We start from the raw sequence: 57,671 nt of genomic DNA on the forward strand, positions 1-57,671 counted from the left end.
AGCGGGCGCTGGTCGCCTATGCCGTGGGACTGCTCGGCATCATCCTGGTCAAGGTGCTGGCGCCGGGCTTCTATGCCCAGCAGAACATCAAGACGCCGGTAAAGATCGCCATCTTCACCCTGGCGGTGACCCAGGTGCTCAACCTGATCCTGATCGGGCCGCTGCAGCACGTCGGCCTGGCCCTGGCCATAGGTCTGGCGGCCTGTCTCAACGCCGGCCTTTTATTCTGGCAGTTGCGCCGCCATAACCTGTTCATCCCCCAACCGGGCTGGACGGGCTTCCTGCTCCGGCTGCTGATCGCGGTGGCGGTGATGACCGCCGTCCTGTTCGGTCTGATGCAGCTGCTGCCCAGCTGGAGCGAGGGGCTGATGTGGCAGCGCCTGCTGCGTCTGGGCGGCCTGGTCGCCGCGGGGGTGCTGGCCTATTTCGCCAGTCTCTTCCTGCTCGGCTTCCGCGTGCGCGACTTCAATCGGCGCGCGGTGCTGTGATTGCACAAGGCCGGGTGTGCGCCTGTCCTCGCGGCGGGCATCCGGATATAATCGATTAATTTCTGAGCAATCCCTATCCATGCAGCTGTTTCGCGGTCTCCATCATCTCGACGCCTTTCCCAAGGGCTGCGTTGCCACCATTGGCAACTTCGACGGGGTTCACCTGGGGCACCAGGCCATCCTCGCGCGGCTGCGTGAGCGAGCGGCGGAGCTTGGGGTGCCCAGTTGCGTGGTGATCTTCGAACCGCAGCCCCGCGAATTCTTCCTGCCCGACATCGCGCCAGTGCGCCTGACCCGCCTGCGCGAGAAGCTGGAATGCTTCGCGCGCCTGGGCGTCGACAATGTGCTCTGCCTGAATTTCAATCGGCGGCTGCGCGAGTTGTCCGCCGAGGCCTTCGTCCAGCAGGTGCTGGTGGACGGCCTGGGGGTGAAGCACCTGGAGATCGGCGACGACTTCCGTTTCGGCTGCGATCGCGCCGGCGACTTCACCTACCTGAATCTGGCCGCCCGCGACCACGGCTTCACCCTGGAAGCCGCCACCACCGTCGAGCTGGATGGCCTGCGGGTGAGCAGTACCCTGATCCGCCAGGCCCTGGCCGACGGCGATCTGGCCCTGGCCGCGCGCATGTTGGGACGCCCCTACAGCCTCTCGGGCCGGGTATTGCATGGCCAGAAGCTGGCGCGTCAGCTGGGTTGGCCGACCGCCAATGTCCAGCTCAAGCGGCGCCGACCGCCGCTGCGCGGCGTCTATCTGGTCAGCAGCCTGATCGATGGGCAGGTGGTACCCGGTGTGGCCAACATTGGCCAGCGACCGACGGTGCAGGGCGATGGCCGTCCGCATCTGGAAATCCATCTGCTGGACTTTTCCGGCGACCTCTATGGTCGCCACCTCAGCGTGACCTTCGTGCAGAAGGTCCGCGACGAACAGAAATTCGCCTCTCTGGAGGCCCTCAAGGCGGCGATCGAAGCGGACGTCGCCACGGCCCGCGCCTACTGGCAGGGGCAACCGTCAACGAGCCTGGACTGACATGACCGATTACAAAGCGACGCTCAACCTGCCGGAAACGGCATTCCCGATGAAAGCCGGCCTGCCGCAGCGCGAGCCGGAAGCGCTCAAGCGCTGGCAGGACATCGACCTGTACGGGAAGCTGCGCGCCATCGGCAAGGGCCGTCCGACCTTCATCCTGCATGACGGTCCGCCCTATGCCAACGGCAGCATCCACATCGGTCATGCGCTGAACAAGATCCTCAAGGACATCATCACCCGCTCCAAGACCCTGGCCGGCTTCGATGCCCCCTATGTGCCGGGCTGGGACTGCCATGGCCTGCCCATCGAGCACAAGGTGGAAACCACCTTCGGCAAGAATCAGCCGGCGGACCTGACCCGCGAGCGCTGCCGCGCCTATGCCAGCGAGCAGATCGAAGAGCAGAAGGCCGGCTTCGTCCGCCTGGGCGTGCTGGGTGACTGGAGCAATCCCTACCTGACCATGAACTTCGCCAACGAGGCCGGCGAGATCCGCGCGCTGGGCGAACTGGTCCAGAAGGGCTTCGTCTTCAAGGGCCTCAAGCCGGTCAATTTCTGCTTCGACTGCGGCTCGGCGCTGGCCGAGGCCGAGGTGGAGTACCAGGACAAGAGGTCCGACGCCATCGACGTGGCCTTCCCGGTCGCCGATGCCGACAAGCTGGCGGCCGCCTTCGGCCTCGGCGCGCTGGCCAAGCCCACCGCCATCGTCATCTGGACCACCACCCCCTGGACCATCCCGGCCAACCAGGCGCTCAACGTGCATCCCGAATTCACCTATGCGCTGGTGGACGTCGGCGATCGCCTGCTGCTGCTGGCCGAGGAACTGGTGGAAAGCTGCCTGGCGCGCTACGGCCTGCAGGGCGAGGTGATCGCCACTGCCCCGGGTACCGCCTTGGAACTGATCAACTTCCGCCACCCGCTGTACGAGCGACTGTCGCCCATCTACCTGGCCGAGTACGTCGAGCTGGGCGCCGGGACCGGTGTGGTGCACTGTTCGCCCGCCTATGGCGAGGACGACTTCCGCATCTGCAAGCAATACGGCCTGAGCAACGACGACATCCTCAATCCGGTGCAGAGCAATGGCGTCTACGCCGAGTCGCTGCCGCTGTTTGGTGGCCAGTTCATCTGGAAGGCCAATCCGGCCATCGTCGCCACGCTGCAAGAGGCGGGCGCGCTGCTCAAGCACGAGGCGATCAATCACAGCTACATGCACTGCTGGCGCCACAAGACCCCGCTGATCTATCGCGCCACTGCCCAGTGGTTCGTCGGCATGGACAAGCAGCCCAACGAAGGCGCCACCCTGCGCGAGCGCTCCCTGGCGGCCATCGAGCAGACCCAGTTCGTCCCGGCCTGGGGCCAGGCGCGGCTGCACGGCATGATCGCCGGCCGTCCCGACTGGTGCATCTCGCGCCAGCGCAACTGGGGTGTGCCGATTCCCTTCTTCACTCACAAGGAAAGCGGCGAGCTGCATCCGCGCACTGTCGAATTGATGGAAGCCGTCGCCCAGCGCGTCGAGCGCGAGGGCATCGAAGCCTGGTTCAAGCTCGATCCCGCCGAACTGCTCGGCGAAGAAGCCGGCCAGTATGACAAGAGCCGCGACACCCTCGACGTCTGGTTCGATTCCGGCACCACCCACTGGCACGTGCTGCGTGGCTCCCATGCCGAGCTGGCCCATGACCAGGGTCCGGTGGCCGATCTCTACCTTGAGGGTTCCGACCAGCATCGCGGCTGGTTCCACTCCTCGCTGCTGACCGGTTGCGCCATCGACGGCCATGCCCCCTACAAGGAACTGCTGACCCACGGTTTCACCGTGGACGAACAGGGCCGCAAGCAGTCCAAGTCGCTGGGCAACGTGGTCGCTCCGCAAAAGGTCATCGACAGCCTGGGTGCCGACATCCTGCGCCTCTGGGTCGCCTCGACCGACTACACCGGCGAGATGGCGGTCTCCGACCAGATCCTGCAGCGCAGCGCCGACTCCTATCGTCGCATCCGCAACACCGCGCGCTTCCTGCTCTCCAACCTGTCCGGCTTCGATCCGGCGGTCAACCGGGTCGCCCCCGAGGACATGATCGACCTGGATCGCTGGGCCGTGGATCGCGCCCTGCTGCTGCAGCAGGAAATCGAGCAGGCCTACGCCGAGTACCGCTTCCTCAACGTCTACCAGAAGGTGCACAACTTCTGCGTGCAGGAGCTGGGCGGCTTCTACCTTGACATCATCAAGGACCGCCAGTACACCACCGGCGCCGACAGCCTGCCGCGGCGTTCCTGCCAGACCGCGCTGTATCTCATCGCCGAAGCCCTGGTGCGCTGGATCGCGCCCATCCTGTCCTTTACCGCCGACGAGATCTGGCAGTACCTGCCGGGCGAGCGTGAAGAGTCGGTGATGCTGACCACCTGGTACGACGGCCTCTTCGCCCTGCCCGAGGGTGCGACCCTGGATCGCGCCTACTGGGATCAGGTGATGGCGGTCAAGGCCGCGGTCAACAAGGAGCTGGAGAACCAGCGCGCCGCCAAGACCCTGGGTGGCAGCCTGCAGGCGGAGATCACCCTCTACGCCGACAGCGCCCTGCAGACCGTACTGGAGGCCCTGGGCAACGAACTCAGATTCGTGCTGATCTCGTCCCAGGCCGCTGTCCAGCCGCTGGAAAAGGCCCCGGAAGGCGCCGTGACCAGCGAACTGAGTGGACTCAAGCTGGTGGTGCGCAAGTCCGAGGCCCCCAAGTGCGCCCGTTGCTGGCATCACAGCCACAGCGTCGGCCAGGATGCCGCACACCCGGAGATCTGCGAGCGTTGCGTGACCAACGTCTACGGCGCAGGCGAGGTGCGTGAGCATGCGTGACGCCCAGCGTTTCGGTGCCTTGCCATGGTTGGCCCTGAGTGTGCTGGTGATCCTGCTGGATCAGCTGACCAAGCTTTACTTCCAGGCCAACCTGTCGCTTTACCAGCAGGTGACGGTGATTCCGGACATCCTCAGCTGGACCCTGGCCTACAACCCGGGCGCTGCCTTCAGCTTCCTGGCCGATCACTCCGGCTGGCAGCGCTGGTTCTTCGCCGGCATCGCGGCGGTGGTGAGCGTGGTCCTGGTGGTCTGGCTCAAGCGCCTGCGCAACGACACCTGGACCGCCATCGCCCTGGCCCTGATCCTTGGTGGCGCCCTGGGCAATCTCTATGACCGCCTGGTGCTGGGCCACGTCATCGACTTCATCCTGGTGCACTGGCGCCAGGAGTGGTACTACCCGGCTTTCAACCTGGCCGACAGCGCCATCACCGTCGGTGCCGTGATGCTGGCCCTGGACATGTTCCGCAAGAAGAAGCCCGAGGAAGCCCATGGCTGAAATCACCATCGGCCCGGATACCCGGGTCACCCTGCATTTCGCCATCAAGCTGCAGAACGGCGACGTGGTGGACAGCACCTTCGACAAGGCGCCGGCCACCTTCACCGTTGGCGACGGCAATCTGCTGCCCGGTTTCGAGCAGGCGTTGTTCGGCCTGGAAGCTGGTACCAAGACCAGCCTGACCATTCCACCGGAGCGCGGCTTCGGCCAGCCCAACGACGGCAACCTGCAGACCATGGCCCGGGACGGCTTCAGTGACATGGAGCTGTCGCCCGGACTGCTGATCATCTTCGGCGACGCCGCCGGTGGCGAGATGCCTGGCGTGGTCAAGAGCTACGACGACGAGCAGGTGATCATCGACTTCAACCACCCGCTGGCCGGCCGTGTGCTGACCTTCGACGTGGACATCCTGGCCATCGAGCCTGCCGTCTCCCACTGATCTACCGCCGCCCGTGAAGCGGGCAGAGGAGCCTATGCAGATCAAGCTCGCCAATCCCCGCGGCTTCTGCGCCGGCGTGGACCGCGCCATCGACATCGTCGATCGGGCGCTGGACGTTTTCGGTCCGCCCATCTATGTGCGTCACGAAGTGGTGCACAACAAGTTCGTGGTCGACAACCTGCGCGCCCGGGGCGCCGTCTTCGTCGAAGACGTGGCCGACGTACCGGACGATGTCATTCTCATCTTCAGCGCCCATGGCGTCTCCCAGGCTGTGCGCCGCGAGGCCGCCGAGCGTGGCCTCAAGGTGTTCGACGCCACCTGCCCGCTGGTGACCAAGGTGCACATGGAAGTCGCGCGCTACAGCCGCGACGGCCAGGAATGCATCCTCATTGGCCACGCCGGGCATCCGGAAGTGGAGGGCACCATGGGCCAGTACGACGACCGTGCCGGCGGTGCCATCTACCTGGTGGAAGACGAGGAGGACGTGGCAAGGCTCGAGGTGCGCAATCCCGAAGCCCTGTTCTATGTCTCCCAGACCACCCTGTCGATGGACGACACCCGCATTGTGATCGACGCCCTGCGCGCCAAGTTTCCCCACATCAACGGCCCGCGCAAGAACGACATCTGCTACGCCACCACCAACCGCCAGGACGCGGTAAAGACACTGGCGCTGGAAAGCGACGTAGTGCTGGTAGTGGGCAGCCCCAGCAGCTCCAACTCCAACCGTCTGCGCGAACTAGCCGAACGTCTGGGCACTCCGGCCTACCTCATCGACGGCGCCGAAGACCTGCAGCAGAGCTGGTTCGAAGGCGTGCAGCGCATCGGCGTCACCGCCGGCGCCTCAGCCCCCGAGGTCCTGGTACGCGGCGTCATCGACCAGCTGCAGAGCTGGGGCGCCACCGGCGAGATCGAGCTGGAAGGCGAGCCGGAACACATCACCTTCACCCTGCCGCGAGAGCTCAGGGTAAAGGCGGTATAGGACGTCGCTGGCGCCTTAGCGGCGCCAGCAGTCGGCGGTAGTGGCGCCGGTGCCGCTTTGGCCCTTCAAGCCGGCATTGTCGAGCGTCAAGTTGCCGCAGCGATCGCCGGCCATAGGGCCGCTTGCACGAGGTGCCGCCTGAAGGGTGTAGCCAGTAGCCGTCACCGCACTCAGGCTCAAATCATAAACGGGCCGCCCTCCATCCTTGGGAGCGGTAGTGAACGGCAGGCTGGGTGCCGTACCGGCCGCATCTGTGGTGTAGCGTCCCAGGCGGGTATAGTTTCGCTCCATAAACTGTGCCAACTCCATGAGTGAGGCCTGGGCATCAGCCCTGTTGGCCCTGCGTATGTGCTCCTGATACGACGGATAGGCGATGGCGGCCAGGATGCCGACGATGGCCACTACGATCATAAGTTCAATGAGCGTGAAGCCAGTCTGTCTGGGTAGATGTGGCCACTTATTGGATGCAGGCATAATCAGTTCCTGATTTCTCGCCAAGAGACTCGCCCTGATGTCCTCGTTCCTTTAGGAATAACAAGACGGTTGCCCTGGCTGTCATAAAGCACGTCTGTAGATGAAGGAGTACCATCCGCCAAGGTATCCCTATTCAATATGGTAGGTGTTTTGAGAATACCGCCATTGATATCTATCATGCCGGAGTCAGGTATGTTTCCTCCGAGCAAGGTGTCGTTGTCGCTATCGTTCAGTTGATTGTCTTGGTTCAGGTCGAAATAGGTGTATTTCAGCGAACCGCCATTTAACGGATTGATTGCCATGGTCCAGCTGGTGCCGCCGCCGGTGCACGGGTCGCTTGAAGGCGTCAGTGTCGTGAATACCAATGCACCACCGTGCAGTCTACTCGACGAAACCACTCTTTCTCCGGTCAAAGTACCCGGCCCGCCATTTGCGCTCTTCCACACCAGGTCCAAGAACCAGCCGGCTTGGTTTGAGGTAAGGTCGAAGGTGCTGACACGACGTCCTTTTCTTGTGCCAACCGTTCGCTCGTTGAGGATCTTCTGCTCAAGCAGCTGACTTCTGGTAACCGTCTGGCCGCGATCAACGATCCCGTAGAAGGTTTCCATGCGCGGCGTACCAGTCAGGTTGTTGTCGCCTATCTGAAAGTAGCTACCGGTCCCGAACAGGATGATGGCTTTGCCATCGGTATTCAGGGCCGCGCTGAGAGGAGCGGTGATGGGTTGTCTGGCAGCGTTACTAGCGTTGCCGGCAGTCGCAATGAACATAGGGGCACTAGGCGTTTGCCAGGCCGTGCTATCCGTGCTGGAAACGTCGAAACGCCACAGATTCCCGGCCGTATCTCCTACATAGAAATAGTCAGTGATGCGATCATTATTCAGATCTATCGCCAGCGGCTCGCCCAGGCCGCCCGTGGTGGTAAGGGTAAAGGTCTTGAGTACATCGCCATTGCTGGCATCAAGAATCCATACCTTGCCTGAAGTCACGGCGTTATCGCTAAAGCCGCTGGTGACGATGACGCCGAATTTGCCATTGGGTAGGGCGACGATGGCCGGCTTTTGAATGGGATAGCGCATGTCTGGAGAGGAAAACTCCCAGAGCGCTGCTTGATTCGTCATAGCTCCAGGATTCGTGACATCCAAGGCAAAGACTCCATTGCCACCGGCCCCTGTGGTGCCTACGATCAGAGTATGCCAACTGTTGCCGAAGTAGACGTCAGAAGTCGCTGGAGAGCCATCCACGAAGTATCTATGACTGTAGTTGCTTTGGGTCAGCCGGTAGAGGTTGCCCATCACTGCCTGAGGCACATAGGCAAAAAGTTCGGTTCCGCCCGAGCTGGTAAGGCTGGCATCAAAGCCATGCAACATGCCATCGTTGGCGCCGACGACGATCAAAGGTGCGCGGTTCTTATAGGCTGTGCCTTGGCGGAAAGCGATGTATTGATCGCCGCCAAGGGCGCTAGGCAGCAGGTTATAGCCGTAGTCTGGCTGACCTACATACAGCGGGTCGGAATTGACGATATCGCCTAGGCGGCTAGCACGCTTACGCAAGGGATTGGAGGCGGCGGTTTCCTCGCTGCGGTTGCCCTGCAGATAGGCCAATCGACGTTTGCCCTCATCCTCACTGGCTTGACTGCCGTCGGTATTGCGACGCAGCGCGGTCTGCCCCTCCGCTTTGATGCCATCCCAGTCGAAGTTCTGGCGATCCGTCGATACCAGGTTGGTACCCGTGAAAGGCCCCATGGTGAATATCTTGCGCGTAGACCAGGACTGGGCATCCAGCTTGGCCGCAGCGCTCCAGAGGCTGGTGGCAGACAGGGTGCCGTCGGTATTGAAGGTCTTTGCAATCAGATCCCCGCTCCAGTAACGGGCACTGAAGTTCGCTTGGTAGAAAGCTGTGCCGGTTTCCAGAGAGCCACTGTTTGCGCCCAGAGAGGTGCTGGTGTTACTGGTTTCGCTGGCGATTTTAGCAAAGGCGTTCTTCAGACTGGTAGTCATGGCTTGAGCGTCGCTGGCCACGAAGAAGTTGTCCGGACGTTTGTCTCCTGTCGGCAGGGTTTCGCCGTTGGTTGTCCAAAGGTTTTCGGTGATGCTGGCCTGAGTGGTCGTGGTTGCATAGGGTTGAAAATTACTGGGTACTACGAAGCCACCATATTTGGCTGCAAGCCAATATTGGTTCTGACTTTTTCCAGCGAGCGTCTGGTTTTCTCGAACGTCCATCCAGTAGGTGGATATCGTTTGATTGCCGGCCAAGTCCGAGCGCTGATCTTGGGTATGGGCATCGTAGGCAAGGCCGGCAATATAGGCCGAGTTCCCACGGCCGGTAAAGGGCGTGTTGATGGTGATATTTTCCAGCGAGGCAACTTTCTGGGTGGCGGTTTGTACATTCACCGTGGTGTCTGCTGTCACCTCGGGGGGCTTGGCGGGTTCGCCACCTGAGGAAGTGTCGCCTCCTGGGAGATTCTTGTCTTGCCAGGTATTGGTATCACCGATACCGAGAATCACGTTTTTCTGGCAAGAGTAGGTGATGGGGTCTTGCCAGCTGGTAACAACTGGGAAGCCATCGGCTTGAGCATAACGATTGGTCGCGTTCCCGGTGAGATTGCTATAAGAGGCCACGTTGCCTTGATTCTTGAAATAGCGGATGGCTGTGTAATAGAGCTCGCTGACCGGGTCTAAACTTTTCAAATTTCGATAGTTTTTCTGGGCGTCATAGGGCATTGAGCCGAATTTATTCAGGTAATTGATGACGCCACTGTTGGTGATGCCTGTAGTGCCCGGTGTGTCGCTGGCTTCGGTAGGTGAAGGATTGATACTTTGAACACCAGTGGTCGCGTCCCACTCCGTCCTGGAGTTGCTGCTCTGGTCAGGATTTACCGGGCCGATGAATGCCTGGTTGGCTCTGAGTACGCCGCCATCGCGAAGCTGATCGGAATCGTTGAGATAACTGAATACTGAGTAGCGTAGTCGATCTGAATACTGTTGTAGCAAGCCTTCGGGCTTGTAGTTGGTGTCCGAGTAACGCTTACAGTTAGTTTCAATGCCTACCGCCGGATTACAGACCCGTACCTGAACGCGCACGCGATAGACGCTGTTGGTATAAAGGGCAATGCCTCCGGGGTAGTAGTCTCTGCGAAGATTGTTGCCATCCCATTGACGCGTATTGCTTGGGTCCAGATCAACCCAGACCTCAGGCCAGTTGTTGCCATAACCATAGTTCGCGGAACCGCCGCCGCCAATACGGTCGTTCCAGTTGGAAAACAGCATGTCGAAACCCTGACCTTCCAACCGAACGTAGAGGTTGTCCCAAGTAGCTGCGAAAGGCGTTGCGCCGGCGATTTCGGACGGAGGTATAACCCCTTGATCAGTGTTAAGGCGATTGCCAGCGCTGTTCTGCCCGTCATGTCGGGCTTTTTGAAGCACCGTAAGGGTTGCGGTATCCCTGACGCGAGCACCACCTGTCAGGGCGCTGCGAAACGGATCGATGGTAGGTGTCGCGGCCCAGTTGAGAAAGTTACCGCTCCACTGCTTGGCGCCCGTGCATTTACGGCCGGTAGCGGCGCTTTGAGGCTGAAACCAACTGTTATCCAAGTTGGTACCGCCTTGACCGGTTGCATTCGCGTAACTGTATACGTAGCACTTATTGGAGTCGAAATAGCCGCTGTAGGTGTTGGCTGAGCTATAGCTGCCAAGGTTGGCTACGGAAAGTACCGTCGGCCACTCTACTGACGGTACCAGCGCGAGACTACCGGGTATGTCACCACCGGTTACCAGAGGCGATTGCGAAACGGTCGCCTGGGCTAATGGCGCTATGGCAAGACAAGCCAGCAGGCCAGAAGTGCTAAGGCGGCTGAAAGGTGCAGTAGATCGGCGCATGGAAATCTCCGTGCCTAACGCCTGATGTAAAGGGTACTGATTTCTACGCTGGAACTGGCTGCAGAGCTGGCGGACTGACCGTTGCTAGAGAGGGACAAGTCTTGAGCTGCACCCTGACCCTTGCTAAGGATACGGACGACGCTGGTCGTGATGGGTTTGCTGCTACCTATATCCCCTCCAGCAGTTCGCAGGGTGACCCCGGGCAGCGGCACGATGCTGTAGATGGTCGACTGCAGTTCTGGCGGAGTGATCGTTACGGACCGTGGCACCATCATGTTCTGCAGCGTAGCGAGACTGGCGTTCATTACCCACGTCTCGGCGACTCGTTGGCCCATCTCGGCAGCCTGGAAGGCTCGGCTTTCGTCACGCAGATTTCCGGCCATGCGCTCCTCAAGGGTCGTGCCACGCATGCTGCCAAGGGCTAGCAAGGTCAAGAGCAGTAGCATCACCAGGGTGACGATCAGTATCGCGCCGCGCTGTGCCGAGGGAAGCTGATTCATGGCAGGTGATTTCGGATGCTGACGGTAAGAGTGAAGACCTGGCCAATGCGGCCATCGGCGATGGTTAGTGGATCGACACCCTGGACCGGAGGATCATTGAAGACCACCTGTTGATTGGGCGTGACGGCATTGCGCTCGCGACTCACGGCTAGCAGGCGGATGCGTGCCGAGACTACGCTTTGCCAATCTGTAATATCGCTAGCGTCTTTATAGATACCGGTACCCGAGGTGCTGAGGCTGCCATTAGTGGTTGCTGTGGCATAACGGATCTGGAGCCGCTGGATACCACTGACCAGTTCTTCCGCTGGTTGATTGAGGCCGTCGTAGACCCTGCGCCAGAGTGAAGGGACACCGGTATCAGGATTGTTCTGCAGGTAATACACCACGCTTTGATAAAGCAACAGCTGAGCCATGTCACTACTAGTGCTGGGACTGGTGCTGCTACTGGTGTTCTTGGCGATGGTGGTGCCGTAGTCGTGTGGGGCGAAGGTCCTGCCATTGGGTAGGGATACACGATTGTCGTTGACCGCGCTCTGATTGGCGAACAGATGGCAGCTCAATGGGTCGCTGATGACCAGCAGACGATTCTGAGGTAGGCCGGCGGAGGTCGAGATCTGGGTTGCCGTGGCGCCAGTCAGCAAGACACCGGCAGGTGTCACCGCATGTGCAAGAAAGACTACATCGGTGTCAGGCGTGCGTGCATCGAAGGTTGGCTTGAACCAAGGGGGCGTTCTGTTCGGGGCTTGGTTATTGACATCACTCGTGTTACTCCAGCCCTGTATACCCGTAGTCAAGACATAGCGGATATCGTCCGTGCCATCCTCCTGTTGGGTGAGGGTGGTCGGCAGCAAACTGGTGAGAGCTGTCAGGCATCCCCCTCGATAACCCGCGTTCCGCAGGTCGAAGGACAGAAATTCCAAGGCGAAGCGTCCTGACTCCTGCACTTGCGACAGCGCCGAATTGGTCTGGTAGGTACGTTTGGAGGATAGGAACAGCTGCAGTACGCCGCCCATCAATAGCAGCCCAAGTAGCAGGGCTATCATCAACTCTATGATGGAAAGGCCGCCTTGCCGCTTGGCTGAGATGGGCCTCATAGCTGCGTCCTGTAGGTGAAGAGCTCGAAGCTGCTGTTGCTAGTGGCAGGGCTGCTGCAACTGTCGCTTGTCGGCGCCACCGCCTGAGCCGATTTGATGGCAGCGCGGCGATCATTCCAGCAGATGGTGACGATGACTGCGTTGCTGTTATCCAGGCTAAGGCTGCCTGTGCCTTGGGGAAGGCTAAGAGCCAAGGCATTTAGCCAGCCATTTACGTCTTGCTGGGCCGCTGAACCCGAAAGCGCGTTGTCGCTTTTTGAGGTCGGAAAACTCACTGAATAGCTGCTCCGGTTGGCCAGCGCTGCAACTCGATTCGCGCGCATGCGATCCACGATGTCATTGGCCAGAATGGTGGCCTGGGAACGATAGTAGGCGCCCTGGTTGCTCTGCACGCTCACTGTCTGCAAACCGGCCAGACCCAGCAAGCCGATAGCCAGGATGAGCATGGCGACCAATACCTCGATCAGGGTGGCGCCCTTTTGCCATCCGTACCCGCTCATGGGCAGCCACCTGCGTTGACCGTGGCATTACCGGTTGCGCTGATCTGGATGGTACGGCTGCACGTGGGCGCCGTAGTAATCGTAAATGTTGCCTGAGCGCCACTGAGGCCATTGCTTTGATAGGTAATGCCTGTGCTAGGACCCGTGAGAGTGCCACCACTGATAGGTTCCCAGGTTCGTAACACGATGGTGCCTTGCATCAGGCGCCAGCCGGATGACCAGTCCGCGCCGTCTACGCAAACGTTGCTACCTGCGGTGCTGCGACAGAGCACGACATTGGTCCGCCGCTTTAGAGCTTCGGACCGCGCGAGTTGCAGGGTGCCCAGCAACTCGTTGCTTAACACAGCCGCACGATTGCTTTGCAGTATTCGGGTAAAGGATGGCGCAGCAATGCTGATCACGATCGCCAGAATGGCGATCGCTACCATGGTTTCGATCAGGGTAAAGCCGTACTGGGTACGCATCGTCTTTTTCGCCAGGCTGTAAGGCCAAGCATGGGGGATCATGCGTGGCTGGGCCAGCGTACGGCGGATATCCGGTCAAAACGGCAAGGTATTTGGTCAGTGCTTTCAGGCACAGCGATCAGTGGTACGAAGATTCGTCACTTCGATCCGTCCGGCCTTGTTCAGGACCAGTCGTGCGCGCGGCTCGGTGCCCTGGCAGAGGATGAAGCTGCCGTTCAGGGCGTTGGTCACACCGCTGTTCAAAAACGTCAGATGAGGTAGCGTACGGAAATTGTTCCAGCGCCAGTGCAGGCCGTCGGGGAGCTGACTGGTCAGCAGGGTGGGCTCCTCGGCTGACTGAAGGCCGTCGCGATCCCAGTCGCGGAAGACCCGCGTGGTGACCGACCAGAGATTCGAGCTGTCGCAGTCGCCTGCCGGTGCATGACAGATGGACACGCTGCCAGAACCGTTGATGGCAGCCGCCCGGGCGAAGTTGACCGTCTCCCTGAGTTGTTGAATGGCGAGCTGCTGACGATTGCGCTGCAGCATTCCACCGAAGGCGGGAATGGCGAGGGAAGCGACGATGCTCAGCACGCTGAGGCAGATCAGGGATTCGAAGAGGCTGAAGCCTCGCGCGATGCGATAGGTCATGTTGACGTCCTTGTGGGTAGGCGGCCTTCCTGGCCGCGCTAGCCGTTTTGCGCCAAGACGGCGGAATAGTCAATTGCAGGATGTAGAGGTGTGACGTGAGCTTTGATGTAGCGGTGGTCGGGGCGGGTGCGCTAGGGCTGATGTCGGCCTATTGCCTGTCCTTGAGCGGTCGGCGGGTGGTGGTGGTCGAGCGTGGCGAGCCGGGGCGGGAGGCGTCCTGGGCTGGCGGCGGGATCGTTTCGCCGCTGTATCCCTGGCGTTATCAGCCGGCGGTGACGGCGCTGGCGCACTGGTCGCAGGATTTCTATCCGGTGCTGGGGGAACGGCTGCGGCAGGAAACGGGGGTGGACCCCGAGGTCGAGGTGACCGGGCTGTACTGGCTCGACCTTGAGGACGAAGCCGAGGCGCTGGACTGGGCGCGCCGCAATGTGCGACCGCTGGCGGCGGTGTCGGTCGCGGAGGTACGGCAGCGGGTCCCGGTGCTGGGGCCGGGCTATGAGCGAGCGGTCTTCATGGCGGGGGTGGCCAATGTGCGCAATCCCCGGCTGGTGCGCGCCCTGCGCGAAGCCCTGCTGCGCATGCCGAATGTGACGCTGGTGAGCGAGTCGCCGGTGACCGGCTTCCTGCGCCAGGGCGAGCGCGTGGTGGGCGTGCAGACCGCGCGCGAGGCCATCCATGCCGAGTCCGTGGTGGTGTGCGCGGGTGCCTGGAGCGGGGAATTGCTGCAGACCCTGGGGATGGCGGTGCCGGTGCGGCCGGTGAAGGGGCAGATGCTGCTGTATCGCCAGCCGGTGGGCTTTCTGACCAGCATGGTGCTGGCCAAGGGGCGCTACGCCATACCACGACGTGATGGTCATATCCTCATCGGCAGCACCCTGGAGCATGCCGAGTTCGACAAGACCCCAACTGCCGAGGCGCTGACCAGTCTGCAGGCGTCGGCTGCCGAGTTGCTGCCGGCGCTGGCCGACCAGGCGCCGGTGGCGCACTGGGCGGGACTGCGGCCGGGATCGCCGGATGGCGTGCCCTTCATCGGGCCGGTGCCGGAGCTGCCCGGGCTGTGGCTCAACTGCGGGCACTATCGCAACGGCCTGGTGCTGGCGCCGGCGTCCTGCCAGTTGTTGACCGATCTGCTCACCGAACGCACGCCGATCATCGATCCGGCGCCCTATGCGCCAGGCGCGCGGCTGGCGGCGGGCTGATCAGTCGATGCCGAGCTTCTTCAGTCGGTAGCGCATCGACCGGAAGGAGAGGCCCAGGCGCTCTGCGGCGGCGGTGCGATTCCAGCGGGTCTCTTCGAGCGCCTGCATGATCAGCTGGCGCTCGATGGACTCCAGGTGGTCTTCCAGATTGGCGATGTTGGCCAGGCTGGCTTCGCCGGTGGCGGTGGCCGCTGGCGCATCGGCCAGGCGCAGATCGGCCGGGCGGATGACGTCGCCTTCGCAGAGGGTGTAGGCCCGCTCCAGCATGTTTTCCAGTTCCCGCACGTTGCCGGGGAATCTGTAGCTCTTGAGCTTGGCCAGGGCATCGTCGCCCAGCGTGGCCGCGGCCAGACCGGAATCGCGTGCCAGACGTTCGAGCATGTGGCTGGCCAAGGCGCCGATGTCTTCGCGACGTTCGCGCAGAGCCGGCACCTGCAGTTCGATGACGTTGAGGCGGTAGTAGAGATCCTGGCGGAAGGTCCCGGCGGCGACCTCGGCGGCGAGATCCCGGTGGGTGGCGCTGAGAATGCGCACGTCCAGGCTGATCTCCTGCTGGCTGCCTACCGGGCGCACGGCCTTTTCCTGGATGGCGCGCAGGAGCTTGACCTGCATCGGCAGTGGCAGGTCGGCCACCTCGTCGAGAAACAGGGTGCCGCCCTGGGCGGCCTGGAACAGGCCCTGCTTGTCTTCGATGGCGCCGGTGAAGCTGCCCTTGCGATGGCCGAAGAATTCGCTTTCCACCAGTTCCGAAGGGATGGCGCCGCAGTTGACCGGGACGAAGGGGCGGCCCGCGCGCGGGCCCTGCTCATGGATCAGTCGTGCCACCCGCTCCTTGCCGCTGCCCGATTCCCCGCTGATATAGACCGGCGCCTGGCTGCGCGCCAGCTTGGCGATCTGGCCCCGCAGGGCGCGCATGGGCGGCGATTCGCCAAGCAGCTGGGTTTCGCTGGCGCCGGTCACTGCCGGGGCAGGCCCGGACAGCCGCAGGGCGGTGCCCACCAGCTCGCGCAGGCGCGGCAGGTCGACCGGCTTGGTGAGGTAGTCGAACGCACCGGCCTTGAGGGCCTGGACCGCGGTTTCCAGACTGCCGAAGGCGGTGATCATGGCGACCGGCAATTGCGGAAAGCGTTGCTGGATGAACTGGATCAGATCCAGTCCCGAGCCGTCGGGCAGGCGCATGTCGGTCAGGCAGAGGTCGAAGCTTTCCCGTTCGAGGACGGCCCGGGCGTCGGCGATGTTCTTGGCGCTGGCGGTGTCGAGTTTCATCCGCCCCAGGGTGATCTCCAGGAGTTCGCGGATATCGGGTTCATCGTCGACAATCAGGACTTTCTGTCGGGCCATGCTCAGCTCATTGTGCGGGGATGGGCGAAGGTGATGCGAAAACAGCTGCCATTCGCCAAGGGATGATAGCCAAGTCTGGCCTGGTTGCTCTCGCAAAGCTCGCGGGAGATGTACAGGCCCAGCCCGGTCCCCTTGTTTTCGGTGGTGAAGAAGGGCTCGAACAGGTGGTCGAGCTGCTCGGCGGCGACGCCGGCTCCGTCGTCGACCACCTCGAGGATGGGCAGGTCGCTTTCCGGATCGCGGTAGGTGCTGAGCCAGACCTGGCCGATGCCATTCTTCTGGCAGCTGTAGCGCAGGCCGTTCTGCACCAGGTTGGTCAGGATCTGGCCCAGCTGGTGAGGATCCATGTGCGTCTGCAGGGTGCCAGGCTCGGTCTTGACGTGCAGCGTCTGGCCGGCGGGCAGGGTAGGGCGCAGCTCCCCGGCGAAACGGTGCGCCCAGTAGCGCAGGTCGATCAGCTGGGGGGCGGCCTGCTGGCGGCGTGACAGCTGCAGGACGTTTTCCACCACCCGGTTCATCCGCCGCGACTGGTCCTGGATGATCTGCGCCAGGCGCCGATCCGGCGTGGCCAGTTCTTCGGATTCCTGCAGCAGTTGCGCGGCGTGACTGATGGCGCCCAGCGGATTGCGGATCTCGTGGGCGATGCCGGCGGTGAGACGGCCGAGGGAGGCGAGCTTGAGTTGCTGGGCTTGCTGGGCGATGCGTGAGACGTCTTCGAGAAAGGTCAGCACCCGCTCACCCTCGCCCTGCTGCAGGCGGGCGAAGCTGGGTTGCAACAGGGGGCCGTTGGCATAGGCGCGCCAGGGCGCGGGCCGGATACTGGGATTGCGCTCCCATTCCTCGAGGCGCTGGGCGAGCCCCAGGGCCAGGGGAGCGATGGTGTCCTCGTCGTCCACCCCCAGCAGGCGGCGGGCTGCCGGATTCACCAGCAGCACCTGGTATTCGGCATCGAATACCAGGATACCGGTCCGCATGCGTTCGAGGATCAGCGCGTTGAGGGCTTCCAATTCGGCCACGGCGGTGGCGCGGGTTTCGGCCAGGGCCTGGCTGTCCAACAGGCGCCGGACCAGGCCTTGAACCAGCAGCGCCGTGGCGAAGCAGAGGGTGCCCAGGCCCGCTGCCTGCACATAGCCACTGCCACTGTCGCCGCGGCGCAGGTCGAGATAGCCGGTCGCCAGCAGCAGGGCGATGGCGGCCAGGGCGGCGATCAGCAGGCCGCGGCGGCCACGGATCAGGACGTTGGACACCCCGACGGTCACCACCAGCAGACTGCCCATGCCGCTGGCGATGCCGCCGGCCAGGAAGAACAGGCCGCCCAAGGCGAGGATGTCGATCAGCGCCAGGGTAAAGGCGCGGCCACGCAACAACCGCTGGCCGACCGCCAGCACGGCGTTGATGGCGAGGTAGGCCCAGCTGGCCTGGCGGAACAGCTGGCCGTCGACGGTGCGCAGCCAGTGCTGATCCAGGTCGCTGGAAATCAGCACCACCAGCGCCAGGCCGATGACGATGCGATAGAGATGATAGAGCCGCAGGACCGCGTCGGCTCTCAGGGTGCCTGGATCAGTCGCGGCGCTCATGCTGCAACCGGCGGTGTTCGGCGCTGCAATACCAGCGCTGGCCTTCGCCATCGGCCAGGGCTCTTGCCTGGGGCACATGCACGCCGCAATGGGCACAGCGCACCATGGCATTGGGCGGCAGCGTGGGTGCCTTGGCGGGGGGCGTCTGCGTCTTGCCGCGCCACCAGCGTCTGATCATCCAGAACAGCGCGCCCAGGAGGACGAGCCACAACAGCAGGCGAAGCAGACCCATGGCGATCTCGCAGCGTGAAGGAGGGTGGAGTTTAGCAGGGCTGCCGCAGCCGGTGAGCCCTGCATGGCATCGATTGTCCCGCTTCGCTGCATGCGGGAAAATGCGCCGATCAATCGGGCAAGGAAGAGTGCATGAGTCAGCTGCTGAACGTCGTGATGGCGCAAGTGAACCTCAAGGTCGGCGACATCCACGGCAATGTGGATCGGATCATCGCCGCAGCCCGCGAGGCCCGGGATGACTTGCACGGCGATCTCATCGTCTTCCCGGAATTGTCGCTGTGCGGCTATCCCCCGGAGGACCTGCTGCTGCGCTCGAGCATGCAGCGCCGCATCGAGCAGGCCTTGCAGCGGATCCGCCAGGAGATTGCCGGTATCCATGTGCTGGTGGGTTTTCCCTGGCTGGAGGAAGGACGGCGCTACAACGCCTGCGCGGTCTATCGCGATGGCGCCGAGTTGGCCTTCTATCGCAAGCAGCAATTGCCCAACTACCGGGTGTTCGACGAGAAGCGCTATTTCGAGCCGGGCGACAGTGCCGCGGTGTTCGATTACCAGGGCGTGCCCATCGGCGTCACCATCTGCGAGGACATCTGGTTCGCCGAGCCCATGGCCAAGGCACGCGCGGCCGGGGCGCGGCTGATGCTCAACCTCAATGCATCACCCTTCCACGGCGGCAAGCAGTCCGAGCGCGAGGCGGTGGTGGGCGAACGTGCCCGCGAAGGCAACATGCCGGTGGTCTACGTCAACCAGGTGGGTGGTCAGGACGAACTGGTGTTCGACGGCCATTCCTTCGTGGTCGATGCCCGGGGGCAGGTCAGCCAGCGCGCGCCGGCCTTCTTCGAGGGGCTCTATCCGGTCATCTTCGATGAGGCTCTGCAACCGCAGCCGGCCGTGCTCACTCCCGTCGCCTCGCTGGAGGCCAGCGTCTATGACGCCCTGGTGCTCGGGGTGCGCGACTACGTGCGCAAGAACGGCTTCAAGGGCGTGGTACTGGGGCTGTCCGGAGGTATCGATTCGGCCCTGGTGCTGGCGGTCGCCGCGGATGCGCTGGGCGCGGAGCAGGTGGAGGCGGTGATGATGCCCTACCACTACACCGCCCAGATCAGCCTGGAAGACGCCGAAGCCGAGGCACGGAGCCTGGGGGTGCGCTACAGCGTGCTGCCCATCGCGTCCATGGTCGAGGCCTTCCAGGAGACCCTGGCCGGTGAATTCGCCGGGCTCGGACGGGATACCACCGAGGAAAATCTGCAGGCGCGTTGCCGCGGAACCCTGCTGATGGCCATTTCCAACAAGAAGGGCTATCTGGTGCTCACCACCGGCAACAAGAGCGAGATGGCCGTCGGTTACGCCACCCTCTATGGCGACATGGCCGGCGGCTTCGACGTGCTCAAGGATGTGCCCAAGACCCTGGTGTTCCGCCTCTGCGAGTACCGCAATCGAGATGGCGAGGTGATTCCGCAGCGGGTGATCGACCGCCCGCCGTCGGCCGAGCTGTCGCCCGACCAGAAGGACGAGGACTCGCTGCCGCCCTATCCGGTGCTCGACGAGATCCTGCGCCTGTATGTCGAGCAGGATCTCTCGGCGGTGGATATCGTCGCCGCCGGCTTCGACGAGGAAACGGTGCGCAGGGTGCTGCGCCTGGTGGATCTCAACGAATACAAGCGGCGCCAGGCGGCGGTGGGCGCCCGGGTCACCCAGCGCGGTTTCGGGCGTGACCGGCGCTACCCCATCACCTCGGGCTGGCGCATTGGCGACTAGGTCACCGGTTCCGGCGCAATAAAAAAGGGGAAGCCACTGGCTTCCCCTTTTCACGTCCGACGCGGAATCAGTCGAACAGACCAAAGGTCAGGCGGCTGAACCAGGAACGCTTGGCCGGCGCCGGCGTCGCGCCACCGGCCTTCTCGGCCTCGGCCGGGTCGACGATGCGCAGCTCGGGCGCCAGATTGTCACGCTCTTCCTGGTACTTGCGCTGGATGTCCTGGCTGGCGCGGGTCTCGCCGGGCGGCAGCGGATCGCTCGGGCGATCGATCAGGCCCAGGGTCGCACGGGTCAGCCAGGAGCGCTGCTGATCCTTGTCGTCCGGCTCGCGCAGCTGGAATTCGCCATCCTTGAGGCTGACGTTGTCCGGGTAGTTGAGCTTGAGGGTTTCCAGGCTGGTGGCCGCCAGGTCGTTGAGGCCCAGGTGCTTGTAGGCTTCGGTCATGATCGCCAGGCCGTCACCCACGGACGGGGTGCCCTGGAAGTTCTCGACCACGTAGCGACCGCGGTTGGCGGCGGCCACGTAGGCCTTGCGGGTCAGGTAGTAGTGGCCGACGTGCACGTCGTAGGCCGCCAGCAGGTTGCGCAGATAGACCATGCGCGCCTTGGCGTCCGGGGCGTAACGGCTGTTGGGGAAGCGGCTGGTGAACTGGGCGAAGTCGTTGAAGGAGTCGCGCGCCGCGCCCGGATCACGCTTGGTCATGTCCAGCGGCAGGAAGCGCGCCAGCAGGCCGCGATCCTGTTCGAAGGAGGACACGCCCTTCATGTAGTAGGCGTAATCGACGTTGGGGTGCTGCGGATGCAGGCGGATGAAGCGATCCGCCGCCGTGCGCGCCGCTTCCGGCTCGCCGTTCTTGTAGTTGGCGTAGATCAGCTCGAGCTGGGCCTGTTCGGCATAGCGACCGAAGGGATACCGCGACTCCAGGGCCTTCAGCTTGCTGATGGCATCCGTGTAGCTGCTGTTGGAGATATCGCGCTGAGCCTGGGTATAGAGCTCGCCCTCCGGCAGATTTTCCGGAACCTCGGGCGCTTTCGAGGAGCAGGCGGCGGTGAGGACTAGGCTGGTGACCAGCAGCAGGTGCTTCAATTGCATGGCGGCTTGGATTCCCCGAAACGGTCGGCGGTGCAGGGATGAGCGCGGAGAGCACTCACCTAGCCTGTGACGGGGCCGGAACCGTCCTGTTATGATGATCGACCCGGAATGCCGGGGCAAAAAAGTCGCCGTATTTAACCACAGGGTCGGGCCGATTCCAAAAGCCCTGCCATTGCCCGCGCAGATCCATGTCCGAATCCATCGTTCTCAATGCCGAAGTCCCCTACGAACTGGGTGGTCAGCGCCTCGATCAGGTCGCTGCCCAGCTGTTCGCCGAACACTCTCGCTCGCGTCTCGCCGCCTGGATCAAGGACGGCAGCCTGACCGTCGACGGCGCCGTGTTGCGCCCGCGCGACACCGTCCATGGTGGCGCCCAGCTGGCGCTGCGAGCCGAACGCGAGGCCCAGGGCGAATGGGTGGCCCAGGACATCGAGCTGGACATCGTCTACGAAGACGATCACCTGCTGGTGCTCGACAAGCCGGCCGGTCTGGTGGTGCATCCGGCCGCCGGCCATGCCGATGGCACCCTGCTCAATGCCCTGCTGCACCACGTGCCCGGCTTGGAGAGCGTGCCGCGTGCCGGCATCGTCCATCGCCTGGACAAGGACACCACCGGACTCATGGTGGTGGCCAAGACCCTGGAAGCCCATACCCATCTGGTCGCCCAGTTGCAGGCACGCTCGGTGAGCCGCATCTATGAAGCCGTCGTCGCCGGGGTGATCGTCGCCGGCGGCACGGTCAATGCGCCCATCGGTCGTCATTCCCAGCGTCGCCAGCAGATGGCGGTGATCGCCGGCGGCAAGCCCGCTGTCAGTCACTACCGCGTGCTGGAGCGCTTCCGCGCCTATACCCATACCCGGGTCAAGCTGGAAACCGGGCGCACCCACCAGATCCGTGTGCACATGACCCACGTCGGTTTTCCGCTGGTGGGCGATCCGGTCTATGGCGGGCGCTTCAAGATCCCGCCGGCGACCAATCCGACCCTGATCAAGACCCTGCGCGAATTTCCGCGCCAGGCGCTGCACGCGCGCTTCCTCGAACTGGATCATCCGGTGACCGGCGAGCGCCTGCGCTGGGAGTCGCCGCTGCCCGAGGATTTGGTCTGGCTGCTGGATCTGCTGCGCCAGGACCGGGAATCCTTCGAATGATCGGCGCCGACTGGCTGCGGCCGGACTGGCCGGCGCCGGTCGGCGTCCAGGCCTGCGTCACCACCCGTTTGGGTGGGGTCAGTCAGTCGCCTTTCGCCAGCTTCAACCTCGGTAATCACGTCGGTGACGATCCGGCGGCGGTTGCCGAGAATCGTCGACGCCTGGGCGAAGCCCTGGGGTGTCAGCCGGCCTGGCTCGAACAGGTCCATGGTACCGCTGTCGTCGAAGCCGATCCTACGCAGGTGCTGCGTGCCGATGCGGCCTGGACGGCCACGCCCGGTGTAGCGGTGACCATGATGACCGCCGATTGCCTGCCGGCGCTGTTCTGCCGGCGTGACGGCTCCCGCGTCGCGGCGGCCCATGCCGGCTGGCGCGGTCTGGCAGGTGGCGTACTGGAAGCTGCCGCGGCCAGTCTGGAGGTAGCCCCCGCCGAGGTACTGGTCTGGCTGGGCCCGGCCATAGGTCCGGCCAGCTTCGAGGTCGGTGCCGAGGTGCGTGAGGCCTTTGTCGCCCAGCAGGGCGACGCCGAGCGCTGCTTCGTGGCCAGGGGCGGGGACAAGTACCTGGGCGATCTCTATGCCCTGGCTCGTCTGCGTCTCGCCGCTCAGGGCATCACGGCGGTCTATGGTGGCGGCTTCGATACCTTCGCCGATGACCAGCGTTTCTTTTCCTATCGGCGCGCCGCCCGTACCGGGCGCTTCGCCAGCCTGATCTGGATCAAGCCCTAGGTCTTTTTTTGGGATGTCAAGCCTCTCTGGCTTGAATCGTTACGCATCGCCCCTATCTAAAGGTCATTCCCGCGGGTAATCGAAAGCGCCTTACTGTCGCGCTGTCCCGCGTTTCAGATAGGACCTTGCCCATGCGTATAGACCGTTTCACCAGCAAGCTGCAGCTCGCCCTGTCGGATGCCCAGTCCCTGGCCGTCGGCCACGACCATCCGGCCATCGAGCCTCTGCACCTGTTCTCTGCCCTGCTCGAACAGCAGGGCGGTTCCATTTCCCCGCTGCTGCGGCAGGTCGGCTTCGACCTCGCCAGCCTGCGCAAGACCCTTGCCGAAGAGCTGGACAAGCTGCCCAAGATCCAGAATCCCAACGGCGATGTGAATCTTTCCCAGGATCTGGCGCGCCTGCTCAATCAGGCCGATCGCCTGGCCCAGCAGAAGGGTGACCAGTTCATCTCCAGCGAGCTGGTGCTGCTCGCCGCCATGGACGAGAACACCCGCCTCGGCAAGTTGCTGCTGGGGCAGGGCGTCTCGCGCAAGGCGCTGGAGAACGCCATCAACAACCTGCGCGGCGGCGAGGCGGTCAACGACGCCAATGCCGAGGACAGCCGCAAGGCCTTGGACAAGTTCACCGTCGATCTCACCAAGCGTGCCGAGGACGGCAAGCTCGACCCGGTGATCGGCCGGGACGACGAGATCCGCCGCACCATCCAGGTCCTGCAGCGCCGCACCAAGAACAACCCGGTGCTGATCGGCGAACCCGGCGTCGGCAAGACCGCCATCGCCGAGGGCCTTGCCCAGCGCATCATCAATGGTGAAGTACCCGACGGCCTCAAGGACAAGCGCCTGCTGGCGCTGGACATGGGTGCCCTGATCGCCGGCGCCAAGTTCCGCGGTGAATTCGAGGAGCGCCTCAAGGGCGTGCTCAACGAACTGAGCAAGCAGGAAGGCCGCATCATCCTGTTCATCGACGAACTGCACACCATGGTCGGCGCCGGCAAGGCCGAGGGCGCCATGGATGCTGGCAACATGCTCAAGCCGGCCCTGGCCCGTGGTGAGCTGCATTGCGTCGGTGCCACCACCCTCGACGAGTACCGCCAGTACATCGAGAAGGACGCGGCTCTGGAGCGACGCTTCCAGAAGGTGCTGGTGGACGAGCCGAGCGAAGAGGACACCATCGCCATCCTGCGGGGCCTCAAGGAGCGCTACGAGGTGCACCACAAGGTGGCCATCACCGACGGCGCCATCATCGCCGCGGCCAAGCTGTCCCATCGCTACATCACCGACCGCCAGTTGCCGGACAAGGCCATCGACCTGATCGACGAGGCCGCCAGCCGCATCCGCATGGAGATCGACTCCAAGCCGGAGGCCCTGGATCGCCTCGATCGCCGGCTGATCCAGCTCAAGGTGGAACGTCAGGCGCTGAAGAAGGAAGAAGACGAGGCCGCGCGCAAGCGTCTGGAAAAACTCGACGAAGACATTGCCCGCCTCGAACAGGAATACGCCGACCTGGAGGAAATCTGGAAAGCCGAAAAGGCCGAGGTCCAGGATTCCGCCCAGTTGCAGCAGCGCATCGAGCAGGCGCGTACCGAGCTGGAGGCGGCCCGGCGCAAGGGTGACCTCAATCGCATGGCCGAGCTGCAGTACGGCACCATTCCTGATCTGGAGCGCAGTCTGCAGATGGTCGACCAGCACGAGAAGCCGGCCAACCAGCTCTTGCGCAACAAGGTCACCGAAGACGAGATCGCCGAGGTGGTCTCCAAGTGGACCGGCATTCCGGTCAGCAAGATGCTCGAAGGCGAGCGCGACAAGCTGCTGCGCATGGAAGAGGCCCTGCACAACCGGGTGATCGGCCAGGACGAGGCGGTCACCGCCGTGGCCAACGCCGTGCGTCGCTCGCGGGCCGGGTTGTCGGACCCCAACAAGCCCAGCGGTTCCTTCCTCTTCCTCGGCCCGACCGGGGTGGGCAAGACCGAGCTGTGCAAGTCGTTGGCGGAATTCCTCTTTGATACCGAAGACGCCATGGTGCGCATCGACATGTCCGAGTTCATGGAGAAGCACTCCGTGGCTCGCCTGATCGGTGCACCGCCCGGCTACGTCGGCTACGAGGAGGGCGGCTACCTGACCGAGGCCGTACGGCGCAAACCCTATTCGGTGGTCCTGCTGGACGAGGTGGAGAAGGCCCATCCGGACGTCTTCAACATTCTCCTGCAGGTGCTGGACGACGGGCGCCTGACCGACAGCCAGGGCCGTACCGTGGACTTCCGCAATGCGGTAATCGTCATGACCTCGAACCTGGGCTCGGCGCAGATCCAGGAGCTGGTGGGCGATCCCGATGCCCAGCGGGCGGCGGTGATGGATGCGGTGGCGGGGCATTTCCGGCCCGAGTTCGTCAACCGTATCGACGAGGTGGTGGTGTTCGAGCCCCTGGGGCGCGAGCAGATCGCCGGTATCGCCGAGATCCAGCTGCAGCAACTGGGTCAGCGCCTGGCCGAGCGCGATCTGCACCTGGAGCTGACGCCGGAGGCCTTGGACAAGCTGGTCGCGGTGGGTTACGACCCGGTCTATGGGGCGCGTCCGCTAAAGCGGGCGATCCAGCGCTGGATCGAGAACCCGCTGGCCCAGCGCATCCTGTCCGGTGCCTTCGCGCCGAACAGCCGGATCCAGGGTCGACTGGAGGGCGACGAGATCGTCTTCGCCTAGGAAATGGCCGGGCGATCCCAGGGTCGCCCGGCGTTTCCGATAAATTTGTGAAAAAACAGCAGGCTAGGTGTTGACGTCTGTTTCTACTTCCGTAAAATGGCGCACCTCACTTACGGCAAAGCTCGAAAGGCACTGACGTAAGAGGGGTTGGAAGAGAGAAATTCCGCGATAGCTCAGTCGGTAGAGCAAATGACTGTTAATCATTGGGTCCCTGGTTCGAGTCCAGGTCGCGGAGCCACTTCCATTCTCGGGGTATAGCGCAGCCCGGTAGCGCGCCTGCTTTGGGAGCAGGATGTCGGGAGTTCGAATCCCCCTACCCCGACCATATTTGGGTCGTTAGCTCAGTTGGTAGAGCAGTTGGCTTTTAACCAATTGGTCGCAGGTTCGAATCCTGCACGACCCACCATTTTTACCAGAAACCCTCCGTCAGGAGGGTTTTTGCGTTTCTGGGACATTATTTTCTCAGCGCCAGGCTGAGCGTCATCCCGAAATCTTTCTGCTTCCCGTATTCCGCCTTGCCATCCTCGGCTCATCACGCTGTGCTCTATTTCGCTCATCTCCGGTGAACACCTTTATCCGGGTAGCTTTCCTCGCAAATAGAAGCGATAGCCGGTCATAGCGGCTGCCTGAGCCCTTACTACTATCAGGTGAAGTAACGAGCTTTCAGGCGGTGGGAATGCAGTCGAAACGCCTCTCGGGTTTCACGCTCATCGAGGTCCTGATCGTCATCGCGCTGCTGGGCATCGTCACGGCGCTAGCGGCGCCTGGCTTCGCGAACCTGGTGCAAAGCAACCGCGTCCAGGCGGCAGCCGGGGAGTTGCAGCGCGCGCTCTATTACGCGCGCAGTGAAGCCATGAGCCGGGGAGTGAACGTCGTGATCACCACCGAGCCGGAAGATACCAATGGCTGGATGGGCGCGCTGAAAATCACCACAGCCAAGACCGTGGTGCTGCCCAATGCCGAAGTCCTGCGGCAATACAGTGGCGGGCTGGGAAATGGCGTCAACGGGACGGGTTTCATCGGCGGTGCTCCCCTTACCAGTCTGACTTTCCAGCCCAATGGCAGTCTGAAACTCAGCGGCGAAGCCACCATTCGCGTCTGCGCCACCAATGCGCTCACCCAGGGCAAGCAATTCACCCTAAACCAGGGTGGGGTGCTGACGGTAATCGACTACACGCCTAACCGTGCCAGCGCCGTGGGGTGCACCTAGATGAAGCGCCGCAAAGGTGGGTTCAGCATGATCGAGGTGCTGGTCAGTCTGGTGATCATCTGCATCGGCGTGCTGGGCATGGTCGCCCTGCAGACCCGCAGCGTAGCGCTTTCCCAAGACTCCGTGCAGCGCAGCAACGCCATGGTGCTGGCCAACGAGCTGCTCGAACTGATGCGCAGCAATCGTGACCAGGTGCTGGCAAGTGACAAGGTCAAGATCGACGGGGCCTACATCAAGCAGCCCGACACCAACTTTCGCACCAAGGCGCTCGATGCCGGCAAGACCTGTTTGACCCGGGATCGCTCTGCGGGCGGCGAGACGGTAGCGGGTCAGGATCTGGTTTGCTGGTTGAATCAGGCAAAGGCGCTGCTACCCGTGACGGACGCCTTGATCGCCAGCAGTTTCGCCGTGTGTCCAGCGTCCAAGGTACCTCTCTTGCCAGCAAGTCCCACGGACCCAGGGATACCGCTGACTGTCTGCGAAAACACCGCACGAGCAACGGTGATGGTAGTAATCGCCTGGCAAGACGTTAGTAATGATCAACTGAATTGCCCAGCTGGTATCTGTTACTACGCTCTACGCTCGGAGTTATGACATGAGCCTTAGACTTCTTGCGCGTAGCCGGCACCAGGGCTTTTCCCTCATCGAGATGATGATCGCCCTGACCGTTGGCACCTTTCTGGTGCTGGGCGTTTCGCAGATCTATATCAACAACAAGCGCAGCTTTCTCTTCCAGCAGGGCCAGACCGGCAATCGCAACAACGCCCAGCTGACCTTGCAGTTGCTCGACCGGCAACTCGCACGAACTGGCTTCCGCGCCGAAATCCGTTATCAGGGTAGCCTGCAGGCAGCCTTTCCGGCGCTCAGTGCTGTAGCCGATGCCGATGGCATCAGCTGTCCTGCCTTCGCTGCCGGCGCCACCTTTGGGGCGACCACGGACAGCGCCAACGCGCCCACCGGAGTTTGCATTCGCTATCAGGGCGCCCTGGACAGCAAGGATCAGGACTGCCTGGGTAATCCCATCCCACGGGTGAATCTCAATGCGGGCGGCAACGTCTTGCTGAAGCTGCGTTATACGGCAGGCAATACCCCTGGCGGTGGCACCCTCAGCTGCACGGTCTGGAGCGAGCGTGGAGGCGTGCTGACACCCAAGGGCCGTGCGGTGCTGGTGCAGGGACTGCAGGACTTCCGCTGGTCCATTCCACCCAAGGCGGATGCTCCGGCCGTGCGCTACGCGGCGTTGCTCAGCACTACTGAAGCGCTGACCAGCGATGTAACCAGTAACACGGCTACCAATTGGCAGACCTTGACCGGGCTACAGATCGCTGACGCCAGTCGACCCATGCAGATACTGCAAAGCACCGTCACCCTGAGGAATCTTGCGCTATGAGCCCGGTCCTTGGCAGGCAGCGCGGCGCGACCTTGCTGATCGCCCTGGTGATGTTGTTGCTGTTGTCGCTACTGGCCGCCTCCAGCATGCGTCAGACGCTGCTGCAGGCGCGCAGTGGCGGTGCCGCTCTGGAAAACACCCAGGCCTTCAATGCCGCGGAAGCGGCGCTACGCGAAGGTGAGCGGCGATTGATGGCGCTCAGTCAGCAACCGTCCTTCACGGCCTTCAGTGCCGGCTTCGCCAGTTGTTCGGAAAGCGTGCCAGCGGTACGCAGTGCCTTCGCCAAGGCGCCAACCGGCGACCTGTGCATCCTGACCAAGGCTAGCGATCTCAATACAGGTGCCCTGACCCAGACCTGGGCAGCAGCGGCGCTTCAGGCAAGCGGGACCGATCCTACGGCGCGTACCGTCGCCTATCGCGGCTCCGATGGCAGCGCTTCCTTCGCCCAGACACCCCGTTGGGTAGTGACGGCCATAGGTAGCAGCTCGGTCGATGTCTCGGCGCCAGCCACCAACCTGTTTCGGATCACCGCTGTTGCCCAGGATCGCGGTAAGCGCTTTCCGGTGATTCTGCAGAGCGTCGTCGCCCTGGAGGTGCCATGAGCCGAGCTACACCGGGCATCGGGTCTCTGGCCCTGCTGCTGACCCTGGCCGCACCTGCGGCCCAGGCGGCGGCCCTGAATCTGAGCCAACAGCCACTGTTTCTGACCAACAGTGTCGGTCCCAATCTGTTCGTTACCCTGGACAATTCCACCAGCATGCAGATGGCGGTGGTGCCGGATGCCTCCAATACCGATGCCATCCGCCCAACCCGCCGTGCCAAATCGGCGGCCTTCAATAGTCTCTACTACAACCCGGCGATCAGCTATCCGGCGCCTTATGCGGTGAGCTACAGCAGTACGGGCGGGCTGACCCGTACGCGACTGTCCACCAGCTTTACCAGTGCCTATGTGAATGGCTATCGACCTGGCTTGGGTAGCGTCAATCTAGCCACCGACTACCGCGTGAGCTGGAGCTATAACCCCAATCTGGTTACTACAGATCCCGATGTGGCGCGGGGTAACTCCTATGGAAATCCGGGGCTGCAGAACAATAGCCCAAGCATGCTGGCGGAAAATCCTTCGCAGGATTTTAAAAGCAACGGCACCTTCCAAGGAACCAGCTCTAGCTACGGTCGTTTGACGTTACTAGACATCCTTTTAGGCGCCGGCTTTACCGAGTCCATCAACGGCGCCCAAGTATCCATCAGCGATTCGTCTTTGCTCGCTCGCCTATTGAAAGGGCAGACCCTCACTGGTGGCTGTACTGCCACTATCGCCAATACTGCATCAGTCACCTACAGCAACGTCACCTGCACCCGTAACGTAAATTACGATCTGGGTGGAGTGTTTTCCTCAGTGACCTACACTATCACCGCCAATACCAATACCTCGACGGCCATCGCAGGTGTCCCGGCTTATTATTACCTTTACGACACCACTCTCGCTAATTGTCTGCCCGCCTCTCTGCAGACCGAGGACTGCTACCGTCGGATACCTGTCGGCGTAACCTCGGGCCCTAACGGCACAGACGAGCGGCAGAACTTTGCTAACTGGTATTCCTTCTATCGCAGCCGTGCCCTGGCCGCTCAGACAGCGACCAACCTGGCCCTGGCGGATGCCTCGGAAAATCTCCGGCTTGGCTGGCAGGCATTAGGTACCAGTGACAGCTGCATCTTGGTAACGGCCAATGCCAACTGCCGCGGCATCAGCAACTCCAGCTCCACGACCTATGACAATCGGCTGAGGCCCTTTGCTGGTGCGCACCGGGCGGCTTTCTTCACCTGGCTCGGTGATGTCTATTACAACCAGAGCACGCCGCTGCTCCAGGCGGTTGCTCGTGTTGGCGAGCTGCTCAAGACCAGTGGGAGCAATAGCCCATACGCCTACGATCCAGGTAGCAGCGAGTCACCTGTCTATGGCTGTCGCGCCAGCTATAGTCTGGTGGTGACGGACGGGATCTGGAATTCGGCCTTTACCTCCAGCAACGCCGACGGCTCTGCCGCGACCCTCCCCGACGGGCAGCAGTACTCACCCCAGGCACCCTTCCAAGACACCACCTCCAGCACTCTCGCAGACCTGGCCTTTCTCTACTGGCGCACCGATGCCCAACCCGGGCTCGACAACAAGGTACCGCCCTACAATACCGTGACCAACAGCGAGGTTCGGGGCCCCAATACGCTTTCGCCCTACTGGAATCCGCGCAATGACCCCGCCACCTGGCAGCATCTCACGGGGTTCTACGTAGGTATCGGCTTGAGCAGTGCGCTGATCAATCCCGATTGGGATGGCGATACCTTCGCCGGTGGCTACGCTGGCTTGGCCGCAGGCACTACGCCCTGGCCTGTGGCGGGGGCGGATAACTCGGTCAACCAGAACAACGTCTACGACCTCTGGCACGCGGCGATCAATTCGCGGGGCGAGTTCTTCAGTGCGGAAAACGCCAGCGATCTGATCACCTCCCTTGGCAAGGTCGTCACGCGGATCACCCAGTCCACCAGCGTCGGCGCCAGCCAGACCGTATCGCCCACCCGGGTAGGGGATACCAACGCGCTCTTCACCTATGTTCCGTCTTTCTCCAATGCCGACTGGAGCGGGGATGTCATCAAGTACCAACGCACGGGAACCACCCAGACGAGGATCTGGAGCGCCGCTCAACAACTCGATGGCAAGTACGCTGCAGGCAACACCGTCTTCGGCACTCGCAAGATCTATATGGCCAAGGGCGGCGCCTTAGCCGATTTCGCCTGGGTGAATCTGAATACCGATCAACGACTCAGTCTCAACAAGACCTCCGGAGGTACCACCGATACCTATGGCAGTCGCCGGGTGGATTATCTGCGTGGGGATCGTGGCCAGGAGGCGCCTGGCGCTACGCCGTCGTTCCGGCCGCGCAGTCATATCCTCGGAGACATCGTGAATTCCTCACCGGTGGTAGTGGACGGCCCCAATAGTCCCATCGCGCTGATGAACGCGACCGTTGGCGACAATTCCTACGCGACGTTCCGCACTACCAATGCAGCCCGTGAGCGGCGTATCTATGTGGGTGCCAATGACGGCATGCTGCATGCCTTCAACGACCAGGGGCAGGAGGTCTATGCCTTCGTTCCCAGCGTCATCGGCACTCTCAACCGGCTGACCGAGCGCAGCTACAACGGCGGCGGGCATCAGTCCTATGTCGACAATACGCCGGTGGTGGGGGACGTCTATTTCAATGGGGCTTGGCGCACGGTACTGATCGGCACGCTGCGCGGGGGAGGGCGGGGCATCTTTGCGCTGGACATCACCAATCCCAATGCTCCGGTGCTGCTCTGGGAAAAGTCTGACGCCGACGCCAGCTACAAGGACCTGGGCTTCACCTACGCCCAACCCGTCATTACCCGGCTGCATACCAGCGGCTGGGGCGTGGTGGTCAGCAATGGCTACAACAGTGCCCAGGACAACGCCGTGCTCTATGTAATGAACGTGGCCGATGGCAGCCTGATCAAGGCGCTGCCCGCCACCGATAACGTGGCGGCACCCAATGGGCTGAGTTCGCCGTTCGTGGCCGATGTCGACGGCGACCTGATCGCCGACTATGCCTATGCCGGTGACCTGCACGGCAATCTTTGGCGCTTCGATCTGATCGGTACCTCCCTGACCGCAACGGCCGCAGCGGACAACTTCCGTGTCGCCTTCGGGGCGCGGCCCCTCTATACCGCCCAGGCCAGTAGCCTGGCGCCCGGTACCACCAATCTGGTCCAGCCGATCACCGCCAGTCCTGCGGTCGTGGCTCATCCGAGTGGAACGGGGCATCTGGTGCTCTTTGGTACCGGCAAGTATCTCGAGGCCAACGATGCCCTGGCCAATACCAGCAAGGCCATGACCCTCTATGGCATCTGGGATCGCCAGACCGATGGATCGGCGGCCAGCAGCACTCCAGTTCTGACGATCGCCAGTCTGCAGCAGCAGACCCTGGGCGCCGATCAGCGCATCAGCTACACCAGCTCCACCGGTTCCAGCGTCAGCAGTACGGCGAACATCCTTTCCACGACGTCGGTCAGCTATGACGCCAATACGGCGACCAATGGCAAACAGGGCTGGTATCTGAATCTGCCCTTGAATGGCGAGCTGGTGATCAACAAACCCCAGCTATTCAGCGGCACTCTGTTGATGAGCTCCCTGATACCCAGCACCGACGCCTGTACCGCCGGCGTCACCACCTACCTCTATGCCCTGGATCCCTACACCGGCGGCAATAACAGTGGCCTGTTCAATCTGGGGACGGATACGGTCTATGGGCGTATCCAGCTCGATGGTCTGCTCGGTGGGATCGTGCCCTTCGTCTATGGTGATGGCAGTTTCAGCATGGAAGGAACCCTGGCGGACGCGGCGATCTATGGCAGCGACGGCAAGGCGCCGAATGGCTTGCGGGGTGACCTGCCCGCCAGCCGCCGTCAGACCTGGCGCGTCATCACCAACCAGGACTAGTGGAGGTGCTTTCACCCAGGCATGAAAAAGCCCGGCACCAGGCCGGGCTTTTTCATGGAACGGTGCGTCTCAGCGCGCGTAGGTCAGCAGCACGTCACCCGGGATCTGGAAGTCCACCGACATCATGACGCTCAGGGCGGTGATGGCGATGATGGAGAACCCGAACAGCTTGCGTGCCCATTGCACGTCGTTCTCGGCCTGATAGCCCATGAAGGCCAGGCGCAGCCACCAGGCGCCGATCACGGCGGCCACTGCCAGATAGACGTAGCCGGCATAGCCGAGCACGGTCAGCAGCAGGGTGGCGGCCATGAAGGCCACGGTGTACCAGACGATGTGACGCTTGGTCACCGCGATACCCTTGGCTACCGGCAGTACCGGAATCGAGGCCGCGGTGTAGTCCTTGAGACGGAAGATGGCGATGGCATAGGAGTGCGGCATCTGCCAGAGGCAGAAGATCAGCAGCAGTACCGCAGCGCCACTGTCGAACTGGCCGCTGGCGGCGCAGTAGCCGATCACCGGCGGTGCGGCACCGGACAGGCTGCCGACCAGGGTGCCGTATACCGAGGTGCGCTTCAGCCAGAGGCTGTAGAGCCCTACATACACCACGAAACCCATCACCGCGAAGGCGGTGGCGACTAGATTGGTCGCCCCGTACAGCAGCCCCACCCCGGCCAGGCCGAGGAGGGCGGCATAGGCCAGCGCCACCTTCGAGGAGATCGTGCCCTGGACCAGGGCGCGATTGCAGGTTCTTTCCATCTTCTGATCGATGTCCCTATCGATCACGTTGTTGAACACACAGCCGGAAGCAATGACCAACGACACCCCGATCGCCGTCGCCAGCAGCAACAGCGGGTCGATGCTCCCTTTGGACGCCAGGAAGAACCCGCCGGCAACCGAGATCAGGTTGCCGAAGATGATGCCCGGCTTCGTCACGAGAAGGTACTTCTTGATCATCACGTCGGCCCGGTTCAGTGGATCATCATGTTGTTGTGCATGTGGTACATGATCCACAGGGATCCCACGACCACGATACCGACGATGACCACGGTGAAACCAAAGGAGATCACGTTCCAACGCTGCTCTTCGGAGGTGTTCAGGTGCAGGAAGAAGTACAGGTGCACCAGCAGCTGTACCACCGCCATGATCACCACGATCGCCAGGGTCGCGCCCTTGGAGAAGGTGGGGAACATCACCAGGCCGAAGGGAATGACCGTCAGGATGACCGACAGGATGAAGCCGACCATGTAGCTCTTGAAAGTGCCATGGCTCTCGGCGGTGTGCCCGTGGGCGTTATGATCGTGCGCCATTACAGAACCCCCATCAGATAGACGATGGTGAAGACGAAGATCCAGATGATGTCCAGGAAGTGCCAGAACAGGCTCAGGCACGACAGGCGGGTCACGTTGGTGGTGGTCAGGCCCTTGGAAGCGACCTGCAGCATCAGCACGATCATCCAGATCAGACCCGAGCTCACGTGCAGACCGTGGGTACCGACCAGCGCGAAGAACGACGACAGGAAGGCACTGCGATCCGGACCGTAGCCCTCTTCGATCAGGTGATGGAACTCATAGACTTCCATGCCGATGAAGCCGGCACCGAACAGCCAGGTGACCGCCAGCCAGCCCAGAACGCCACCCTTGCTGCCATGGTGCTGAGCAATCATGGCGAAGCCGTAGGTGATACTGGAGAACAGCAGCAGGAAGGTTTCGACCAGGACGAACGACAGTTCGAAGATGTCCTTCTGGGAGGGGCCATCGGCATGGGCCCCGCTCAGGACTGCATAGGTCGCAAACAGCGTCCCGAACAGAATGCAGTCGGTCATCAGGTAGGACCAGAAGCCGAATGTCTTCATCGATCCGGCGTCGTGGTGCCCATGCTCCTCGGCATGGGCGACTTCATTATGCATAACTTGATTCGCCATTGGATTAGGCCTGCTTGAATTTCGCCAGGGACTGAATGCGCGCGGTTTCGATTCGCGCCACTTCTTCCGCCGGTACGTAGTAGTCGACATCGTCGTCGTAGCTGCGGACGACCGCACTGACGATGCAACCCACGAAGCTGGCGATGGCCAGCCACCAGATGTGCCAGATCAGGGCGAAGCCGAGGATCAGAGCAAAGAAGCTGATCACGATGCCGGCAGCGGTGTTGCGCGGCATGTGGATCTTCTTGTAGTCCGCATCCTTCTTCTCGGTGATGCCTTTTTCCTTCATGCCCCAGTAGGCGTCGATGTCGTGCACTTCCGGCACTTCAGCGAAGTTGTAGAAGGGCGGCGGCGACGAGGTCGACCATTCCAGGGTACGGCCATCCCACGGATCGCCCGTCACGTCCACGTTTTCCGGCAGATTGCGGTCGCGGATACTGACGTAGAACATCCACAGCTGGCTGAGGATGCCCAGAGCGATGATGCCGGCGCCAATGGCGGCGGTCACCAGGAAGGGGTGCCAGTCAGGGTTGTCGTAGTGGTTCAGACGACGGGTCATGCCCATGAAGCCCAGCATGTACAGCGGCATGAAGGCGACATAGAAACCGATCAGCCAGCACCAGAAGGCCTGCTTGTTCAGCTTCTCGTTCAGCTTGAAGCCGAATACCTTCGGGAACCAGTAGATCATGCCGGCGAAGTAGCCGAACACGGCGCCGCCGATGATCACGTTGTGGAAGTGGGCGATCAGGAACAGGCTGTTGTGCAGCACGAAGTCCGCACCCGGTACCGCCAGCAGTACGCCGGTCATGCCGCCGATGCTGAAGGTCACGATGAAGCCCAGGGTCCAGAGCATCGGCGAGGTGAACTGGATACGACCCTGGTACATGGTGAACAGCCAGGTGAAGATCTTCACCCCCGTCGGGATCGCAATGATCATGGTCGCGATGCCGAAGAAGGCGTTGACGTTACCGCCCGAACCCATGGTGAAGAAGTGGTGCAGCCAGACGATGAAGGACAGCACGGTAATGGCTACCGTCGCCCAGACCATCGATACATAGCCGAACAGACGCTTCTTGCTGAAGGTGGAGGTCACTTCCGAGAACACGCCGAAGGCCGGCAGGATCAGGATGTATACCTCGGGGTGGCCCCAGGCCCAGATCAGGTTGGTGTACATCATCTGGTTGCCACCGGCTTCCGCGGTGAAGAAGTGGAAGCCCAGGTAACGGTCCAGGGTCAGCAGTGCCAGGGTCACGGTCAGGATCGGGAAGGCCGCCATGATCAGAATGGCAGTACACCACGAGGTCCAGGTGAAGATCGGCATGCGCATCAGGGTCATGCCCTTGGTACGCATCTTCAGCACGGTCACGAAGAAGTTGACGCCGGTCAGGGTCGTCCCGATACCGGAAAGCTGAAGGGCCCAGATGTAGTAGTCCATCCCTACGCCTGGACTGTACTTGATGCCTGACAGCGGCGGATAGGCCACCCAGCCGGTCGCGGCGAATTCGCCCACGAACAGCGACATCATGATCAGCACGGCGCCGGCCACGAACAGCCAGAAGCTCAGCGAGTTCAGGAAGGGGAAGGCCACGTCGCGGGCACCGATCTGCAGCGGTGTCACCACGTTCATCAGGCCGGCCACGAACGGCATCGCCACGAAGAAGATCATGATCACGCCGTGGGCGGTGAAGATCTGGTCGTAGTGGTGCGGTGGCAGGTAGCCCTCGGCGCCGCCAGAGGCGATGGCCTGCTGGCTACGCATCAGGATGGCGTCGGAGAAGCCACGGAGCAGCATGACCAGCGCGACGATGAAGTACATCACGCCGATCTTCTTGTGGTCGACGGTGGTCAGCCACTCTTTCCAGAGATAGCCCCACTTGCCGAAATAGCTGAGCGCCCCGATGAGTCCCAGGCCGCCCAGGGCGACCACAACGAACGTCACGAGAATGATCGGCTCGTGATACGGAATATCCGCCAGAGTTAATTTACCGAACATAACTTATTCCTCGGTACCGTGTTGACCACCGTGCTGGCTCATGTCCATCACGTGATCGGTCTGCTTGCTGAAGTCGGACTTCATGAACTTCTTGATGACCGTTCTGAACAGATCCGGCTCGACCGTCGAGTAGTAGGCGATCGGCTGCTTCTCGCTGGGCTTGGCCAGCTCGGTGTAGCTTGCCTGATCCAGGGTCTTGCCACCCGATTGCTTGACCTTGTTCACCCAGGCGTCGAAATCGCCGGCGGTGGGTACCGCGTGCACGGTAAAGATCATGTCGGAGAAGCCGGCGCCGCTGTAGTTGGCCGAGCGACCCTCGAACTCGCCGGGGTGATCGGCGATCAGGTGCAACTGGCTCTGCATGCCGGACATGGCGTAGATCATGCCGCCCAGGGCCGGGATGGACAGGGTGTTCATGACCGACTCGGAGGTGATCTTGAACTGCACCGGACGATTGACCGGGATGGCGATCTCGTTCACCGAGGCAATGCCCTGCTCGGGATAGATGAACAGCCATTTCCAGTCCATCGAGACCGCTTCGATCACCAGCGGCTGCTCGGGATGATCGAGCGGCTTGAAGGGATCCAGTTCGTGGGAGGTCTTCCAGGACAGGATGCTCAGGAACACCACGATGGCCAGGGGGACCAGCCAGACCACGGCTTCGATCTTGTAGGAGTGGGCCCAGTTCGGGGTGTACTTGGCTTCCTTGTTGGTAGCGCGGTACTTCCAGGCGAACAGGAAGGTCATCACGATGACCGGGATCACCACGATCAGCATGAGGCCGAACGCTGTGTAGATGAGGTTGCGTTCTTGCACGCCGATGGAGCCTTTCGGATCCAGCAGCACGGCGTCACACCCGCTGAGCAGCAGCGCGGCGGCACCGGCCAGAAGCCAACCGGTTGGTTTTAGATACTTCGTTAGTTTCATCTCACGACCTCAGTAGAGCGGCTCATCGTGGTTATTCTCTCAACGTGCCTGTCGCCAGCCTCATGCTCCGCAACGGACAGGCATCCGTGCGGCAGACTGATGGATTGCAGAAATTGCGGGATTTCGCAGCGCGGTATGGTGCCACAGAGGGGCTGGATATTCGACCCTTTGGTCAGCCACCGTTCAGGTCTTGCCGGCCGTCAAGAAAGCCGAAATCAGGCGGTGTAAGGCACTGTCATGCGCTGGGTAAGAGTAGCCGAGGGACGGGGAGTCGCCAGTTTGATCGGGCTTCCACGGTTGTCCGGCTGGCAAGGTTCAGGTCGGGGAAGGGCGCAGAAAGGCGCGGCCCAAGGCGGCTAAGGCCTTGAAGGCTTTGAAAAGACAAGAAGAGGAGGAAGCGGAAGGATGGTGCCGGAGATAGGAGTCGAACCTACGACCTTCGCATTACGAATGCGCCGCTCTACCAACTGAGCTACACCGGCACGAAGCTTTTAATGATAAGTCTTCGGTTATCTGCTGTGCAAGCCTGGTCGCTGAGCGCGCATGAAGGCCTGTGGCGATGTGTCGCACTACCGCCTGCCCCGGATTTCACGATTCGTTAACGCTTCTCGGCTTGACGCGATTTTTTGAGAAAAGAGGTCAGCGGTCAGGGCGGAGTCCATTCTGGAAACCTTTGCCCGAGTAGTCATACCTAATCTTCGCGGATCCAGTCTTGCCGCAGCTTCGATCCCTTGATCCTGCCTATAAATAGCTGCCAGTGCGGAGAGCCCCGATGACCGATTACTCCCTTACCCGTCGTCACGTACTCGTCGGCTCCGCCGTCGGGCTCGCCGCCGCTGCTTCAGGCGCTGCCGTCGCCCAGGAAGGCACCAGCGCGACTCGTCCCGCCAAGCCACTGCAGGACCCGCGCACCAAGTACACCCACGAGCCTTTCAAGGAGCAGCGCCAGGAATGGCCGGCGTTGACCAGCAAGATGGATCCACGTCCGGATCATGGCGAGACCAGCTATCACGGCTCGGGTCGCCTGGCCGGGCGCAAGGCCCTCATCACCGGTGGCGACAGCGGCATCGGTCGCGCCGTGGCTATCGCCTTCGCTCGCGAGGGGGCAGATGTGGCCATCAACTATCACCCTTCCGAAGAGGCCGACGCCCAGGAGGTGGTCAAGCTGATCACCGAAACCGGCCGCAAGGCCATCACCCTGCCGGCTGACATCCGTACCCAGGAGGCCTGCGAAGACGTCGTAAACAAGGCCATCCAGCAACTTGGCGGTCTGGATCTCCTGGTGAATAACGCGGCCTATCAGCAGAGCAAGGCGGACATCCTCGAGATCACCGACGAGCAATTCGACCGGACCTTCAAGACCAACGTCTATCACGTCTTCCGTTTCAGCAAGGCAGCCATCCCTCACCTGCCGCCGGGCGCCAGCATCATCAATACCGTCTCGGTGAATTCCTACGATCCCGGTGAAGAGCTGATCGATTACGCCTCTACCAAGGCCGCCATCCTCAATCTCACCAAGGGCATGGCCAAGCAATTGGCCAAGAAGGGCATTCGCGTCAACGCCGTGGCACCGGGTCCGGTGTGGACACCGCTGCAGGTAGCGGGTGGGCAATTGGAAGGGCAGATGAAGGAATTCGGTCAGGACACGCCGCTAGGCAGGGCAGGGCAGCCGGCTGAGTTGGCGGGGTTGTATGTGGCGCTGGCCGAAGAGAATGCGAGTTTTAGTACGGGGACTGTGGTGGGGGCTTTTGGGGGGAAGGGGATGCCGTAAGAGATGACGAATATGGGTTAAAAGATTAATGGGCTAAGGTGTAGGGCCATATGAGTGTTTTGTGTCTGTTAAAAGCGCCTAACCTATAGGCGCTTTTAACCATATATTTGCTTCAGTTTTAGTTTACAGAGCAGTTTATTCCTCTACCTGGCGTGGTGGCTGCGCACCCAGAGCCAGAAAGGGTCCATTTCATTGCTCCTTGGGCTACAGTGGTATTGTTGGCTCCAGCGGTGGTTACCGAGGGCGTACTAACAATCTGCATTTTTGCTCCGCTACTGGTAGTGCCCGTAGTCGTCATGGTCATAATGCCGTCTGTTACAGAGAGTTCATCTACATAGTTGATTGTTGCGCCGGCGTTTCCAGATGCAATAGCAGGAGGGATGTCGTTAGTCCCAGCGCTGCAGCCGGTAAGCGTTCCTAGATTCTGGTAGCACAATGCTACGGCGGTCTTATAAGCGGTTGTGCCAGCTACAGCCCCTGCTACTTTGGTTCTTTGGGTATAGTTGGCATATTGCGGAATAGCAATCGCAGCCAAAATACCAATGATCGCGACCACGATCATCAGTTCAATCAAGGTAAAGCCTTTTTGAGCTTTCATTCCAAATCTCCGAGGTTGGATCAGGCCAACGTGCCTGTCACTGCTTAAGCATAGGTCGTGCCAAAGAAAAGTGGCGACTGCAGCACGTTTTCTCTGTGCCAGCGTCAACAAAGGGGCAGGTGATGACAAAAAATGTCAGCTGTCTGGCGCCATTTTGCGGGCGGTCTAGGGGGTGCTATAACGCCTGCTATAGCTAAGGGTAGGAATGAAGATGAACGAGACGGTGATGCTGACTGGGCTGGCGCGGCAATTGGTGGATGCGCAGTTGCTGGCGGAGGCGGCAGCGCAGCAGGCGGTGGTCAAGGCCAAGCAGGCCAAGGTGCCGCTGGTGACCTATCTCGTTCAGCAGCGGCTGGTGCAAAGCCGGCCCCTAGCTGAGCTGGCCGCTCAGGAGTTCGGCGTACCTTTTCTCGATCTGGCGGCTATTGACAAGGAGCAGTTGCCCAAGGACATCGTCAACGAGAAGCTGATGCAGCAGCATCACTTCCTACCTCTGAGCAAAAGAGGCAACAAGCTCTTCATCGCCCTTTCTGACCCGACCAATCAGCAGGCCATCAACGACGTCTCCTTTGGCAGCAAGCTGGCGGTGGAGGTGGTGCTGGTCGAGGATGACAAGCTGCACCAAGCGATCGAGCGGTACCTCGATACGGGAACCGGTGGGCTTGAGTTGTCCGATCTTGATCTCGATTTGGAAGCTGAGGGCGGAGAGCGGCCTCAAGAGGCGGTGGCTGGGACCGATGCTGACGATGCGCCCGTAGTGAAGTTCGTCAATAAGATGCTGCTGGATGCCATCAAGAAGGGCTCATCCGACCTGCATTTCGAGCCCTATGAAAAGATGTACCGGGTACGCTTCCGTACCGACGGGGTTTTGCACGAGGCGGCGCGGCCGCCGGTGCAGCTGGTGTCACGGATATCGGCGCGGCTCAAGGTGATGTCCAATATGGATATCTCTGAGCGCCGCAAGCCCCAGGACGGCCGGGTCAAGCTCAAGGTGTCCAAGACCAAGTCCATCGACTTCCGGGTCAACACTCTGCCCACCCTCTGGGGTGAGAAGATCGTGATGCGGATTCTGGATTCCTCCAGCGCCCAGATGGGGATCGATGCACTGGGCTATGAGGATGTGCAGAAGGAACTCTACCTGCAGGCACTCAAGCAGCCACAGGGGATGATCCTGGTGACTGGGCCGACCGGTTCGGGTAAGACGGTCTCTCTTTATACCGGCCTCAATATCCTCAATACCGAAGACATCAATATTTCCACTGCCGAGGATCCGGTGGAGATCAACCTGGAAGGCATCAATCAGGTCAACGTCAACCCGCGTCAGGGGCTCGACTTCTCCCAGGCGCTGCGGGCCTTTCTGCGTCAGGATCCCGACGTGATCATGGTCGGTGAGATTCGGGACCTGGAAACGGCGGAGATCGCCATCAAGGCGGCTCAGACCGGTCACATGGTGATGTCGACCCTGCACACCAACAGCGCGGCGGAAACCCTGACGCGTCTACGCAACATGGGGGTGCCCGCCTTCAACCTGGCGACCTCGGTCAATCTGATCATCGCCCAGCGACTGGCGCGCAAGCTGTGCAACAAGTGCAAGAGAGTCCATGAGGTGCCGCGTGAGGCCCTATTGGCCGAAGGCTTTCGCGAGGAAGAGATCGGCAGCTTCACCCTTTATCAGCCTATCGGCTGCGAGGACTGCAATGCGGGGTATCGCGGGCGAGTGGGGATCTATGAGGTGGTGAAGGTCACGCCAGCGCTGCAGCAGATGATCATGGAGGAAGGCAACTCCATCGAGATCGCGGCGCGGATGCGCACAGAGGGTTTCAATGATCTGCGGCGGTCAGGACTGGTGAAGGCGATGCAGGGGATTACCAGTCTGGAGGAGATCAATCGGGTGACCAAGGACTAGGGGCTTTCCCTCACCCTAGCCCTCTCCTTGAAGGAGAGGAGACTGGAACGGTGCGTCTGATAGTTGCTGTCCATGCGTCTTGTTTGCCGCAGAGCGCTAAAGCCGTCGACGTTTGGCGCGATGCTTGCCTTTAAAGCCGCAACCGGCTCTGCATAGAGCATTCTTTTGACGCGTCCGCCACGGCGGACCGAGTCTTTGTGAGTCGAGGCCATGGCCGATAAAGCTATCAAGATGGGCAGCTTCACCTGGGAAGGGACCGACCGCAAAGGGACCAAGGTGAAGGGCGAGATGACGGGCCTGAATCCTGCGCTGATCAAGGCGCAGCTGCGTAAGCAGGGCATCAATCCGACCCGGGTGCGCAAGAAGTCGATGTCGCTGTTCGGCAAGGGCAAGAAGATCAAGCCCATGGATATCGCCCTGTTTACCCGGCAGCTGGCAACCATGATGAGTGCGGGCGTACCTCTGCTCCAGGCCTTCGACATCATCGGCGAGGGCTTCGACAATCCCAACATGCGCAAGATGGTCGACGACATCAAGCAGGATGTCGCCGCGGGTAATAGCCTGGCCAATTCTCTCCGTAAACAGCCGCAGTATTTCGACGACCTCTATTGCAACCTGGTGGACGCGGGTGAGCAATCCGGTGCCCTGGAGACCCTGCTGGATCGAGTGGCCACCTACAAGGAAAAGACCGAGGCGCTGAAGAAGAAGATCAAGAAGGCCATGACCTATCCGGCGGCGGTGGTCGTGGTCGCGGTCATCGTCTCGGCCATTTTGCTGATCAAGGTAGTGCCTCAGTTCCAGTCGGTATTCGAAGGCTTTGGTGCCCAGTTGCCGGCCTTTACCCTTATGGTCATCGCGATTTCTGAGGTCTTGCAGGAGTGGTGGTTGCTGGTACTGGGCGGGATCTTTGTGCTGGCTTTTGTCCTTCGCCACTTCTACAAGAAATCGGAAAAATTCCGTGACGCTACCGATCGTGGACTGCTGAAGATCCCATTGATTGGCTCCATTCTCTACAAGTCGGCCATTGCCCGTTATGCCCGTACTCTCGCCACCACCTTTGCGGCCGGTGTGCCGTTGGTAGACGCTCTGGACTCGGTCGCCGGTGCGACCGGCAACGTGGTGTTCCGCAACGCCGTGGAGAAGATCAAGGGTGATGTTTCCACCGGTATGCAGCTGAATTTTTCCATGCGTACGACCGGAGTGTTCTCATCTATGGCCATCCAGATGACGGCCATTGGTGAGGAGTCGGGTTCGCTGGACGAGATGCTGTCCAAGGTCGCGACCTTCTATGAGGACGAGGTCGACAATATGGTCGACAACCTTACCACCCTCATGGAACCCATGATCATGGCGGTCCTGGGGGTCCTGGTGGGTGGTTTGATCATCGCCATGTATCTGCCCATCTTCCAGCTCGGCGCGGTGGTCTGATGGCGGCGCTGGAATTACTGGCTGGCGCGCCGCTGGCCGCGGCGCTGTGCGCGCTGATCCTGGGGTTGCTGGTAGGCAGCTTTCTCAATGTGGTGGTCTATCGGCTGCCGGTGATGCTGAAGCGGGATTGGCAGACGGAGGCGCGTGAGGTGCTGGAGCTGCCGGCCGAGCCCGTGGGGACCGCTTTCAATTTGGCGCGGCCTGGTTCCCGTTGCCCCCATTGCCAGCGTGCCGTGCGGCCTTGGGAAAACGTGCCGGTGGTGAGTTATCTACTCCTACGCGGTCGTTGCAAGGGCTGTCAGGCCTCTATCAGCCTGCGTTATCCATTGGTGGAGCTGGCCTGCGGGCTGCTGTCGGCCTGGGTCATCTGGCATCTGGGCGTGACCTGGCAGGGCGGGGCCTTTCTGTTACTGACCTGGGGCCTGTTGGCGGCCAGTCTGATCGACGCCGATCACCAGCTGTTGCCAGACGTCATCGTCCTGCCGCTGCTATGGCTGGGGCTGATCGCCAATCAGTTCGGGTTGTTCGCCAGCCTTGATGACGCCGTCTGGGGCGCGGTGGCGGGGTATCTAAGTCTTTGGCTGGTGTTCCAGCTGTTTCGCCTGGTGACCGGCAAGGAAGGCATGGGCTATGGCGACTTCAAGTTGCTGGCGCTACTCGGTGCCTGGGGTGGCTGGCAGATCCTACCTCTGACCATCCTATTGTCTTCGCTGGTGGGCGCCATCCTGGGTGTCATCACCCTGCGGCTGCGGCGGGCGGAAACCAGTACGCCGCTGCCCTTTGGTCCCTATCTGGCCGTGGCGGGGTGGATTGCCTTGCTCTGGGGTGATCAAATAACCGGCCTGTACCTGAACTTCGCCGGATTCCGATGACTTCTGCCTGGACCCTCGGCCTGACCGGGGGCATCGGCAGTGGCAAGAGCGCTGCTGCCGAGCATTTCGCCCAGTTGGGCATCACCTGTGTCGACGCCGATCAGGCCGCCCGCTGGGTGGTGGAGCCGGGACGGCCGGCGCTGGCAGAGATCGCCGGGCATTTTTCGTCGGCTGTCTTGCGGCCGGATGGCAGCCTGGATCGGGCGGCGCTGCGGGCGGCGATCTTTGCCGATCCGGCTGAGCGGCGTTGGCTGGAAGCCCTGCTGCATCCTCTCATTCGCCAGGAAATCCTGGCGGCCCTGGCCCGCGCAGCGTCGCCCTATGCCATCCTGGTGTCGCCGCTGCTGTTCGAATCCGGGCAGCGGGCGCTGGTCCGGCGGGGGCTGGTGATAGACGCGCCGGAAGCGCTGCAGCTTGAGCGGGCCATGCGTCGCGACGGGGTGGACGAGACTCAGGTGCGGGCCATCCTGGCGGCACAGCTGCCGCGTGCCGAGCGCCTGGCCAAGGCGGATGACGTCATTTGCAACGACGGCGATCTCGCCCAGCTCCACACCGAGGTGGAGCGCCTGCATTCCTTTTATCTGACCCTTGACGGAGGCCAAGCATGAGCACTCTTACCGTGGATTGTCCCACCTGTGGCGCACCCGTGGAATGGAGCGAGAAGAGCGCCAACCGGCCCTTCTGTTCCGACCGCTGCAAACTGATCGATCTGGGTGCCTGGGCGGCGGAAGAACACGCCATCCCGGGCAATGAGCTGGAAGACGATCTCTATTCGGAAGACCTCAATCGGCGCGGCCACTAGGACGCGCCTTCCCTATAGCCGTTGCGCCCAGGCCTGGGCGGTCGCCTGGGCCGCCTGGCGCAGCTTGGCGGCCAGCTCGGGTTTTTCGTATTCCAGCGGACTGGACGCCGTGATCGTGTGGATGCGGTCGCGCTTGATGAAGAACACCTGGGTGCCCAGCAGCGGCTTGCTGCAGGCGCTGGCGCCTTCGCCGAGGCCGTCGATGGCCTTGCACTCCAGTTGTTCGCTCAAGGATTGCACCTGCCGCCGCAGCTTGGGCAGCGCCCGACCGCCATTCTCGTAGCCCGCCGACAGGCCCAGCAGGTAGTTGGCCGGCTGGCCGGTGTCGCGGTCCGTGAAGGCGCAGCCGCCGGCAATCTGCCGGGCATAGGCCAGCGGCAGGCCCGAGGTCTGCTGGAGCACCGGTAGCGGCAATTGGGCCTGCAGGCTGGCGCAGTCGACGGGCTCGCCGTTATCGGCATGGGCGAGGGCAGCGCCCAGAAGCAGGGGGAGGGCAACGAGGAAACGCATGAAAACATCCTGTCGATGGCCGACGGCCGATAGATTGTGAGTCTACCGGCTGGAACCCCGTCGCAGGCGGGGAGACGCGGGCGGCTGTGCGCTGTGTCATGCGTCAGTAAGCACATTGCGGACTGGTATCTGGCGCGGGTGATCCTTACCCTGGCCGCAGACAGCGAACAGCGAGGCGTAGGATGTCCGAGGCGCTCACTCCCGGATTCATGGTGGTACACGGCAATCGGCTCGAAGAGCTGCGCGGCCTGGCGGTCGGCTGGATGCGGCGCTATCCCCTGGCACCGTTGGAAAACGAACAGGTGCTGGTGCAGAGCAATGGCATCGCCCAGTGGCTCAAGCTGGCGCTGGCCGAAGATCCGCGCGGGGACGACGAAGGCGGCTGCGGAGTGGCCGCAGCCCTCGAGGTGCAGTTGCCGGCGGCCTTTCTCTGGCGGACCTATCGCCAGGTACTAGGTCGTGACCAGGTACCGCCGTCCTCGCCGCTGGACCGCGCGCCCCTGACCTGGCGCCTGATGCGGCTCTTGCCGACGCTGCTCCTGCAACCGGACTTCGCCGCGCTGCGGCGCTTTCTCGACGATGACGGTGATCTGCGCAAGAGATACCAGCTGGCCGAGCGGCTGGCCGATCTCTATGACGGCTACCAGGTCTATCGCGCCGACTGGCTCAACGACTGGGCGGCGGGTCGCGATCTGCTGGCCAGCCTGCGTGACGGCCGGCGCCCGCTGCCGGAGAGTTGTCGCTGGCAGGCGCAGCTGTGGCGGGCGCTGCTGGCCGACGTGGGCGACGGTGGCCTGGCCCGTAGTCGCGCCGGGGTGCACCGGCGCTTTCTGGAGGTGATGCAGGCGGCGAGCGAGCCGCCGGCCGGTCTGCCGCGGCGGGTGGTGATCTTTGGCTTGTCGGCGATTCCGGCGCAGACCCTCGAGGCCCTGGCCGCTCTGGCGCGCTTCAGCCAGGTGCTGCTCTGCGTGCACAATCCCTGTCGCCATCACTGGTCCGACATCGTCGCCGACCAGGACCTATTGCGGCAGAACTACCGACGCCAGCAGCGCAAGCCGGGCATGCCGCAGACGCTGGATGCCGAGGCGCTGCACCAGCACGGCCAGCCGCTGCTGGCGAGCTGGGGCAAGCAGGGCCGCGACTACATCCACCTGCTGGACGAATTCGACGAACCCGATGGCTATCGGCGCCTGTTCGAGGACCTCAACGGCGGGCGCATCGACCTCTTCGCCGACACCGAACCCCAGCACCTGCTCGGCCAGTTGCAGGACGATATCCTCGAATTGCGTCCGCTGAGCGAGACCCGTGAGCTTTGGCCGGCAGTGGATCCGGCGCGCGACAGGTCCATGCGCTTCCATATGGCCCACAGTCCGCAGCGCGAAGTGGAGATTCTGCATGACCAGTTGCTGGCGCGCTTCAGCAGCGATGGCAGCCTCAGGCCGCGCGACGTCATCGTCATGGTGCCGGATATCGATGCCTATGCGCCGCACATCCGCGCGGTGTTCGGCCAGCTCGAACGCCAGGATCCGCGCTTCATTCCCTTCAGCCTGGCCGACCAGCACCAGCGCGGTTTCCAACCCTTGTTGATCGCCCTGGAGCATCTGCTGCAGCTGCCCGACAGCCGCTTCGCCCTGAGCGAGATCCTCGATCTGCTGGATGTGCCGGCGCTGCGCGCCCGCTTCGGACTGCGCGAAGGCGATCTGCCGACCCTGCACCTCTGGCTGGAAGGCGCCGGCGTGCGCTGGGGGCTGGATGCCGAGCAGCGCAGTCGTCTCGATCTGCCCGAGGGGCTGACGCAGAACACCTGGCGCTTCGGGCTGAGGCGCATGCTGTTGGGCTACGCCGTGGGCAGCGGCGCCGCCCTGGGCGATATCGAGCCCTTCGACGAGGTGGGTGGCCTGGACGCGGCCCTGGTCGGGCCGCTGGTGGATCTGCTCGATGCCCTGGACGCGGCCCAGGCGGCACTGGCCCAGCCAGCCCGGCCAACGGAGTGGGGCGCCCGCCTGCAGGCGCTGCTGGCGCTGTTCTTCAGCGCCCAGGACGAGCACGACGAATACCTGCTGGAGCAGCTGGAAAATCTCCGTGAGCGCTGGCTGGAATTGTGCGAGGACGTCGCCCTGGATGAAGAGCTGCCGCTCACCGTGGTCCGCGAGGCCTGGCTAACCGGACTGGATTCCGGGGGGCTGGCCCAGCGTTTTCTCGCCGGGGCGGTCAATTTCTGCACCCTGATGCCCATGCGCGCCATTCCCTTCCGTGTGGTCTGCCTGCTGGGCATGCACGATGGCGCCTATCCGCGCATCCAGTCGCCGCTGGATTTCGATCTCATGGCTCAGGACTATCGTCCCGGTGACCGCTCGCGACGGGAGGACGACCGCTATCTGCTGCTGGAGGCGCTGCTCTCGGCGCGCGATCAGTTCTATGTCAGCTGGGTGGGGCGCAGCATCCGCGACAACAGCGAGCGCCCGCCGTCGGTGCTGGTCGCCCAGTTGCGTGACCATCTCCAGGCCGGTTGGCGGCTGGAGGGTCATGAAGAAGAGCCGGAGCGTCTGCTCCCGGCCCTCACCCAGACGCATCCGCTGCAACCCTTCAGCGCCCGCTATTTCCGTGGCGAGCGCGGCTATTTCAGCTTCGCCGCCGAATGGCTGGGCGTGCATGACCGCACCACGCGCGACGAGGATGCCCTGTTGCCGCCGCTGGTACCCGAAGAACCCCTGGGCCTCGATGACCTGGCGCGCTTTCTGCGCGGACCGGTGGATCTGTTCTTCGCCAATCGCCTCAAGGTGCACTTCGCGGCGCCCGATGCGCCGGCGGAAGACGAAGAGCCCTTCGGTCTGGATGCCCTGACCCGCTACCAGTTGGGCGAAGACCTGCTGGCGGCGGCGCTGGCCACGCCGGCCGAGGCGGATCAGGCGCTGATGGCCGCCGCCGAGCGCCTGCGCGGCAGCGGTCGTTTGCCGCTGGCTGGCTTTGGCGAACGGGCCGGGCGGGCCTTGCGCGAGCCGCTGCCCGCCGTGGTCGCCCAGGTCGAGGCCCTGGCGCTGCGCTGGCCCGAACCCCTGGAAGAGGCCGTGACCCTGGATCTCGCACATAAAGAGCTGCAGTTGGTGGCCAACTTCGAACGGCTGCGTCGTGGCCCTGAGGGGCTGCTGGCCCTGACCGCCCAGGCCAATGGCCTGGGCAATACCCGCATTCGCAAATGGCATCGGCTGCTGCGACCCTGGGTGCAACATCTGGTCGCCGCGGCCGGTGGCCTACAGCTGACCACCGCGGTGGTGGCGACCGATCTGACGCTGCTACTGGCGCCGCTGGACGCCGAGCTGGCCCGGCGTCAGCTGAACGAGTTGCTCGATGCCTGGGCGCTGGGCCAGCGTCGTCCACTGCCCGTCGCGCCGCGCACCGCCTTCGCCTGGCTGGCCAATGACCCGGACAAGGCCCTGGCCGCCGCCGAGCAGGCCTATCAGGGCGAGGCCGCGACCCACCCGGCACTGCGTCGGCAGTATCCGGACTTCGCCGCCTTGCTGGCCGACGAGGAATTCGATGGCTGGTGCCAGACCCTCTATGCGCCGGTGCACACCGCCGGCTGGCAGGTGGTGGGCGGGGAGGGACAGGCATGAGTCAGCGTCCGCTCGCCCTGCGCTTTCCGCTACAGGGCAATCAGCTCATCGAAGCCAGTGCCGGCACCGGCAAGACCTTCACCATCTCCGCACTCTATGTGCGTCTGGTGCTGGGGCACGGTACACCCGAGACGGCTTTCGGGCGTGAATTGCTGCCGCCGCAGATCCTGGTGGTGACCTTTACCGAGGCCGCCACCCAGGAGTTGCGCGATCGCATTCGCCATCGCCTGGCCGAGGCGGCACGCTTCTTCCGTGACGAGATCGCCGCGCCCGATCCGCTGCTCGCCGAATTGCGCGAGGACTTTGCCGTCGAGGCCTGGGCCGATTGCGCCCGGCGCCTGGACATCGCCGCCCAGTGGATGGACGAGGCGGCCGTCTCCACCATCCACAGCTGGTGCCAGCGCATGCTTCGTGAGCACGCCTTCGACAGCGGCAGTCTCTTCGTGCAGAACCTGGAGCAGGACCAGAGCGAGCTGCTCGCCCAGGTGGTGCGCGACTACTGGCGGCGCTTCTGTTATCCCCTCGAAGGGGAAGCGCTGGACTGGGTGATCGAGCACTGGGGCGAACCCCGTGCCCTGGCCGCGCGCCTGCGCCCCCTGTTGAGCGAGGCCCTGGGCGCCCCCCGGGGCGAACCCGCCGCCTTGCTGGCTACCGCCCTGGCCGAACGCCGAGAGCGGTTGGCGCGGCTCAAGGCGCCCTGGAGCAAGTGGGCCGAAGAGTTGCGCGAACTCTGCCAGGCAGGCTGCGATGCCAAGGTGGTCGACGGCCGCAAGTTGCAGAAGAGATTCTTCGGACCCTGGTGCGACAAGCTGGTCGCCTGGGCGAACAACCCCGCCAGCGAGGACCTGGATATCGGCACCGGCTTCACCCGACTGACCGAGGAGGGCTTCGCCGAGGCCTGGACCAAGGCCAGTCCGCCGGATCATCCGGCCCTGGCGGCCATGGCGCGTCTGCCCGGGCAACTGGCCGAGCTGCGCAGCCCCGAGGTGCCGCTGCTGGAGCACGCGGCGGCCTGGGTGCAGCAGAAATTCGAGCGCGAGAAGTTGCGCCGCGCCGAGCTGGGTTTCGACGACATCCTTACCCGCCTGGATCGGGCGCTGCAGGCCGATGGCGCCGGCGCGCGGCTGGCGGCGCTGATCCGCGAGCAGTTCCCGGTGGCGCTGATCGACGAATTCCAGGACACCGATCCGGTGCAGTACCGCATCTTCAGCACCGTCTACGGCGCAGGGGAGGGCACCGGACTGTTCCTGATCGGCGATCCCAAGCAGGCCATCTATGCCTTTCGCGGCGCCGATATCCATACCTATCTGCAGGCACGTCGCGCCAATGCCGGCCACCTGCACTCGCTGGATACCAACTTCCGCTCCACCGCCGCCATGGTCGCGGCGGTCAACCAGGTATTCCAACACGGCGAGATGACGGCACCGCGCGCTGCCTTCCTGTTCCGCCAAGGCGAGGACAATCCGGTGCCCTTCGAGCCGGTTCGCGCCCAGGGCCGGCGCGAAGCCCTGGAAATCGACGGCGTGCCGGGTGCGGCCCTGACCTTCTGGCAACTGGCGGGCGACGAGCCCCTGGCCGGCACCGCCTATCGCGCCACCCTGGCCGAGAGCACCGCCAGCGAGATCGTGCGGTTGCTCAGCCTGGCCGCCGAGGGCAGGGCCGGCTTTCGCCGTGAAGACGGCGAACTAGTGCCGCTGCGGCCCGCCGATATCGCCATCCTGGTGCGCGCCGGCAGCGAAGCCCAGGCGGTGCGCCAGGCGCTGGTGCGGCGCGGGGTGCGCAGCGTCTACCTGTCGGACAAGGACTCGGTATTCACCGCCCAGGAGGCCCGCTGCCTGCTGGACTGGCTCAAGGCCTGCGCCGAGCCCGATGTGGATCGCCGGCTGCGCGCCGCCCTGGGCAGCCTGACCCTCGACCTGCCGCTGGCCGAACTGGATGCCCTCAACCACGACGAGCAGGCCTGGGAGTCGCGGGTCCTGCAATTCCGTGGCTATCGCCAGCTCTGGCGCGGCCAGGGGGTGCTGCCCATGCTGCGGCGCCTGCTGCAGGACTTCCGGCTACCGCAGCGGCTGATGGCCCGCGCCGATGGCGAGCGGGTGCTGACCAATCTGCTGCACCTTGCCGAACTGCTGCAGCGCGCCGCTGGCGAGCTCGACGGCGAACAGGCGCTGATTCGCCACCTGGCCGAGCAGCTGGCCGCCCAGGGGGCCGCCGACGAGCAGATCCTGCGCCTGGAGAGCGACGCCGAGCTGGTCAAGGTGGTGACGGTGCACAAGTCCAAGGGCCTGGAATACCCACTGGTGTTCCTGCCCTTCGCCTGCGCCTATCGCGCCGAGGAAGGCGCCACGCTGCCGCTGCGCTATCACGATGACCAGGGGCAGGTGCGCCGGACCTTCAAGCCCTCCGCCGAGGAACTGGCCCGCGCCGACGACGAGCGTCTGGCCGAAGACCTGCGCCTGCTGTATGTCGCCCTGACCCGGGCCCGCCATGCCTGCTGGGTCGGGGTGGTCGATCTCAAGCGCGGGCGCAGCAAGGAATCCGGCTTCGCCCGCAGTGCCCTGGGCTACCTGGCCACCGGTGGCGAGCCCCTGGCGAGTTCGGCGGCCCTGGACGCGGCCCTGACCACCCTGGTCGGTGCGCAATCCGACACCCTGATTCTGCCGTTGCCCGCCGCCGATCCGGCCCGCCTGCCCGAGGCCCGTGAAGCCCCGGTGACCCTCAAGGCGCTGACAGCCCGGCGGGCGGCCCGCGAGGACTGGTGGATCGCCTCCTACAGCGCCCTGCGCATCGGCACCCGCCTGGGCGAGGCGCGGGAGGAGGGGCCGTTCAATCTGGAGCTGGACCTGGATACCCCGGCGGCCCAGAAGCTGTTCGACGATGATCGCCTCGCTCCGGACGAGGCGCGTCAGCCGGCGGCCGGCGAAGACCTGCACCGCTTTCCCCGCGGACCCGGTCCTGGCACCTTTCTGCACAGCCTGCTGGAGTGGGTCGGCGAGGAAGGCTTCACCGCCATCCAGGCTGCGCCCGAGCGGCTGGACGACCTGATCGCCCGACGTTGCCAGCGGCGTGGCTGGAATCACTGGATTCCCATCCTGCAGGGTTGGCTGCGCCAGTTGCTGGAATTGCCGCTGCCGTTGCCGGAAGGTAGCCAGCGCCTGGGCGAACTGGCGCGCTACCAGGTGGAGATGGAATTCTGGTTCGCCACCCATGGCGTCGATCTGGAGCGGCTGGATGATCTGGTGAGTCGTGGTACCCATGGCGGCCAGGCGCGGCCGATGCTGGAACCGGGCCAGCTCAACGGCCTGTTCAAGGGCTTCATCGACCTGGTCTTCGAGCACGAGGGCCGCTATTTCGTGGTGGACTACAAGTCCAACTGGCTGGGCGCCGAGGCCGGGGCCTACACGCGCGCGGCCATGGAGGCCGCTGTCCTGGCCAAGCGCTATGACCTGCAGTACGTGCTCTACAGCCTGGCCGTGCACCGGCTGCTCAAGGCGCGGCTACCCGACTATAGCTACGAGCGCCACTTCGGCGGCGCCGTCTACCTCTTCCTGCGCGGCTGCGATCCGGCCGGCCACGGCGTCTTCGTCGAGCGACCCGCCCAGGCCCTGATCGAGACCCTGGACCTGCTATTCAGTGGTGCGGAGAATGCCCATGTCTGATTTCAGCCCCGCCACCGAACGGCTGCTGCGCCTGGCATCCCTGGCCCAGGAGCGGCCCCTCGCCCCGCTCGAACAGCGTGACGACCTCTTTCGCCTGCTGGAGCTATGGGTGCAGCGCGGCTGGCTGCGCCAGGTGGACCGGGCCTTCACCAGCTTTCTCGGCGAACTCGAACCCCAGGGCGACTCGGCGGTGCTGCTGGCCGCCGCCCTGGCCAGCCATCAACTCGGCCATGGCCATGTCTGCCTGGACCTCGCCGCCACCCTGCGCAATCCCGACGCCGCCCTGTCGCTGCCGCCCGAGGGCGACGAGGCGCGCGCTTCACTCTTGCCGTCGCAGTTGCTGCATGGCCAGACCCTCGACGCCTGGCAGCGGGCGCTGCGGGCCAGCGTCCTGGTCGATGGCGACGGCAGCTGTCCGGAACGACCGCTGGTGCTGGGCGGCGAGCGCCTCTACCTGCGGCGCTACTGGAGTTACGAACGGGCGGTGGCCGCCAGCCTGCGTCAGCGCCTGGCCACTCCCGAGCCGCTGCCGGCGGATCTAGCGGAGCGCCTCGACCGGCTGTTTCCGCCGGATCCCGAGGCGGGTGGCGAACCCGACTGGCAGAAACTGGCCTGCGCCCTGGCGGTACGGGGCGCCTTCAGCATCATTACCGGCGGCCCCGGCACCGGCAAGACCACCACCGTGGTGCGACTGCTGGCGCTGCTCCAGGCGCCCGCGGTGGCGGCCGGTCGCCCCCTGCGTATCCGCCTGGCCGCACCGACCGGCAAGGCGGCTGCGCGCCTCACCGAATCCATCGGCGGCCAGGTCAGTCGCCTGCCGGTGGACGACGAGTTGCGTCGGCACATCCCCACCGGGGTGACCACGGTACACCGGCTGCTGGGTAGTCGGCCCAACACCCGCCACTTCCGCCATCACCGCGGGCAGCCCTTGCCGCTGGACGTGCTGGTGGTGGACGAAGCCTCGATGATCGACCTGGAAATGATGGCCAGCCTGCTGGCGGCCTTGCCGCCCAGGGCACGCCTGGTCCTGCTGGGTGACAAGGATCAGCTGGCCTCGGTGGAGGCGGGCGCAGTGCTGGGCGATCTCTGTCGGGATGCCGAGGCCGGACGCTACAGTCCGGCTACCCGCGCCTGGCTGGAAGCCGTGAGTGGCCAGTCGCTGGCCCAGACGCCGCTGACGGTCGGCGACGACCAGGGTGACGCCCTGGCGCAGCAGGTGGTGATGCTCAGACGCTCGCGGCGCTTCGGTGCCGGCAGCGGCATCGGCCAGTTGGCCCGTCGGGTCAATGCCCAGGACGGCCCGGCTGCGCAGCAGGTGCTGGTCGACGGCGGCTACGCCGATCTTCATCGCGTGCTGCTCAAGGGCCCGGAGGATCGTGCCCTGGAACGCCTGGTGCTGGAAGGGCGCGGGCGCGCCCGCGGCTATCGTCATTATCTGCAGGTCCTGCAGGAGACCCGGCCCCAGCTCGACACCGTGCTGGAGGACCCGGCCTGGACGCGCTGGGCCGGCCAGGTGCTGGCCGCCTTCGACGACTTCCAGCTGCTCTGCGCCGTGCGCAAGGGGCCTTGGGGCGTGGAAGGCCTCAACCTGCGCATCGCCAGCGCCCTGCTGGCGGCCGGTCTGCTCGCGGGCGAGCATGGCTGGTACGAGGGCCGCCCGGTGCTGGTGACGCGCAACGACTACAGCCTGGGGCTGATGAACGGCGACATCGGCATCACCCTCTGCCTGCCGGACGCCAACCAGCCGGGGCGCAAGGTCCTGCGGGTCGCCTTTCCCCGCGGCGATGGCAGCGGTGGCCTGAGATTCGTCCTGCCCAGTCGGCTGGCGGCGGTGGAGACGGTGTTCGCCATGACCGTGCACAAATCCCAGGGCTCGGAATTCGCCCATACGGCGCTCCTACTGCCCGAGCAACTCAGTCCGGTGCTGACCAAGGAGCTGGTCTATACCGGCATCACCCGGGCGCGCGATGATTTCACCCTGATCGAGGCCCGCGGCGGCATCTTCGCCGAGGCCGTGGCCCGACGGGTCCGCCGCGTCAGCGGGCTGGATCTGGATTTGCGAAACACTGTGTAAATGTACAGATAAATGCTGGACGCTCCCCGTGCGCCTGCCTAAGGTGAGGGGAGCCGTCCGCGATGAGAGCGCCATGACTTCCCTGCCTTTCGTTTCCCTTGTGCTTCCCCTGTTGCTGCTGGCTGGCTGGGCGGGTTCGGCCGTCTGGCTGACCGGGCGCCAACGCTATCTGCAACAGCAACTCGATAGCGCCGCCGAGCGCTACGACATGCTGCGCGACGACCTGCAACGGGCCGAGCTGGCCAATGGTCGCCAGGTGGTGGAGCTGGGCGCCGAGCGTGAACGCACCGCCACCCTGCAGCGCCAGCTGGAGGCCACTCGCGAGCTGGAGGCCGAGTTGCGCCAGCAGACCCGCCAGGCCCAGTTGCAGGCCGCCGAACAGCACGCCCTGGCCGAGGCCACCCGGGCTCAGCTGCAGGGCAGCCAGGAGCAGCTCGCCGAACTGCGCGAGCGCCAGCACCGCGAGCAGCAGCTGCACGCCGAGGTGCAGGAGCGTCATGCGCGCCTGGCCGAAGAGCACGCCACGCTCAGGACCACCCTGGAGCAGAAGGAAGAGCACTTCCAGGCGCAGCAGCTACTACTGCGCGAGAGTCGCGAGCAACTCAAGCTGGAATTCGAACAACTGGCCGGACGCATCTTCGACGCCAAGGGCCAGGCCTTCGCCCAGCACAGCCAGCAATCCCTGGATGCCCTGTTGCGGCCGTTCCGCGAGCAGATCGAAGGCTTTCGCGCCAAGGTCGAGGACATCCACCACAAGGATGTCCAGCAGCAGGCGGCGCTCGGCCAGCAATTGCTCGATCTCAAGGAGCTCAACCGCCAGATCACCCAGGAGGCCCACGACCTGGCCACCGCCCTGCGTGGCCAGAAGAAGGCCCAGGGCAACTGGGGTGAGCTGATCCTGGAAAACGTACTGGAGCGCTCCGGCCTGCGCGAGGGCCGCGATTTCGTCCGCGAACGCAGCTTCACCACCGAGACCGGGCGTCGCCGGCCGGACGTGCTGATCCATCTGCCGCAGAAGAAGCACCTGGTGGTGGACGCCAAGGTGTCGCTCAACGCCTATACCCGCTACGTCAACAGCGAGGACGAAGGCGAGCGCCGCCTGGCCCTGGGCGAGCACGTACGCGCCGTGGGCGAGCGCATCCGCGAGCTGGCCGATCGCGAATACTTCAGTCTGCCGGGGCTGAATTCGCCGGAGATGGTCTTCCTGTTCATCCCCATCGAATCGGCCTTCGTCGAGGCGCTCAAGGCCGACGAAAGCCTGTTCCAGCGCGCCATCGAGCAGAACGTGCTGGTGGCGACGCCGACCACCCTGCTGACCAGCCTCAACATCGTCCGCCAGCTCTGGCGCTTCGAAGACCAGAATCGCCATACCGCCGAACTGGCCGAGCGCGCGGGCAAGGTCTACGACAAGCTGCGCACCTTTCTCGGCAGCATGGACGGCATCGGCAAGAGTCTGGACAAGGCCGGCGAAGCCTATCGCAAGGCCTGCGGCCAACTGGTGGGCGGCCCGGGCAACCTGGTCAAGCAGGTGGCCGACTTCAAGGAACTGGGCGTGGCGGTACGCACCGAGCTGGACGGCCAGTGGACCGAGCGGGCAGAGCTGGAACTGATGATGGTGGAGCTGGAAGCCGCGGCCGAGTCTTCCGACCGGGACTGATGCGGGAAGACCCGGCAGGAGAGCCGGCGATCCGCCTGGACGATGCAGGGAGGAGGACGGTACGCCTGACCGGCGCCAGGTGCACCGGTCAGGCAGTAGGGCTCAGTGGTGCTCGCGGGTGGCGCGGAATTTGATCTCCGGCCAGCGCTCTTCCATCAGCGCCAGGTTGACCCGGGTCGGCGCCAGGTAGGTGAGGTGACCACCGCCATCCACCGCCAGGTTCTCGAAGGCCTTGTTCTTGAAGTCCTCGAGCTTCTTCTTGTCGTCGCACTCGATCCAGCGCGCCGACCAGACGTTGATGGCCTCGTAGGCGCACTCCACCTTGTATTCTTCCTTCAGGCGACTGGCGACCACGTCGAACTGCAGCACGCCCACGGCGCCGAGCACGATGTCGTTGTTGCGCTCGGGGAAGAACACCTGGGTGGCGCCTTCCTCGGCCAGTTCCTGCAGGCCCTGGCGCAGCTGCTTGGATTTCAGCGGATCCTTCAGGCGCACGCGACGGAACAGTTCCGGGGCGAAGTGCGGGATACCGGTGAAGCCCAGCAGCTCGCCTTCGGTGAAGGTGTCGCCGATCTGGATGGTGCCGTGGTTGTGCAGGCCGATGATGTCGCCGGCGAAGGCCTCTTCCAGGTGCTCGCGCTCGCTGGAGAAGAAGGTCAGGGCATCGGCGATCTTGAGGTCCTTCTTGATCCGCACGTGGCGCAGTTTCATGCCCTTCTCGTACCTGCCCGAGCAGATGCGCATGAAGGCGATGCGGTCGCGGTGCTTGGGATCCATGTTCGCCTGGATCTTGAACACGAAGCCGGAGAACTTCTCTTCCACCGGTTCCACCACCCGCTCGTGGGCGGCGCGCGACAGCGGGCGCGGCGCCCAGTCGACCACGGCGTCGAGCACCTGGTCGACGCCGAAGTTGCCCAGGGCGGTACCAAAGAACACCGGGGTCATCTCGCCGCGCAGGAAGGCCTCGCCATCGAATTCGTGGCAGGCGCCCTGCACCAGCTCCAGCTCTTCGACGAAGCGCTCATAGAGATCGCCCAGGTGGGCGCGGGCCTCGTCGGAGTCCAGCTTGTCGATGGTCTTGGTGGCGATGCGCTCGTGACCATGGCCGGGGGTGTAGACGTAGATGCGGTCATCCGAGAGGTGATAGACGCCCTTGAAGTCGCGATAGCTGCCGATCGGCCAGGTGATGGGCGCGGCCTTGATCTTGAGCACCGCCTCGATCTCGTCGAGCAGTTCGATGGGATCGCGGATGTCGCGGTCGA

The 57,671-nt window shown here is 63.3% G+C and carries 45 protein-coding genes and 4 tRNA genes (2 of these 49 only partly in view); 29 read left to right on the plus strand and 20 right to left on the minus strand.

Annotated elements, in window-relative coordinates; all coding sequences use genetic code 11:
• The 6 genes from murJ to ispH form a co-directional block, all read left to right on the plus strand.
• A protein-coding gene (gene murJ, locus PVZ72_RS09430; RefSeq protein WP_133861313.1) for a murein biosynthesis integral membrane protein MurJ crosses the window boundary here: on the plus strand, window positions 1–488 show its 3' portion. The gene continues 1,051 nt to the left of window position 1, outside the view; only the last 488 of its 1,539 coding nucleotides appear in the window; its start codon lies beyond the left edge, outside the window; it ends in the stop codon at window positions 486–488.
• Window positions 489–567: 79 nt separating this feature from the next.
• Complete coding sequence (gene ribF, locus PVZ72_RS09435) at window positions 568–1,515, plus strand: bifunctional riboflavin kinase/FAD synthetase (RefSeq protein WP_133861312.1); 948 nt, start codon at window positions 568–570, stop codon at window positions 1,513–1,515.
• A gap of 1 nt (window position 1,516) precedes the next feature.
• Complete coding sequence (gene ileS, locus PVZ72_RS09440; RefSeq protein WP_273861777.1) at window positions 1,517–4,351, plus strand: isoleucine--tRNA ligase; 2,835 nt, start codon at window positions 1,517–1,519, stop codon at window positions 4,349–4,351.
• Complete coding sequence (gene lspA / locus PVZ72_RS09445) at window positions 4,344–4,847, plus strand: signal peptidase II (protein WP_273861778.1); 504 nt, start codon at window positions 4,344–4,346, stop codon at window positions 4,845–4,847. Before ileS ends, lspA begins: the two co-directional genes overlap by 8 nt.
• Window positions 4,840–5,286, plus strand: coding sequence for an FKBP-type peptidyl-prolyl cis-trans isomerase (locus tag PVZ72_RS09450; RefSeq protein ID WP_273861779.1), 447 nt, complete (start codon window positions 4,840–4,842; stop codon window positions 5,284–5,286). The genes lspA and PVZ72_RS09450 overlap by 8 nt, the downstream gene beginning before the upstream one ends.
• Window positions 5,287–5,320: 34 nt before the next feature.
• Window positions 5,321–6,265, plus strand: coding sequence for a 4-hydroxy-3-methylbut-2-enyl diphosphate reductase (gene ispH, locus PVZ72_RS09455; protein ID WP_187980259.1), 945 nt, complete (start codon window positions 5,321–5,323; stop codon window positions 6,263–6,265).
• A gap of 15 nt (window positions 6,266–6,280) precedes the next feature.
• Here ispH and PVZ72_RS09460 read toward each other — a convergent pair whose 3' ends face one another.
• From PVZ72_RS09460 to PVZ72_RS09490, 7 genes are all read right to left on the minus strand, one after another.
• Window positions 6,281–6,739, minus strand: coding sequence for a type IV pilin protein (locus PVZ72_RS09460; RefSeq protein ID WP_273861780.1), 459 nt, complete (start codon window positions 6,737–6,739; stop codon window positions 6,281–6,283).
• A 2-nt stretch (window positions 6,740–6,741) separates the two neighbouring features.
• Complete coding sequence (locus tag PVZ72_RS09465; protein WP_273861781.1) at window positions 6,742–10,614, minus strand: pilus assembly protein; 3,873 nt, start codon at window positions 10,612–10,614, stop codon at window positions 6,742–6,744.
• A 14-nt stretch (window positions 10,615–10,628) separates the two neighbouring features.
• Window positions 10,629–11,114 (minus strand): pilus assembly PilX family protein, encoded by a 486-nt coding sequence (locus tag PVZ72_RS09470; RefSeq protein WP_187980256.1) that lies wholly within the window; start codon window positions 11,112–11,114, stop codon window positions 10,629–10,631.
• On the minus strand, window positions 11,111–12,208 hold the full coding sequence (locus tag PVZ72_RS09475; RefSeq protein WP_187980255.1) for a PilW family protein: 1,098 nt from the start codon (window positions 12,206–12,208) through the stop codon (window positions 11,111–11,113). Before PVZ72_RS09475 ends, PVZ72_RS09470 begins: the two co-directional genes overlap by 4 nt.
• Entirely contained in the window at window positions 12,205–12,708 is a 504-nt protein-coding gene (gene pilV, locus PVZ72_RS09480; RefSeq protein WP_187980254.1) for a type IV pilus modification protein PilV, read from the minus strand. The genes PVZ72_RS09475 and pilV (PVZ72_RS09480) overlap by 4 nt, the downstream gene beginning before the upstream one ends.
• Window positions 12,705–13,214, minus strand: coding sequence for a GspH/FimT family pseudopilin (locus PVZ72_RS09485; protein ID WP_252977199.1), 510 nt, complete (start codon window positions 13,212–13,214; stop codon window positions 12,705–12,707). Before PVZ72_RS09485 ends, pilV (PVZ72_RS09480) begins: the two co-directional genes overlap by 4 nt.
• Window positions 13,215–13,277: 63 nt before the next feature.
• Window positions 13,278–13,802: a GspH/FimT family pseudopilin gene (locus PVZ72_RS09490; protein ID WP_187980253.1), complete on the minus strand. Its 525-nt coding sequence runs from the start codon at window positions 13,800–13,802 to the stop codon at window positions 13,278–13,280.
• A gap of 95 nt (window positions 13,803–13,897) precedes the next feature.
• Between PVZ72_RS09490 and thiO the strand changes: the two genes are divergently transcribed.
• A complete protein-coding gene (gene thiO, locus PVZ72_RS09495) occupies window positions 13,898–15,001 on the plus strand; it encodes a glycine oxidase ThiO (RefSeq protein ID WP_187980252.1) in 1,104 nt (367 codons plus the stop codon).
• Here thiO and PVZ72_RS09500 read toward each other — a convergent pair whose 3' ends face one another.
• The 3 genes from PVZ72_RS09500 to PVZ72_RS09510 are packed head-to-tail and all read right to left on the minus strand — an operon-like array spanning window position 15,002 to window position 18,151.
• Window positions 15,002–16,342 carry a sigma-54-dependent transcriptional regulator gene (locus PVZ72_RS09500; protein WP_187980251.1) on the minus strand — a complete coding sequence of 447 codons (1,341 nt, stop codon included), beginning with the start codon at window positions 16,340–16,342 and terminating at the stop codon, window positions 15,002–15,004.
• 2 nt (window positions 16,343–16,344) lie between these two features.
• Entirely contained in the window at window positions 16,345–17,919 is a 1,575-nt protein-coding gene (locus PVZ72_RS09505) for a sensor histidine kinase (protein WP_187980250.1), read from the minus strand.
• Window positions 17,903–18,151, minus strand: a complete 249-nt coding sequence (locus tag PVZ72_RS09510; protein WP_187980249.1) for a PP0621 family protein — start codon at window positions 18,149–18,151, stop codon at window positions 17,903–17,905. The genes PVZ72_RS09505 and PVZ72_RS09510 overlap by 17 nt, the downstream gene beginning before the upstream one ends.
• A gap of 131 nt (window positions 18,152–18,282) precedes the next feature.
• Here PVZ72_RS09510 and PVZ72_RS09515 point away from each other — a divergent pair, with 131 nt between their 5' ends.
• A complete protein-coding gene (locus tag PVZ72_RS09515) occupies window positions 18,283–19,905 on the plus strand; it encodes an NAD+ synthase (RefSeq protein ID WP_187980248.1) in 1,623 nt (540 codons plus the stop codon).
• A gap of 67 nt (window positions 19,906–19,972) precedes the next feature.
• Here the strand turns inward: PVZ72_RS09515 and PVZ72_RS09520 are convergent, their stop codons facing one another.
• On the minus strand, window positions 19,973–20,998 hold the full coding sequence (locus PVZ72_RS09520) for an outer membrane protein assembly factor BamD (protein ID WP_007160812.1): 1,026 nt from the start codon (window positions 20,996–20,998) through the stop codon (window positions 19,973–19,975).
• Window positions 20,999–21,186: 188 nt separating this feature from the next.
• Here PVZ72_RS09520 and rluD point away from each other — a divergent pair, with 188 nt between their 5' ends.
• From rluD to PVZ72_RS09575, 11 genes are all read left to right on the plus strand, one after another.
• Window positions 21,187–22,146, plus strand: a complete 960-nt coding sequence (gene rluD / locus PVZ72_RS09525; protein ID WP_187980247.1) for a 23S rRNA pseudouridine(1911/1915/1917) synthase RluD — start codon at window positions 21,187–21,189, stop codon at window positions 22,144–22,146.
• A complete protein-coding gene (pgeF, locus tag PVZ72_RS09530; protein WP_187980246.1) occupies window positions 22,143–22,874 on the plus strand; it encodes a peptidoglycan editing factor PgeF in 732 nt (243 codons plus the stop codon). The genes rluD and pgeF overlap by 4 nt, the downstream gene beginning before the upstream one ends.
• A 131-nt stretch (window positions 22,875–23,005) precedes the next feature.
• Window positions 23,006–25,570 (plus strand): ATP-dependent chaperone ClpB, encoded by a 2,565-nt coding sequence (gene clpB, locus PVZ72_RS09535; RefSeq protein WP_187980245.1) that lies wholly within the window; start codon window positions 23,006–23,008, stop codon window positions 25,568–25,570.
• 162 nt (window positions 25,571–25,732) lie between these two features.
• Window positions 25,733–25,808: transfer RNA gene (locus tag PVZ72_RS09540), tRNA-Asn, on the plus strand.
• A 10-nt stretch (window positions 25,809–25,818) separates the two neighbouring features.
• Window positions 25,819–25,895: transfer RNA gene (locus tag PVZ72_RS09545), tRNA-Pro, on the plus strand.
• Window positions 25,896–25,900: 5 nt separating this feature from the next.
• Window positions 25,901–25,976: transfer RNA gene (locus tag PVZ72_RS09550), tRNA-Lys, on the plus strand.
• 270 nt (window positions 25,977–26,246) lie between these two features.
• Complete coding sequence (locus PVZ72_RS09555; RefSeq protein WP_273861783.1) at window positions 26,247–26,780, plus strand: GspH/FimT family pseudopilin; 534 nt, start codon at window positions 26,247–26,249, stop codon at window positions 26,778–26,780.
• A complete protein-coding gene (gene pilV, locus PVZ72_RS09560) occupies window positions 26,781–27,374 on the plus strand; it encodes a type IV pilus modification protein PilV (protein ID WP_273861784.1) in 594 nt (197 codons plus the stop codon).
• Between the two features lies 1 nt (window position 27,375).
• Window positions 27,376–28,170, plus strand: coding sequence for a PilW family protein (locus PVZ72_RS09565; RefSeq protein WP_273861786.1), 795 nt, complete (start codon window positions 27,376–27,378; stop codon window positions 28,168–28,170).
• Window positions 28,167–28,772: a pilus assembly PilX family protein gene (locus tag PVZ72_RS09570; RefSeq protein WP_273861787.1), complete on the plus strand. Its 606-nt coding sequence runs from the start codon at window positions 28,167–28,169 to the stop codon at window positions 28,770–28,772. Before PVZ72_RS09565 ends, PVZ72_RS09570 begins: the two co-directional genes overlap by 4 nt.
• Window positions 28,769–32,677, plus strand: a complete 3,909-nt coding sequence (locus tag PVZ72_RS09575; RefSeq protein ID WP_273861788.1) for a pilus assembly protein — start codon at window positions 28,769–28,771, stop codon at window positions 32,675–32,677. Before PVZ72_RS09570 ends, PVZ72_RS09575 begins: the two co-directional genes overlap by 4 nt.
• 69 nt (window positions 32,678–32,746) lie before the next feature.
• Here the strand turns inward: PVZ72_RS09575 and cyoE are convergent, their stop codons facing one another.
• The 6 genes from cyoE to PVZ72_RS09605 form a co-directional block, all read right to left on the minus strand.
• Window positions 32,747–33,634, minus strand: a complete 888-nt coding sequence (gene cyoE, locus PVZ72_RS09580) for a heme o synthase (protein ID WP_252977194.1) — start codon at window positions 33,632–33,634, stop codon at window positions 32,747–32,749.
• An 11-nt stretch (window positions 33,635–33,645) separates the two neighbouring features.
• Entirely contained in the window at window positions 33,646–33,984 is a 339-nt protein-coding gene (gene cyoD / locus PVZ72_RS09585) for a cytochrome o ubiquinol oxidase subunit IV (RefSeq protein WP_133861289.1), read from the minus strand.
• Window positions 33,984–34,598, minus strand: coding sequence for a cytochrome o ubiquinol oxidase subunit III (locus PVZ72_RS09590; protein WP_133861288.1), 615 nt, complete (start codon window positions 34,596–34,598; stop codon window positions 33,984–33,986). The genes cyoD and PVZ72_RS09590 overlap by 1 nt, the downstream gene beginning before the upstream one ends.
• A gap of 4 nt (window positions 34,599–34,602) precedes the next feature.
• Window positions 34,603–36,591 (minus strand): cytochrome o ubiquinol oxidase subunit I, encoded by a 1,989-nt coding sequence (gene cyoB / locus PVZ72_RS09595; RefSeq protein ID WP_158896248.1) that lies wholly within the window; start codon window positions 36,589–36,591, stop codon window positions 34,603–34,605.
• Window positions 36,592–36,594: 3 nt separating this feature from the next.
• Complete coding sequence (gene cyoA, locus PVZ72_RS09600) at window positions 36,595–37,518, minus strand: ubiquinol oxidase subunit II (RefSeq protein WP_133861286.1); 924 nt, start codon at window positions 37,516–37,518, stop codon at window positions 36,595–36,597.
• A 406-nt stretch (window positions 37,519–37,924) separates the two neighbouring features.
• A tRNA-Thr gene (locus PVZ72_RS09605) sits at window positions 37,925–38,000 on the minus strand.
• A gap of 290 nt (window positions 38,001–38,290) precedes the next feature.
• Here PVZ72_RS09605 and PVZ72_RS09610 point away from each other — a divergent pair.
• A complete protein-coding gene (locus PVZ72_RS09610; protein ID WP_273861789.1) occupies window positions 38,291–39,289 on the plus strand; it encodes an SDR family oxidoreductase in 999 nt (332 codons plus the stop codon).
• 118 nt (window positions 39,290–39,407) lie between these two features.
• On the opposite strand, the gene PVZ72_RS09615 is transcribed toward PVZ72_RS09610, so the two are convergent.
• Window positions 39,408–39,887: a pilin gene (locus PVZ72_RS09615; protein ID WP_273861790.1), complete on the minus strand. Its 480-nt coding sequence runs from the start codon at window positions 39,885–39,887 to the stop codon at window positions 39,408–39,410.
• A 211-nt stretch (window positions 39,888–40,098) separates the two neighbouring features.
• On the opposite strand from PVZ72_RS09615, the gene pilB reads away from it, so the two are divergent.
• From pilB to yacG, 5 genes are all read left to right on the plus strand, one after another.
• Window positions 40,099–41,793 (plus strand): type IV-A pilus assembly ATPase PilB, encoded by a 1,695-nt coding sequence (gene pilB / locus PVZ72_RS09620; protein ID WP_273861791.1) that lies wholly within the window; start codon window positions 40,099–40,101, stop codon window positions 41,791–41,793.
• A gap of 210 nt (window positions 41,794–42,003) precedes the next feature.
• On the plus strand, window positions 42,004–43,221 hold the full coding sequence (locus PVZ72_RS09625) for a type II secretion system F family protein (RefSeq protein ID WP_273861792.1): 1,218 nt from the start codon (window positions 42,004–42,006) through the stop codon (window positions 43,219–43,221).
• A complete protein-coding gene (locus PVZ72_RS09630; protein ID WP_273861793.1) occupies window positions 43,221–44,093 on the plus strand; it encodes a prepilin peptidase in 873 nt (290 codons plus the stop codon). The genes PVZ72_RS09625 and PVZ72_RS09630 overlap by 1 nt, the downstream gene beginning before the upstream one ends.
• On the plus strand, window positions 44,090–44,701 hold the full coding sequence (coaE, locus tag PVZ72_RS09635) for a dephospho-CoA kinase (RefSeq protein WP_158891379.1): 612 nt from the start codon (window positions 44,090–44,092) through the stop codon (window positions 44,699–44,701). The genes PVZ72_RS09630 and coaE overlap by 4 nt, the downstream gene beginning before the upstream one ends.
• Complete coding sequence (gene yacG, locus PVZ72_RS09640; protein ID WP_007160931.1) at window positions 44,698–44,895, plus strand: DNA gyrase inhibitor YacG; 198 nt, start codon at window positions 44,698–44,700, stop codon at window positions 44,893–44,895. The genes coaE and yacG overlap by 4 nt, the downstream gene beginning before the upstream one ends.
• A gap of 12 nt (window positions 44,896–44,907) precedes the next feature.
• On the opposite strand, the gene PVZ72_RS09645 is transcribed toward yacG, so the two are convergent.
• Window positions 44,908–45,405, minus strand: coding sequence for a hypothetical protein (locus tag PVZ72_RS09645; RefSeq protein WP_187980234.1), 498 nt, complete (start codon window positions 45,403–45,405; stop codon window positions 44,908–44,910).
• A 182-nt stretch (window positions 45,406–45,587) separates the two neighbouring features.
• Between PVZ72_RS09645 and recC the strand changes: the two genes are divergently transcribed.
• From recC to rmuC, 4 genes are all read left to right on the plus strand, one after another.
• Window positions 45,588–49,019: an exodeoxyribonuclease V subunit gamma gene (gene recC / locus PVZ72_RS09650; protein ID WP_273861794.1), complete on the plus strand. Its 3,432-nt coding sequence runs from the start codon at window positions 45,588–45,590 to the stop codon at window positions 49,017–49,019.
• Window positions 49,016–52,678: an exodeoxyribonuclease V subunit beta gene (recB, locus tag PVZ72_RS09655; RefSeq protein ID WP_273861795.1), complete on the plus strand. Its 3,663-nt coding sequence runs from the start codon at window positions 49,016–49,018 to the stop codon at window positions 52,676–52,678. The genes recC and recB overlap by 4 nt, the downstream gene beginning before the upstream one ends.
• Complete coding sequence (gene recD, locus PVZ72_RS09660; RefSeq protein ID WP_273861797.1) at window positions 52,671–54,752, plus strand: exodeoxyribonuclease V subunit alpha; 2,082 nt, start codon at window positions 52,671–52,673, stop codon at window positions 54,750–54,752. The genes recB and recD overlap by 8 nt, the downstream gene beginning before the upstream one ends.
• Before the next feature lie 73 nt (window positions 54,753–54,825).
• Entirely contained in the window at window positions 54,826–56,409 is a 1,584-nt protein-coding gene (rmuC, locus tag PVZ72_RS09665; protein WP_273861798.1) for a DNA recombination protein RmuC, read from the plus strand.
• Between the two features lie 102 nt (window positions 56,410–56,511).
• Here the strand turns inward: rmuC and PVZ72_RS09670 are convergent, their stop codons facing one another.
• Window positions 56,512–57,671, minus strand: partial view of a peptide chain release factor 3 gene (locus tag PVZ72_RS09670; protein ID WP_133861275.1) — the 3' portion only. The gene runs 424 nt beyond the window's last position; 1,160 of the gene's 1,584 nt are visible here — the last part of the coding sequence; its start codon lies off the right edge, out of view; the stop codon is at window positions 56,512–56,514.

Origin of the sequence: Pseudomonas sp. LA5 (genome assembly GCF_028640825.1) — a bacterium.
Taxonomy (GTDB): domain Bacteria; phylum Pseudomonadota; class Gammaproteobacteria; order Pseudomonadales; family Pseudomonadaceae; genus Chryseomonas; species Chryseomonas aestiva.

Excerpts from the sequence above, each read along its gene's own strand:
- ribF (WP_133861312.1), top strand. The coding sequence starts at position 568 with ATGCAGCTGTTTCGCGGTCTCCATCATCTCGACGCCTTTCCCAAGGGC.
- ileS (WP_273861777.1), top strand. The coding sequence starts at position 1,517 with ATGACCGATTACAAAGCGACGCTCAACCTGCCGGAAACGGCATTCCCG.
- lspA (WP_273861778.1), top strand. The coding sequence starts at position 4,344 with ATGCGTGACGCCCAGCGTTTCGGTGCCTTGCCATGGTTGGCCCTGAGT.
- PVZ72_RS09450 (WP_273861779.1), top strand. The coding sequence starts at position 4,840 with ATGGCTGAAATCACCATCGGCCCGGATACCCGGGTCACCCTGCATTTC.
- ispH (WP_187980259.1), top strand. The coding sequence starts at position 5,321 with ATGCAGATCAAGCTCGCCAATCCCCGCGGCTTCTGCGCCGGCGTGGAC.
- PVZ72_RS09460 (WP_273861780.1), bottom strand. The coding sequence starts at position 6,739 with ATGCCTGCATCCAATAAGTGGCCACATCTACCCAGACAGACTGGCTTC.
- PVZ72_RS09465 (WP_273861781.1), bottom strand. The coding sequence starts at position 10,614 with ATGCGCCGATCTACTGCACCTTTCAGCCGCCTTAGCACTTCTGGCCTG.
- PVZ72_RS09470 (WP_187980256.1), bottom strand. The coding sequence starts at position 11,114 with ATGAATCAGCTTCCCTCGGCACAGCGCGGCGCGATACTGATCGTCACC.
- PVZ72_RS09475 (WP_187980255.1), bottom strand. The coding sequence starts at position 12,208 with ATGAGGCCCATCTCAGCCAAGCGGCAAGGCGGCCTTTCCATCATAGAG.
- pilV (WP_187980254.1), bottom strand. The coding sequence starts at position 12,708 with ATGAGCGGGTACGGATGGCAAAAGGGCGCCACCCTGATCGAGGTATTG.
- PVZ72_RS09485 (WP_252977199.1), bottom strand. The coding sequence starts at position 13,214 with ATGATCCCCCATGCTTGGCCTTACAGCCTGGCGAAAAAGACGATGCGT.
- PVZ72_RS09490 (WP_187980253.1), bottom strand. The coding sequence starts at position 13,802 with ATGACCTATCGCATCGCGCGAGGCTTCAGCCTCTTCGAATCCCTGATC.
- PVZ72_RS09500 (WP_187980251.1), bottom strand. The coding sequence starts at position 16,342 with ATGGCCCGACAGAAAGTCCTGATTGTCGACGATGAACCCGATATCCGC.
- PVZ72_RS09505 (WP_187980250.1), bottom strand. The coding sequence starts at position 17,919 with ATGAGCGCCGCGACTGATCCAGGCACCCTGAGAGCCGACGCGGTCCTG.
- PVZ72_RS09510 (WP_187980249.1), bottom strand. The coding sequence starts at position 18,151 with ATGGGTCTGCTTCGCCTGCTGTTGTGGCTCGTCCTCCTGGGCGCGCTG.
- PVZ72_RS09515 (WP_187980248.1), top strand. The coding sequence starts at position 18,283 with ATGAGTCAGCTGCTGAACGTCGTGATGGCGCAAGTGAACCTCAAGGTC.
- PVZ72_RS09520 (WP_007160812.1), bottom strand. The coding sequence starts at position 20,998 with ATGCAATTGAAGCACCTGCTGCTGGTCACCAGCCTAGTCCTCACCGCC.
- rluD (WP_187980247.1), top strand. The coding sequence starts at position 21,187 with ATGTCCGAATCCATCGTTCTCAATGCCGAAGTCCCCTACGAACTGGGT.
- pgeF (WP_187980246.1), top strand. The coding sequence starts at position 22,143 with ATGATCGGCGCCGACTGGCTGCGGCCGGACTGGCCGGCGCCGGTCGGC.
- clpB (WP_187980245.1), top strand. The coding sequence starts at position 23,006 with ATGCGTATAGACCGTTTCACCAGCAAGCTGCAGCTCGCCCTGTCGGAT.
- PVZ72_RS09555 (WP_273861783.1), top strand. The coding sequence starts at position 26,247 with ATGCAGTCGAAACGCCTCTCGGGTTTCACGCTCATCGAGGTCCTGATC.
- pilV (WP_273861784.1), top strand. The coding sequence starts at position 26,781 with ATGAAGCGCCGCAAAGGTGGGTTCAGCATGATCGAGGTGCTGGTCAGT.
- PVZ72_RS09565 (WP_273861786.1), top strand. The coding sequence starts at position 27,376 with ATGAGCCTTAGACTTCTTGCGCGTAGCCGGCACCAGGGCTTTTCCCTC.
- PVZ72_RS09570 (WP_273861787.1), top strand. The coding sequence starts at position 28,167 with ATGAGCCCGGTCCTTGGCAGGCAGCGCGGCGCGACCTTGCTGATCGCC.
- PVZ72_RS09575 (WP_273861788.1), top strand. The coding sequence starts at position 28,769 with ATGAGCCGAGCTACACCGGGCATCGGGTCTCTGGCCCTGCTGCTGACC.
- cyoD (WP_133861289.1), bottom strand. The coding sequence starts at position 33,984 with ATGGCGCACGATCATAACGCCCACGGGCACACCGCCGAGAGCCATGGC.
- PVZ72_RS09590 (WP_133861288.1), bottom strand. The coding sequence starts at position 34,598 with ATGGCGAATCAAGTTATGCATAATGAAGTCGCCCATGCCGAGGAGCAT.
- cyoB (WP_158896248.1), bottom strand. The coding sequence starts at position 36,591 with ATGTTCGGTAAATTAACTCTGGCGGATATTCCGTATCACGAGCCGATC.
- cyoA (WP_133861286.1), bottom strand. The coding sequence starts at position 37,518 with ATGAAACTAACGAAGTATCTAAAACCAACCGGTTGGCTTCTGGCCGGT.
- PVZ72_RS09610 (WP_273861789.1), top strand. The coding sequence starts at position 38,291 with ATGACCGATTACTCCCTTACCCGTCGTCACGTACTCGTCGGCTCCGCC.
- PVZ72_RS09615 (WP_273861790.1), bottom strand. The coding sequence starts at position 39,887 with ATGAAAGCTCAAAAAGGCTTTACCTTGATTGAACTGATGATCGTGGTC.
- pilB (WP_273861791.1), top strand. The coding sequence starts at position 40,099 with ATGAACGAGACGGTGATGCTGACTGGGCTGGCGCGGCAATTGGTGGAT.
- PVZ72_RS09625 (WP_273861792.1), top strand. The coding sequence starts at position 42,004 with ATGGCCGATAAAGCTATCAAGATGGGCAGCTTCACCTGGGAAGGGACC.
- PVZ72_RS09630 (WP_273861793.1), top strand. The coding sequence starts at position 43,221 with ATGGCGGCGCTGGAATTACTGGCTGGCGCGCCGCTGGCCGCGGCGCTG.
- coaE (WP_158891379.1), top strand. The coding sequence starts at position 44,090 with ATGACTTCTGCCTGGACCCTCGGCCTGACCGGGGGCATCGGCAGTGGC.
- yacG (WP_007160931.1), top strand. The coding sequence starts at position 44,698 with ATGAGCACTCTTACCGTGGATTGTCCCACCTGTGGCGCACCCGTGGAA.
- PVZ72_RS09645 (WP_187980234.1), bottom strand. The coding sequence starts at position 45,405 with ATGCGTTTCCTCGTTGCCCTCCCCCTGCTTCTGGGCGCTGCCCTCGCC.
- recC (WP_273861794.1), top strand. The coding sequence starts at position 45,588 with ATGTCCGAGGCGCTCACTCCCGGATTCATGGTGGTACACGGCAATCGG.
- recB (WP_273861795.1), top strand. The coding sequence starts at position 49,016 with ATGAGTCAGCGTCCGCTCGCCCTGCGCTTTCCGCTACAGGGCAATCAG.
- recD (WP_273861797.1), top strand. The coding sequence starts at position 52,671 with ATGTCTGATTTCAGCCCCGCCACCGAACGGCTGCTGCGCCTGGCATCC.
- rmuC (WP_273861798.1), top strand. The coding sequence starts at position 54,826 with ATGACTTCCCTGCCTTTCGTTTCCCTTGTGCTTCCCCTGTTGCTGCTG.